The sequence below is a fragment of the Streptomyces sp. NPDC104309 genome, from assembly GCF_055584025.1.
Window position 1 is genome coordinate 284,201 of the sequence record NZ_JBVJMV010000003.1, and the last position, 56,540, is coordinate 340,740.

Annotated in this window: 48 protein-coding genes, 1 tRNA gene and 1 pseudogene (2 of these 50 running past the window's edge); 20 read left to right on the plus strand and 30 right to left on the minus strand. The window is 70.2% G+C overall.

What is annotated here, in order from left to right:
* From prcB to arc, 5 genes and pseudogenes are all read right to left on the minus strand, one after another.
* Window positions 1-139 carry the beginning of a proteasome subunit beta gene (gene prcB, locus ACZ68L_RS05375; RefSeq protein ID WP_469574326.1) on the minus strand. Its footprint begins 707 nt before the window's first position, so only the first 139 of its 846 coding nucleotides appear in the window; it begins with the start codon at window positions 137-139; the stop codon falls past the left edge of the window.
* Window positions 91-290: pseudogene (locus ACZ68L_RS05380) on the minus strand (endonuclease domain-containing protein); the annotation flags it as partial. The gene prcB and the pseudogene ACZ68L_RS05380, both read right to left, overlap by 49 nt.
* Before the next feature lie 91 nt (window positions 291-381).
* Window positions 382-600 (minus strand): ubiquitin-like protein Pup, encoded by a 219-nt coding sequence (locus tag ACZ68L_RS05385; protein WP_108011740.1) that lies wholly within the window; start codon window positions 598-600, stop codon window positions 382-384.
* 120 nt (window positions 601-720) lie between these two features.
* Entirely contained in the window at window positions 721-2,232 is a 1,512-nt protein-coding gene (gene dop, locus ACZ68L_RS05390) for a depupylase/deamidase Dop (protein WP_469574328.1), read from the minus strand.
* A 236-nt stretch (window positions 2,233-2,468) separates the two neighbouring features.
* Window positions 2,469-4,235, minus strand: a complete 1,767-nt coding sequence (gene arc / locus ACZ68L_RS05395) for a proteasome ATPase (RefSeq protein ID WP_469574330.1) — start codon at window positions 4,233-4,235, stop codon at window positions 2,469-2,471.
* 241 nt (window positions 4,236-4,476) lie between these two features.
* On the opposite strand from arc, the gene ACZ68L_RS05400 reads away from it, so the two are divergent.
* Complete coding sequence (locus ACZ68L_RS05400; RefSeq protein WP_361444358.1) at window positions 4,477-4,788, plus strand: ferredoxin; 312 nt, start codon at window positions 4,477-4,479, stop codon at window positions 4,786-4,788.
* Between the two features lie 36 nt (window positions 4,789-4,824).
* Here the strand turns inward: ACZ68L_RS05400 and ACZ68L_RS05405 are convergent, their stop codons facing one another.
* The 3 genes from ACZ68L_RS05405 to ACZ68L_RS05415 all read right to left on the minus strand — a co-directional run bounded on the left by ACZ68L_RS05405 (window position 4,825) and on the right by ACZ68L_RS05415 (window position 7,847).
* Entirely contained in the window at window positions 4,825-5,403 is a 579-nt protein-coding gene (locus ACZ68L_RS05405) for a hypothetical protein (protein ID WP_469574331.1), read from the minus strand.
* Between the two features lie 227 nt (window positions 5,404-5,630).
* A complete protein-coding gene (locus ACZ68L_RS05410) occupies window positions 5,631-6,536 on the minus strand; it encodes a tRNA (adenine-N1)-methyltransferase (RefSeq protein WP_469574332.1) in 906 nt (301 codons plus the stop codon).
* A gap of 60 nt (window positions 6,537-6,596) precedes the next feature.
* Window positions 6,597-7,847: a site-2 protease family protein gene (locus ACZ68L_RS05415; protein ID WP_469574572.1), complete on the minus strand. Its 1,251-nt coding sequence runs from the start codon at window positions 7,845-7,847 to the stop codon at window positions 6,597-6,599.
* A gap of 171 nt (window positions 7,848-8,018) precedes the next feature.
* On the opposite strand from ACZ68L_RS05415, the gene ACZ68L_RS05420 reads away from it, so the two are divergent.
* Complete coding sequence (locus ACZ68L_RS05420; protein ID WP_469574573.1) at window positions 8,019-8,864, plus strand: RecB family exonuclease; 846 nt, start codon at window positions 8,019-8,021, stop codon at window positions 8,862-8,864.
* A gap of 10 nt (window positions 8,865-8,874) precedes the next feature.
* Complete coding sequence (locus tag ACZ68L_RS05425; RefSeq protein ID WP_072484397.1) at window positions 8,875-9,546, plus strand: response regulator; 672 nt, start codon at window positions 8,875-8,877, stop codon at window positions 9,544-9,546.
* Here ACZ68L_RS05425 and ACZ68L_RS05430 read toward each other — a convergent pair.
* From ACZ68L_RS05430 to metH, 3 genes are all read right to left on the minus strand, one after another.
* Window positions 9,440-11,185 carry an ABC transporter substrate-binding protein gene (locus ACZ68L_RS05430; RefSeq protein ID WP_469574333.1) on the minus strand — a complete coding sequence of 582 codons (1,746 nt, stop codon included), beginning with the start codon at window positions 11,183-11,185 and terminating at the stop codon, window positions 9,440-9,442. The genes ACZ68L_RS05425 and ACZ68L_RS05430 overlap by 107 nt on opposite strands.
* Window positions 11,186-11,548: 363 nt before the next feature.
* Window positions 11,549-12,250, minus strand: a complete 702-nt coding sequence (locus ACZ68L_RS05435; RefSeq protein WP_469574335.1) for an HAD family hydrolase — start codon at window positions 12,248-12,250, stop codon at window positions 11,549-11,551.
* Window positions 12,251-12,370: 120 nt separating this feature from the next.
* On the minus strand, window positions 12,371-15,883 hold the full coding sequence (metH, locus tag ACZ68L_RS05440) for a methionine synthase (protein ID WP_469574336.1): 3,513 nt from the start codon (window positions 15,881-15,883) through the stop codon (window positions 12,371-12,373).
* Between the two features lie 239 nt (window positions 15,884-16,122).
* Between metH and ACZ68L_RS05445 the strand changes: the two genes are divergently transcribed.
* The 6 genes from ACZ68L_RS05445 (at window position 16,123) to ACZ68L_RS05470 (ending at window position 23,117) form a co-directional block, all read left to right on the plus strand.
* Window positions 16,123-16,887 (plus strand): IclR family transcriptional regulator, encoded by a 765-nt coding sequence (locus ACZ68L_RS05445; protein WP_469574338.1) that lies wholly within the window; start codon window positions 16,123-16,125, stop codon window positions 16,885-16,887.
* A gap of 237 nt (window positions 16,888-17,124) precedes the next feature.
* Entirely contained in the window at window positions 17,125-17,916 is a 792-nt protein-coding gene (locus ACZ68L_RS05450) for an MIP/aquaporin family protein (protein ID WP_469574339.1), read from the plus strand.
* Between the two features lie 56 nt (window positions 17,917-17,972).
* Entirely contained in the window at window positions 17,973-19,499 is a 1,527-nt protein-coding gene (gene glpK, locus ACZ68L_RS05455) for a glycerol kinase GlpK (protein ID WP_469574341.1), read from the plus strand.
* 5 nt (window positions 19,500-19,504) lie between these two features.
* Window positions 19,505-21,115 (plus strand): glycerol-3-phosphate dehydrogenase/oxidase, encoded by a 1,611-nt coding sequence (locus ACZ68L_RS05460; RefSeq protein WP_469574342.1) that lies wholly within the window; start codon window positions 19,505-19,507, stop codon window positions 21,113-21,115.
* Between the two features lie 132 nt (window positions 21,116-21,247).
* Window positions 21,248-22,306 carry an LLM class flavin-dependent oxidoreductase gene (locus tag ACZ68L_RS05465; protein WP_469574343.1) on the plus strand — a complete coding sequence of 353 codons (1,059 nt, stop codon included), beginning with the start codon at window positions 21,248-21,250 and terminating at the stop codon, window positions 22,304-22,306.
* Between the two features lie 139 nt (window positions 22,307-22,445).
* The gene (locus tag ACZ68L_RS05470) at window positions 22,446-23,117 is read left to right on the plus strand and encodes a FadR/GntR family transcriptional regulator (RefSeq protein WP_037700470.1); all 672 of its coding nucleotides are present in this window, start codon (window positions 22,446-22,448) and stop codon (window positions 23,115-23,117) included.
* Between the two features lie 111 nt (window positions 23,118-23,228).
* On the opposite strand, the gene ACZ68L_RS05475 is transcribed toward ACZ68L_RS05470, so the two are convergent.
* The 5 genes from ACZ68L_RS05475 to ACZ68L_RS05495 all read right to left on the minus strand — a co-directional run bounded on the left by ACZ68L_RS05475 (window position 23,229) and on the right by ACZ68L_RS05495 (window position 29,093).
* The gene (locus ACZ68L_RS05475) at window positions 23,229-24,281 is read right to left on the minus strand and encodes an ABC transporter permease (RefSeq protein ID WP_351084180.1); all 1,053 of its coding nucleotides are present in this window, start codon (window positions 24,279-24,281) and stop codon (window positions 23,229-23,231) included.
* On the minus strand, window positions 24,278-25,801 hold the full coding sequence (locus ACZ68L_RS05480) for a sugar ABC transporter ATP-binding protein (RefSeq protein WP_469574345.1): 1,524 nt from the start codon (window positions 25,799-25,801) through the stop codon (window positions 24,278-24,280). The genes ACZ68L_RS05475 and ACZ68L_RS05480 overlap by 4 nt, the downstream gene beginning before the upstream one ends.
* A gap of 2 nt (window positions 25,802-25,803) precedes the next feature.
* Entirely contained in the window at window positions 25,804-26,844 is a 1,041-nt protein-coding gene (locus tag ACZ68L_RS05485; RefSeq protein ID WP_469574346.1) for a sugar ABC transporter substrate-binding protein, read from the minus strand.
* Between the two features lie 138 nt (window positions 26,845-26,982).
* Window positions 26,983-27,762: an SDR family NAD(P)-dependent oxidoreductase gene (locus ACZ68L_RS05490; protein WP_469574347.1), complete on the minus strand. Its 780-nt coding sequence runs from the start codon at window positions 27,760-27,762 to the stop codon at window positions 26,983-26,985.
* Entirely contained in the window at window positions 27,759-29,093 is a 1,335-nt protein-coding gene (locus ACZ68L_RS05495; protein ID WP_469574349.1) for an L-fuconate dehydratase, read from the minus strand. The genes ACZ68L_RS05490 and ACZ68L_RS05495 overlap by 4 nt, the downstream gene beginning before the upstream one ends.
* A gap of 255 nt (window positions 29,094-29,348) precedes the next feature.
* Here ACZ68L_RS05495 and ACZ68L_RS05500 point away from each other — a divergent pair, with 255 nt between their 5' ends.
* Window positions 29,349-30,422 carry a PAC2 family protein gene (locus ACZ68L_RS05500; protein ID WP_469574351.1) on the plus strand — a complete coding sequence of 358 codons (1,074 nt, stop codon included), beginning with the start codon at window positions 29,349-29,351 and terminating at the stop codon, window positions 30,420-30,422.
* Window positions 30,423-30,498: 76 nt separating this feature from the next.
* Here the strand turns inward: ACZ68L_RS05500 and ACZ68L_RS05505 are convergent, their stop codons facing one another.
* From ACZ68L_RS05505 to ACZ68L_RS05525, 5 genes are all read right to left on the minus strand, one after another.
* Window positions 30,499-33,549 (minus strand): NPCBM/NEW2 domain-containing protein, encoded by a 3,051-nt coding sequence (locus tag ACZ68L_RS05505; RefSeq protein WP_469574352.1) that lies wholly within the window; start codon window positions 33,547-33,549, stop codon window positions 30,499-30,501.
* Between the two features lie 125 nt (window positions 33,550-33,674).
* Window positions 33,675-34,904, minus strand: coding sequence for a cysteine--1-D-myo-inosityl 2-amino-2-deoxy-alpha-D-glucopyranoside ligase (gene mshC / locus ACZ68L_RS05510; RefSeq protein WP_469574354.1), 1,230 nt, complete (start codon window positions 34,902-34,904; stop codon window positions 33,675-33,677).
* Between the two features lie 155 nt (window positions 34,905-35,059).
* The gene (locus tag ACZ68L_RS05515; RefSeq protein WP_469574355.1) at window positions 35,060-35,914 is read right to left on the minus strand and encodes an SCO1664 family protein; all 855 of its coding nucleotides are present in this window, start codon (window positions 35,912-35,914) and stop codon (window positions 35,060-35,062) included.
* Window positions 35,878-36,468, minus strand: coding sequence for a DUF3090 domain-containing protein (locus tag ACZ68L_RS05520; protein ID WP_469574356.1), 591 nt, complete (start codon window positions 36,466-36,468; stop codon window positions 35,878-35,880). Before ACZ68L_RS05520 ends, ACZ68L_RS05515 begins: the two co-directional genes overlap by 37 nt.
* Window positions 36,469-36,573: 105 nt before the next feature.
* A complete protein-coding gene (locus ACZ68L_RS05525) occupies window positions 36,574-37,296 on the minus strand; it encodes a histidine phosphatase family protein (RefSeq protein WP_469574357.1) in 723 nt (240 codons plus the stop codon).
* A 59-nt stretch (window positions 37,297-37,355) separates the two neighbouring features.
* On the opposite strand from ACZ68L_RS05525, the gene corA reads away from it, so the two are divergent.
* Entirely contained in the window at window positions 37,356-38,351 is a 996-nt protein-coding gene (gene corA, locus ACZ68L_RS05530; protein WP_469574359.1) for a magnesium/cobalt transporter CorA, read from the plus strand.
* A 91-nt stretch (window positions 38,352-38,442) separates the two neighbouring features.
* Here the strand turns inward: corA and ACZ68L_RS05535 are convergent, their stop codons facing one another.
* Together ACZ68L_RS05535 and ACZ68L_RS05540 are read right to left on the minus strand one after the other, a co-directional pair.
* Window positions 38,443-39,231 carry a ferritin-like domain-containing protein gene (locus ACZ68L_RS05535; RefSeq protein ID WP_469574361.1) on the minus strand — a complete coding sequence of 263 codons (789 nt, stop codon included), beginning with the start codon at window positions 39,229-39,231 and terminating at the stop codon, window positions 38,443-38,445.
* 260 nt (window positions 39,232-39,491) lie between these two features.
* Window positions 39,492-40,541, minus strand: a complete 1,050-nt coding sequence (locus ACZ68L_RS05540; RefSeq protein ID WP_376221481.1) for an LLM class F420-dependent oxidoreductase — start codon at window positions 40,539-40,541, stop codon at window positions 39,492-39,494.
* Between the two features lie 140 nt (window positions 40,542-40,681).
* On the opposite strand from ACZ68L_RS05540, the gene ACZ68L_RS05545 reads away from it, so the two are divergent.
* Window positions 40,682-41,665, plus strand: coding sequence for an aldo/keto reductase (locus tag ACZ68L_RS05545; protein ID WP_469574363.1), 984 nt, complete (start codon window positions 40,682-40,684; stop codon window positions 41,663-41,665).
* Entirely contained in the window at window positions 41,662-43,947 is a 2,286-nt protein-coding gene (locus ACZ68L_RS05550; protein ID WP_469574364.1) for a helix-hairpin-helix domain-containing protein, read from the plus strand. Before ACZ68L_RS05545 ends, ACZ68L_RS05550 begins: the two co-directional genes overlap by 4 nt.
* Before the next feature lie 58 nt (window positions 43,948-44,005).
* Here ACZ68L_RS05550 and ACZ68L_RS05555 read toward each other — a convergent pair whose 3' ends face one another.
* Window positions 44,006-44,665: a hypothetical protein gene (locus ACZ68L_RS05555; RefSeq protein ID WP_469574366.1), complete on the minus strand. Its 660-nt coding sequence runs from the start codon at window positions 44,663-44,665 to the stop codon at window positions 44,006-44,008.
* 47 nt (window positions 44,666-44,712) lie between these two features.
* On the opposite strand from ACZ68L_RS05555, the gene ACZ68L_RS05560 reads away from it, so the two are divergent.
* Window positions 44,713-44,901, plus strand: coding sequence for a DUF5703 family protein (locus tag ACZ68L_RS05560; protein WP_030918345.1), 189 nt, complete (start codon window positions 44,713-44,715; stop codon window positions 44,899-44,901).
* A 67-nt stretch (window positions 44,902-44,968) separates the two neighbouring features.
* Here ACZ68L_RS05560 and ACZ68L_RS05565 read toward each other — a convergent pair whose 3' ends face one another.
* From ACZ68L_RS05565 to ACZ68L_RS05575, 3 genes are all read right to left on the minus strand, one after another.
* Entirely contained in the window at window positions 44,969-45,718 is a 750-nt protein-coding gene (locus ACZ68L_RS05565) for a chaplin (protein ID WP_469574368.1), read from the minus strand.
* A 138-nt stretch (window positions 45,719-45,856) separates the two neighbouring features.
* Complete coding sequence (gene chpH / locus ACZ68L_RS05570; RefSeq protein WP_469574369.1) at window positions 45,857-46,090, minus strand: chaplin ChpH; 234 nt, start codon at window positions 46,088-46,090, stop codon at window positions 45,857-45,859.
* A gap of 196 nt (window positions 46,091-46,286) precedes the next feature.
* Window positions 46,287-47,612 (minus strand): M20/M25/M40 family metallo-hydrolase, encoded by a 1,326-nt coding sequence (locus ACZ68L_RS05575; protein ID WP_469574370.1) that lies wholly within the window; start codon window positions 47,610-47,612, stop codon window positions 46,287-46,289.
* Between the two features lie 183 nt (window positions 47,613-47,795).
* On the opposite strand from ACZ68L_RS05575, the gene ACZ68L_RS05580 reads away from it, so the two are divergent.
* From ACZ68L_RS05580 to ACZ68L_RS05600, 5 genes are all read left to right on the plus strand, one after another.
* Window positions 47,796-47,880 (plus strand) — tRNA-Leu (locus ACZ68L_RS05580).
* Between the two features lie 504 nt (window positions 47,881-48,384).
* Window positions 48,385-48,615 carry a beta-galactosidase small subunit-related protein gene (locus ACZ68L_RS05585; RefSeq protein ID WP_469574371.1) on the plus strand — a complete coding sequence of 77 codons (231 nt, stop codon included), beginning with the start codon at window positions 48,385-48,387 and terminating at the stop codon, window positions 48,613-48,615.
* Between the two features lie 41 nt (window positions 48,616-48,656).
* Complete coding sequence (locus tag ACZ68L_RS05590; RefSeq protein WP_469574372.1) at window positions 48,657-49,724, plus strand: hypothetical protein; 1,068 nt, start codon at window positions 48,657-48,659, stop codon at window positions 49,722-49,724.
* On the plus strand, window positions 49,721-51,016 hold the full coding sequence (locus ACZ68L_RS05595; RefSeq protein WP_469574374.1) for a hypothetical protein: 1,296 nt from the start codon (window positions 49,721-49,723) through the stop codon (window positions 51,014-51,016). The genes ACZ68L_RS05590 and ACZ68L_RS05595 overlap by 4 nt, the downstream gene beginning before the upstream one ends.
* Before the next feature lie 115 nt (window positions 51,017-51,131).
* Window positions 51,132-52,085, plus strand: a complete 954-nt coding sequence (locus tag ACZ68L_RS05600; protein ID WP_469574375.1) for a pseudouridine synthase — start codon at window positions 51,132-51,134, stop codon at window positions 52,083-52,085.
* On the opposite strand, the gene ACZ68L_RS05605 is transcribed toward ACZ68L_RS05600, so the two are convergent.
* Both ACZ68L_RS05605 and ACZ68L_RS05610 read right to left on the minus strand, forming a co-directional pair.
* A complete protein-coding gene (locus ACZ68L_RS05605; protein ID WP_469574377.1) occupies window positions 52,079-52,708 on the minus strand; it encodes an MBL fold metallo-hydrolase in 630 nt (209 codons plus the stop codon). The two genes, ACZ68L_RS05600 and ACZ68L_RS05605, sit on opposite strands and share 7 nt — an antisense overlap.
* Window positions 52,708-53,793 carry an S-(hydroxymethyl)mycothiol dehydrogenase gene (locus ACZ68L_RS05610; protein ID WP_469574378.1) on the minus strand — a complete coding sequence of 362 codons (1,086 nt, stop codon included), beginning with the start codon at window positions 53,791-53,793 and terminating at the stop codon, window positions 52,708-52,710. The genes ACZ68L_RS05605 and ACZ68L_RS05610 overlap by 1 nt, the downstream gene beginning before the upstream one ends.
* 244 nt (window positions 53,794-54,037) lie before the next feature.
* On the opposite strand from ACZ68L_RS05610, the gene phsA reads away from it, so the two are divergent.
* Window positions 54,038-55,966, plus strand: a complete 1,929-nt coding sequence (gene phsA, locus ACZ68L_RS05615) for an O-aminophenol oxidase PhsA (RefSeq protein ID WP_469574380.1) — start codon at window positions 54,038-54,040, stop codon at window positions 55,964-55,966.
* Between the two features lie 150 nt (window positions 55,967-56,116).
* On the opposite strand, the gene ACZ68L_RS05620 is transcribed toward phsA, so the two are convergent.
* A protein-coding gene (locus ACZ68L_RS05620; RefSeq protein WP_469574381.1) for a FadR/GntR family transcriptional regulator crosses the window boundary here: on the minus strand, window positions 56,117-56,540 show its 3' portion. The gene runs 278 nt beyond the window's last position; the window shows 424 of its 702 coding nt (coding positions 279-702); its start codon lies beyond the right edge, outside the window; the stop codon is at window positions 56,117-56,119.

Sequence of the window (56,540 nt, forward strand, 5' to 3'; positions counted from 1 at the left end):
TCCCCTGCAGGGGCGGCAGGGTGCGGTTGCCCGGGAGCATCTCGGGAGAATGGCCGGACAGGAAATCCATGAACGAAGAGGATCCCGGCGTCAGGAAGGCAGCTGGTAGACGCCCGGTGCTACGAGTGTTGGCTTCCACGCGTTTCCCTCCAGGTAAGCGACGGCCCTGAGCAAGGTGTCAGGAGCCTCTCCCAACGTGCCGATGGCCGAATTGCAGTCGATGCGGTTACGCCACGGACCCTACCCGTCCCGTGGCGGCGATCCACATGAACGGCGGGGGCGGCTCCGCACGGCCTGCGGCCCCGCTTGTGCCCGCGCGGTACGGGCCGACCTCGCCCGTACCGCGCGCACGTTCCACTCCCCCGTGTTCACATTCGTGAACTACTGTCCACCCTTTTGAACGAAGGAACGCACGAAGTCCTCCGCGTTCTCTTCGAGTACGTCGTCGATCTCGTCCAGAACCGAGTCGACATCGTCGCTCAGCTTCTCCTGGCGCTCCTTGAGGTCGTCGGACGCCTGCGCGTCCTGCGCCTGCTCCTCGACCTCCTCGGTGGAGCGCGTCGCCTTCTGCTGTCCGCCGCCGGTGTCCTTGGTCGCCATCTAGCTCACCCCGCTCGGTTCGAAGCACTTGATCAGACCCTACCCACGGGGTCCGACATTGGCCCGGTACTTGTCCAGACGTCCGGGGGTCATCCCGATGATTCCCCGATCGCGGCCGTTTCAGCCGCCCGACAGCACCTGGACCAGCTCTTCCGCCGTGCGGCAGCGGTCCAGGAGCTCCTTGACGTGATCGCGGGTGCCCCGGAGCGGTTCCAGGGTGGGCACCCGTTGCAGCGAGTCATGGCCCGGCAGATCGAAGATGACCGAGTCCCAGGAGGCCGCGGCCACGTCGTCGGCGTACTGCTCCAGGCAGCGGCCACGGAAATAGGCCCTGGTGTCCTCCGGAGGGGCCGTACGGGCCTTCTCGACGTCACCCGCGTCCAGCAGGCGCTTCATCTTCCCGCGGGCCGCCAGACGGTTGTACAGGCCCTTCTCGGCCCTCACGTCGGCGTACTGGAGGTCCACCAGGTGCAGACGGGCGGCGTCCCAGTCCAGGCTGTCCCGGCGGCGGTAGCCCTCCATGAGTTCCCGCTTGGCGATCCAGTCGAGCTCGCCGGACAGGCTCATCGGATCGTTCTCCAGCCGGTTGAGGGTGTCCTCCCAGCGGATCAGGACGTCCTTGGTCTGCTCGTCGGCGTCCGCCCCGTACCGTTCCTCGACGTATTTGCGGCCCAGCTCGAAGTACTCCATCTGGAGCTGCACCGCGGTGAGGGTACGGCCGCTGCGCAGCGTGATCAGGTGCTTCAGCGTCGGGTCGTGGGAGACGTGGTGCAGGGTGCGCACCGGCTGGTCGACCGCGAGATCGACGTTGATGAAACCGTCCTCGATCATGGACAGGACCAGGGCCGTGGTGCCGAGCTTGAGATAGGTGGAGATCTCCGAGAGATTCGCGTCGCCGATGATCACATGGAGCCGGCGGTACTTCTCGGCGTCGGAGTGCGGTTCGTCACGGGTGTTGATGATGGGGCGCTTGAGGGTGGTCTCCAGGCCCACCTCGACCTCGAAGTAGTCGGCGCGCTGACTGATCTGAAAGCCGTGCTCATGGCCGTCCTGTCCGATTCCCACGCGTCCGGCTCCGGTGACCACCTGGCGGGAGACGAAGAACGGGGTCAGATGGCGCACGATGTCGGAGAAGGGGGTTTCCCGCTTCATCAGGTAGTTCTCGTGCGTGCCGTACGAGGCGCCCTTGTTGTCGGTGTTGTTCTTGTAGAGGTGGATCGGCTGGGCGCCGGGAAGCTGGGCGGCGCGGTCGGCCGCTTCGGCCATGATCCGCTCTCCGGCCTTGTCCCAGAGGACCGCGTCCAACGGATTGGTGACTTCCGGGGAGCTGTACTCGGGATGCGCGTGGTCGACGTAGAGACGGGCCCCGTTGGTGAGGATGACATTGGCGAGGCCGATGTCCTCGTCGGTGAGCTGGCTGGAGTCCGCGGTCTCGCGGGCGAGGTCGAAACCTCGCGCGTCCCGCAGCGGGTTCTCCTCCTCGAAGTCCCAGCGGGCGCGGCGCGCCCGGTGCATCGCCGCTGCGTAGGCGTTGACGATCTGGGACGAGGTGAGCATGGCATTGGCGTTGGGGTGGCCGGGGACGGAGATCCCGTACTCCGTCTCGATGCCCATTACTCGCCGTACGGTCATGCGGCCCTCCTTGCCCGGCGGCGCTCCCTTGAGGGAACGGCGCTCAAGTACCGCTGCTTGTCCGGTGCGTGTGCGGTGCCCGTCCCCGCACTGCGCGACCGGGCGGTACGCAAGAGCCTAGAGCGACTCTGCGGTGGTGGGGAGATCAATTACGTCATTGCTGCGGTGTCGCGTGAGCTGTCCGGAAAGCGACCGGCTGCGGATGCCCGGCCGGGCATCCGCAGCCGGTCGGCGTGCTACAGGTACTGCCCGGTATTCGCCACCGTGTCGATGGAGCGACCGGTGTCCGCGCCCTGCTTTCCGGTGACGAGCGTACGGATGAAGACGATCCGCTCGCCCTTCTTGCCGGAGATCCGGGCCCAGTCGTCCGGGTTCGTGGTGTTCGGCAGGTCCTCGTTCTCCTTGAACTCGTCCACGCACGCCTGGAGGAGATGGGAGACGCGAAGGCCCTTCTGGCCCTGGTCGAGGAAGGCCTTGATGGCCATCTTCTTGGCCCGGTCGACGATGTTCTGGATCATCGCGCCGGAGTTGAAGTCCTTGAAGTAGAGGACTTCCTTGTCACCGTTGGCGTACGTGACCTCGAGGAAGCGGTTCTCCTCGGACTCGGTGTACATCCGCTCGACGACGGACTGGATCATGGCGTGCGCGGCGGCTTCCTTGGAGCCGGTGTGCTCCGCGAGGTCGTCGGCGTGCAGGGGCAGCGAAGGCGTGAGGTACTTCCCGAAGATGTCCTTCGCGGCCTCCGCGTCGGGACGCTCGATCTTGATCTTCACATCGAGGCGGCCGGGCCGCAGGATCGCGGGGTCGATCATGTCCTCGCGGTTGGAGGCGCCGATGACGATCACATTCTCCAGGCCCTCGACACCGTCGATCTCGGCGAGCAGCTGGGGGACGATGGTGTTCTCCACGTCCGAGCTGACGCCGGATCCGCGGGTGCGGAAGAGGGACTCCATCTCGTCGAAGAAGACGATGACGGGGGTGCCCTCGCTCGCCTTCTCACGCGCACGCTGGAAGACCAGGCGGATGTGCCGCTCGGTCTCGCCGACGTACTTGTTGAGGAGCTCCGGGCCCTTGATGTTGAGGAAGTAGCTCTTGCCCGTCGGCTGGCCGGTGACCTCGGCGACCTTCTTGGCAAGGGAGTTGGCCACCGCCTTGGCGATGAGCGTCTTGCCGCAGCCGGGCGGGCCGTAGAGCAGGATGCCCTTCGGCGGCCGCAGTTCGTGTTCCTTGAAGAGGTCGGGGTGGAGGTAGGGGAGCTCGACCGCGTCCCGGATCAGCTCGATCTGGTCGCCCAGACCACCGATCTTGTCGTAGTCGATGTCCGGTACCTCTTCGAGGACGAGCTCTTCGACCTCGCTCTTGGGGACCACTTCGTAGACGTAGCCGGACCTGGGTTCGAGCAGCAGGGCGTCGCCGGGGCGGATGGTGATGTCCAGCAGCGGCTCGGCGAGCCGCACCACCCGTTCCTCGTCGGTGTGCCCGATGACCAGGGCCCGCTCGCCGTCCTCGAGGATTTCCTTGAGGGTGACGATGTCCCCGGCCCGCTCGAATTCCATGGCGTCGACCACATTGAGCGCTTCATTGAGCATGACTTCCTGGCCGCGCCGGAGGTCGTCGAGCTCGACACTGGGGCTGACATTCACCCGGAGCTTGCGGCCCCCGGTGAAGATGTCGCAGGTGCCGTCCTCATTGCCCTGCAAGAACACACCGAATCCGGCGGGTGGCTGTGCGAGCCGGTCGACTTCTTCCTTGAGGGCCACGATCTGGTCGCGGGCCTCGCGGAGTGTGTTGGCGAGCCGCTCATTCTGCGCGGACACGCCCGCCAGGTTGGTCTGCAACTCGACGATCCGCTCTTCGAGAATCCTCGTATGGCGCGGAGAGTCGGCGAGCTTACGTCGCAGGACGGCGATTTCCTGCTCAAGATAGGCGACCTGGCCGGCTGGGTCTTCGGACCCCCGCCCGGGCCGGATGCCGCGGTTGATGTCGTCGTCGTGGGCTGCCACGGTCCTCACCTCCTCCAAGGGGAGCTGGACGCTTCCTGACCCTACCTGGGTGGGTGATGATTGAAACCCCTAGATCACAAAGACTGCGGGGCGTGTCCGATCTTCACCCTTGCGTTCCCCCTCGTGTCAGGGGAATACCCACCCTTCAACATCGGAAAGCGGCCGGTTGTATCGTCGAACCGGTCAACACCCGTCAGGGCTGGCTTCTTTTGGTTCGGATACGCAGGGAACGGCAGGACAAATGACCGTGCAGCAGGACGCTCCCACCGGCAGCGACACGCAGGACCTGGAGGTCTGGATCGATCAGGACCTCTGTACGGGAGACGGTATCTGCGTGCAGTACGCGCCCGAGGTGTTCGAGCTGGACATCGACGGTCTGGCGTATGTGAAGAGCGCTGACGACGAGCTGTTGCAGGACAAGGGCGCGACGACACCGGTGCCGCTGCCGCTCCTCCAGGATGTGGTCGACTCGGCCAAGGAGTGCCCGGGCGACTGCATCCATGTACGTCGCGTTTCGGACAGGGTCGAGGTGTACGGTCCCGAGGCCGCGTGATCCGGCTCCGGGCGGCGGAGCACGCCCTGTGGCCGCTCAGGCACTGCTCGCGGCGGGCCGGGTGGCGCGGACGAAGGCGCCGCCCCGCCACTGCCAGGTGACCTTCTCCTCCTGGTCGGGACAGCACCGCGGCACATCGGCCGAGGAGTAGCCGAGCAGGGTGGCGGAGATGATCCCGTCACGCACCGCGAAGTCGCCGACGCTCAGCTCCTCGGCGGGGTCCACCAGGGTCGCCACGACCCGGGGTGTGGCCCCACTTCCCCGTGTGAGGACGTAGACGCCGCTGGGCGGGGTGCCGGATCCGGCCGCGCAGCGGACCACGGCGACCGTCTCGGGCCGGCCGTCGCCGTCCAGGTCGCCGGGCTGCTGTTTGGCCACGGTGTTCCCCAGGCCCCCGCACTCCAGGGGGTAGGTCGCCCGCTCCGGATCGGGCGCGGCGACGGGCGCGGTGCCGTGCTGCGCGGTGGTGCGACGCGGGGTCGAGGCGGAGGCTGCGGGATCCGGCTGGAGCAGGCCGGCGGCTGCGACGACGGCGGCCATGGCGGTCGCGGTGGCGAGCCAGTGCAGCGGCTTGGTGTCGGTGTGCGCGAGGTCCGGGAGCTCGGAGGTCTGCACGCGGGATGTCTCCTGTGGTTCCTGTGGTTCGACGATCTGGCTGGGCGATGCCGCCGGTGGGACGTCCGCGGTGGCGCGGGGTGGCCAGCATCGTGCCACACCGCGTGGAACAGGGGAACGGTGGGGTCGGCCCGGACATGCGTCCCGTACGGGCAACGGAAGGGCGCCGCCGCCGAGTTCCCGGGTCGGTCCGGGAACTCGGCGGCGGCGCCGGTACGTTGTGCGGCTCAGCCGCGGGAGGAGCCGCTCTGGCTGCCGGGACCGTCGTAGTCCTCGCCGTAGGCACCCTTGGCGGGACGGCGCCGGCGCAGCGGGGGCTCGACCCCGTCGGCCAGGCGGCGGGCGGTGACGAGGAAGCCGGTGTGCCCGATCATGCGGTGGTCCGGGCGGACGGCCAGGCCCTCGACGTGCCAGTTGCGGATCATCGATTCCCAGGGCTGCGGTTCGGCGAAGCAGCCGATCTCGCGGAGGGACTCGACGGTCCGCGCGAGCTGGGTGGTGGTCGCGACGTACGCGCACAGGATGCCACCGGGCACGAGCGCCTTGGAGACGGCCTCCAGACACTCCCAGGGGGCGAGCATGTCGAGGATGACCCGGTCGACGTCGGTGTCGGAGAGGTTGTCCTGGAGGTCGCCGACGGTGAGCTGCCAGGCGGGGTGGGGTTCGCCGAAGTAGCGTTCCACGTTCTGCTGGGCGATCTCGGCGAAGTCCTCGCGGCGCTCGTAGGAGTGCAGCATGCCCTGGTCGCCGATGGCGCGCAGCAGGAAGGTGGAGAGCGAGCCGGAACCGACGCCGGCCTCCACGACGCGGGCGCCGGGGAAGATGTCGGCGAAGGCCAGGATCTGCCCCGCGTCCTTGGGGTAGACCACGGCGGCGCCGCGGGGCATGGACAGGACGTAGTCGGGGAGCAGGGGGCGCAGCGCGAGGTAGGCGACGTTTCCCGTGGTTCGGACAACACTGCCCTCGGGGGCACCGATCAGCTCGTCGTGCGGGAAGGAACCCTTGTGGGTGTGGAAGTTCTTCCCGGCTTCGAGCGTGAAGGTGGAGTGGCGTCCCTTGGGATCGGTGAGCTGGACCTGGTCCCCGACCTTGAAGGGCCCGCGTCGGCGGGCGGCACCGGTCGGTTCAGACATGTGACCAGCCTACCGGTGATTCCGCGCGCTCCGACCGCGAGCCCGGACGATGCCGGGCGGTCAGGCGGCGGGCCTGGCCAGGGCCGCGACGAACGCCCGCTCGACGTCGGCGGTGGACAGCACGCCGTAGATCTCGCCGGTCTCCTCAAGGACGAGGTATTCGGTGGCGGGGCTGGCCTTGAGCCGGTCCAGCAGAGCTTCGCCGGCCAGCTCCGCGGAGATCTTCATGCCCTCGGTGAGGTCCTGGGCGAGGCCGCTGACGGCGACCCAGGGGCGGCGGTGTTCGGGGATGGAGACGATGGCCGTTTCCCGGACGACGCCCTTGGGTTCGCCGTGCCCGTCGACGACGACGAGGGCGCGGGCGCCCGCTTCGTTGGCGCGGCGCAGGGCCTCGGAGAGCGGGGTGTCGGCCTCCACCGGAACGGCGCGCCGGGTGAGAGTGCGGGCGCGCAGCTCGGGAAGGTGCTCGCGCAGGCGTGCCATGCGCAGGCTGTTGCCCGCTCCGGTCCAGATGATGGCGGCGAGGATGGCGGCGAGCAGCGCGTCGGTGACGGTGTCCATGCCGCTGAGGTCGCGGGGGTTGTTCCCGAAGGAACCGGTGCGGGTGAGCAGCGGGAGGCCGATGAGGGTGACGACGGCGAGGGCGCGGCCGACCCACGCGGCCGCGACGGTGCCGCTCATCGGGCGGCCGGTGATCTTCCAGACGACGGCGCGGAGCATGCGTCCGCCGTCCAGGGGCAGGCCGGGGAGGAGGTTGAACGCGGCCACCAGGAGGTTGGAGATCATCAGTCCGGCGAGAAGGACGCCGGGCACGGTGCCGGGTTCGACGAACGTCATCCCGACGTAGAAGAGGCCGGCGAGCACCAGGGAGAGCAGGGGGCCGACGAAGGCGAGCAGGAATTCGCGGCCGGGGGTCTCGGACTCCTTCTCGATCTCGGAGACGCCGCCGAAGAACTGGAGCTGGATGCGGCGCACCGGCAGCTTGTAGTGCAGGGCGACAACCGTGTGGGCGAGTTCGTGGACGAGTACGGAGGCGTAGAAGGCGATCGCGAAGAAGAGGGAGACCAGGTAGCGCGCCGCGCCGAGCTCGGGCAGCACCCGTTCGAGCTGGCCGCCGAAGACCCAGGTGATCAGTGCGGCGACGATGAACCAGCTGGGCGCGACGTACACGGGCACACCGAAGGGACGGCCCATGAGGAGGCCGCCACCGGGCTCTTCGGGGCGCCGCGGTTCGTCCTTGTCCGGGCCGGCGCCGGGGGCCGTTCCCCCTGCGCCGGGCTGCGGCCGCCCGCTGTCGCCGCTCTCGTCCACGAGGTCCCTTCGGTCGGTGCCCTGCGGCACGGTCGTTCAGTGTTCAGGGGTGTGTGGTCGATGGTATGCCGCCAAGTGTCAGTGACGGGCCGTAGGGTCTTCGACATGACCTCCCTGCCGCGGCCCGCTCAGCCGCCCACGTCCCTGTCGCCGTCGCGGGCCAGTGATTTCATGCAGTGTCCTTTGCTGTACCGCTTCCGGGTCATCGACAAACTGCGCGAGAAGCCCAGCGAAGCGGCTACCCGGGGCACGCTGGTGCATGCGGTGCTGGAGCGGCTCTTCGACAATCCGGCGGTGGAACGCACGACCGGCCGGGCGACGGCGCTGATCCCCGCCCAGTGGGACCGGCTGCTGGAGTCGAAGCCGGAGCTGTCCGAGCTGTTCTCGGAGGATGCCGGGGGCGAGCGTCTTGCGCGCTGGCTCTCGGAGGCGGAGAGCCTGGTGGAGCGGTGGTTCTCGCTGGAGGACCCGACGCGGCTGGAGCCCGCCGAGCGCGAGCTGTTCGTCGAGACAGAGCTGGAGTCGGGGCTGCGGCTGCGCGGGGTGATCGACCGGATCGATGTGGCGCCCACGGGCGAGGTCCGGATCGTCGACTACAAGACGGGGAAGGCACCGCGCCCGGAGTACGCGGAGGGCGCGCTCTTCCAGATGAAGTTCTACGCCCTGGTGATCTGGCGGCTGAAGGGCGTGGTGCCGCGCCGTCTCCAGCTCGTCTATCTCGGCAGCGGCGACATCCTGACGTACGACCCGGTCGTGGCGGACCTGGAGCGGGTGGAGCGGAAGCTGCTGGCGCTCTGGGACGCGATCCGGCTGGCGACCGAGACGGGTGAGTGGCGGCCCCGGCCGACGAAGCTCTGCGGCTGGTGCGACCACCAGGCGGTCTGTCCCGAATTCGGCGGTACTCCCCCGGTCTATCCGTTGTCGGTACGCCCGGCGGAGTCGGAGCAGGACGTGCAGGGCAGAATGGATCCGGTCCGCGCTGAGGCCGGCCGGCCTGTGGCCCCCGAAGGACCTTGAAGGAGACCTTGTGGCTATCCGCGTCCTACTGGTCGATGACCAACCACTGCTGCGCACCGGCTTCCGGATGATCCTGGAGGCGGAAGGTGATCTCGCGGTGGTGGGCGAGGCCGGTGACGGTCTCCAGGCTCTCGACCAGGTGCGGGCGCTGCAGCCCGATGTGGTGCTGATGGACATCCGCATGCCGCGGATGGACGGCGTCGAGGCGACGCGTCAGATCACCGGTCCCGGCCGGGACGGTCCGGCGAAGGTCCTGGTGCTGACCACGTTCGATCTCGACGAGTACGTGGTGGAGGCGCTGCGCGCGGGCGCCAGCGGCTTCCTGTTGAAGGACGCTCCCGCCAATGAGCTGGTGCAGGCGATCCGTGTGGTCGCGGCGGGTGAGGCGATGCTGGCGCCGAGCATCACCCGCAGACTGCTCGACAAGTACGCGGACCATCTGCCGTCCGGCGAGGAGTCGGTGCCCGACACCCTGCACACGCTGACGGACCGTGAGGTCGAGGTGCTGAAGCTGGTGGCGCGCGGCCTGTCGAACGCGGAGATCGCCGCGGATCTGTTCGTCAGTGAGACGACGGTCAAGACGCATGTCGGCCATGTGCTGACCAAGCTCGGTCTGCGCGACCGGGTGCAGGCGGCGGTGTACGCCTACGAGAGCGGCCTGGTGCGCCCCGGCGCCCAGTGAGCGGCCCCGAGCTGCGGCCCCGGAAGTGATCCGGGGTACGGACGGTGCCGTCGCCCAGCTCCCAGAGCTGGAGATCGGCGGAGGAGTTGACCGCCCATTCGACACCGGTGAGGCCTTCGCGGGACGCGACGTACTGCTTGCCCTGCCAGATCGGCAGTACGGGGACGTCGTCGGCGACGATGTCCTGGAGCCGCTCGAAGGTCTTGGTCGAGGCGCTGCGGTCGGTCTCGCGGCGGGACTGCGGAATGAGCGTCTTCTGGGCCGACGCCGACCGGTAGGGCGAGTTGAGGAAGTTGTTCTTGTCGAGGAACGGCGCCATGTAGTTGTCGGGGTCCGGGAAGTCGGGGAACCAGCCCATGCCGTACACGGCGTAGTCGCCGCGCACCTGCGCGGGGCGGTACTTCGCCCAGGCGGTGCCCTGGACGGTGACGTCGAACAGGCCGGTGTCGTCGAACTGCTTCTTCAGGGTTTCGAACTCGGCGGCGGTGCCCGCGCCGGCACGGTCGGTCGGGTAGTGGAGGGTGAGCTTCACGGGGACGTCGATGCCCGCGGCGTTCAGGATCGCCGCAGCCTTCGTGGTGCTGGGTTCGCTGTACTTGTTGTAGAACGAGTTGGCGTGCGCGGTGATGCCGGACGGGATCAGCGAGTACAGCGGCTCGGCCGTGGTGCCGTACACCTTGCTCGCGATCTCACCGCGGTCGACGACCTGGGCCATGGCCTGGCGGACGGCCTTGTTCTTCACGGCCGGGTCGTTGGTGTTGAAGCCCAGGAAATGGATGGCGAAACCGGGCATCTCCGTGAGCTTGATGCCGTCCCTGGGCTTTTCGAGCATCTGCTGGGACTGCTCCGGCGACATGGTGCGGGTCATCATGTCGATCTTCTTGTCGTCAAGAGCCTTGCCCATGGCCGTCGAGTCGGGGAAGACGTCCAGCTCGACCTTCTCGTTCCGCACCTTCAGATCCCCCTTGTAGTGGGGGTTCCTGGTGAAGAGGATCTTGACGACCTGGTTGTGCTCGATTTCCGGCTTCATGGTGTACGGACCGGATCCGTCCACCTGGAATCCGGTGCGCGCGGACTTCGCCGCGTACTTGCCCCGCGGCACGATCCCGGCGACCGGGGTGGCGAGCTTGTACGGGAACGTCGCGTCCGGAGTGCGGAGATGGAAGATGACCTCGCGCTCGCCCCGCGTCTCGACCGTGTCGATGTTGGCGAGCAGGGCGACGGGCCCGTTTGCCGCGTTGATACGGATGACGCGGTCGATGGAGTACTTCACGTCATCGGCGGTGACGGCCCTGCCGTCGGCGAACCTCAGTCCGCTGCGCAGTTTGCAGCGGTAGCTCTCGTTCTGCGTGTCCGTGAAGGTGCAGCTCTCCGCCGCCTCGGGAACCGGCTCGCCGCCACCGCGCGGCACATGCGTCAGGGTCTGCACGGTCTGCCGGAGCACATTCCACACCCCCGCTTCGTAGCCGATGGCGGGGTCGAGCGGCGCGGGGCTGTCCTTGGAGGCGACGAACTGGTCCGTGGTGCCGACAACGATGGCGGCCCTGCCATCGCCCCCGTCGCCCGACGCGCCACAGGCGGCGAGTACGGGCGCGAGCAGGCCGACGACGGCCGGCAGCACCAGAGTCTTGCGGTTCATCTTGGACGCTCTCCCTCATCCCGGCATTGAGACAGCGACATTAGTGGGCGCCGTCGGCAATGCCGGACGGAGATGTCCGGATGTGTAATCGGACGGTGATGAGAAATAGCGGCGAGCCGTTTTCCTCCGCCGGGACCGTTTCGCACAGGTCCCCATCAATCGGGACACTTCGACACCACGAAACGGACACCCGGGTGGATCTTGAAAAGCTCTCGGATGCGATTCGGGTGACAAAGCTCACGCTCGAATCTCTTTTTCGCCCTTGCCCTGCGTCCGGCCTACGCACTGACGTACGACAGAAAGCGCACCATTCGACGCCGAGAGCTTTTCGGTTCATTCACAGAAACACTCTCGGTGCGCAGGTCACTGCATTCCCGTGACCAGGCCCCGGAGAAATGCGAGATCGACTTCTTCCAACGACCGTACGATGACCCGGCCGGTCGCGGGGGCGATCGGCGCGACGGACGGGACGGCGACCACCCGGCAGCCCGCGGCCTCCGCGGCCGCGACGCCGGTGGCCGTGTCCTCGATGACCGCGCAGCGCTCGGGTTCCGCCCCGAAGCCGGACGCGGCGGTGAGATAGGGCTCCGGGTGCGGCTTGGTACGGGAGACCTCGTCGCCCGCGACGGTGAGCGAGAAGTGGTGGTGGCCCACCGAGTCCAGCACGCGGTCGATGATCCGCCGGTGCGAGGCGGAGACCAGCGCGGTGGGGATCTCGTGTCTGGCCAGTTCGGCCAGCAGTCGCGCCGCGCCGGGCATCAGCGGCACACCGCGGCCGATACGCTCCTCGAAGCGGTCGTTGAGCAGCACGGTGAGTTCGGCGAGGGTGATGTCCGCTCCGGTGACGTCCATGAGGTAGCCGGCACTGCGGGTCATCGGCCCGCCGACCACCACATCCCGCCAGGCATCGTCGAGCTGGTGCCCGAGTTCGGCGAAGACCTCCACCTCGGCGTCCCACCAGAAGCCCTCGGTATCGACGAGGGTGCCGTCCATGTCGAGCAGGACGGCCTGCAGCGCGGCGCCTTCGGCCGTGCGGGTCATGGATGCGGGAACCGTGCTGGTCATCCGGCACACCTTCCGTAAGGGACGAGAAGGCCGGCCGTCTTTTCCCGTGGGAAGGACGACCGGCCTGCACTGGACCGACAAGTGTACGACTTGGCATGCCACCACGCGTTGAACGTGGCCTTACCGCGCGTTGAAGTACTTCGCCTCCGGGTGGTGGATGACGATCGCGTCGGTGGACTGCTCCGGGTGGAGCTGGAACTCCTCCGAGAGATGGACCCCGATCCGCTCGGGCCCGAGCAGCTCGGCGATCTTCGCCCGGTCCTCCAGCTCGGGGCAGGCGCCGTAGCCGAGGGAGAAGCGCGCGCCGCGGTACTTCAGCGCGAACATGTCCTCGACATCGGCCGGGTCCTCGCCGCCGAAGCCCAGCTCGGAGCGGACCCGGGCGTGCCAGTACTCGGCCAGCGCCTCGGCCAGCTGTACGGACAGACCGTGCAGCTCCAGGTAGTCGCGATAGGCGTTGGCCTCGAAGAGCTTCGCGGTCTCGCCGCCGATCTTCGAGCCGACGGTGACGACCTGGAGGCCGATCACATCCGTCTCCCCGGACTCCTCGGGACGGAAGAAGTCCGCCAGGCAGAGGCGTCGGCCGCGGCGCTGGCGCGGGAAGGTGAAGCGGGTGCGCTCGGAGCCGTCCTCGTGGAGCAGGATCAGATCGTCGCCCTTGGAGACGCAGGGGAAGTAGCCGTAGACGACGGCGGCTTCCAGCAGGTTCTCGGTGTGGAGCTTGTCGAGCCAGCCGCGCAGATGCGGGCGGCCCTCGGTCTCGACCAGTTCCTCGTACGTCGGTCCGTCACCGGCGCGGGCCTGCTTGAGGCCCCACTGGCCCTTGAAGAGCGCGCCCTCGTCCAGCCAGGACGCGTACTCCTTGAGCTGGATGCCCTTGACGACCCGGGTGCCCCAGAACGGGGGCTCGGGGACCGGGTTGTCGACGGCGACGTCGGAGCGGACGCCCTCCTCGGGCTCGTCGACCTCCAGCAGCGCCGTGTCGCGCTTGGGCACGCGGCGCTGCTTGAGTTCGGGCAGGGTCGCGCCCGGGACCCCGCGCTTGACCGCGACCAGCGCGTCCATCAGCCGCAGCCCCTCGAACGCGTCGCGGGCGTAGCGGACCTCGCCCTCGTAGATCTCGTGGAGGTCCTGCTCGACGTAGGCGCGGGTGAGCGCGGCGCCGCCGAGGATCACCGGGTATTCGGCGGCCAGCTTGCGCTGGTTCAGCTCCTCCAGGTTCTCCTTCATGATCACGGTGGATTTCACCAGGAGACCCGACATGCCGATGACATCGGCGCGGTGCTCCTCGGCGGCGTCCAGGATCGCGGAGACGGGCTGCTTGATGCCGAGGTTGACCACGTTGAAGCCGTTGTTGGACAGGATGATGTCGACGAGGTTCTTGCCGATGTCGTGGACGTCGCCACGGACGGTGGCCAGCACGATGGTGCCCTTGCCCTCGGCGTCGGACTTCTCCATGTGCGGCTCCAGATGGGCCACCGCGGTCTTCATGACCTCGGCGGACTGGAGCACGAACGGCAGCTGCATCTGGCCGGACCCGAAGAGTTCGCCGACGACCTTCATGCCCTCCAGGAGGGTGTCGTTGACGATGTCGAGGGCGGGGCGGGTCTGCAGGGCCTCGTCGAGGTCGGTCTCCAGGCCGTTCTTCTCGCCGTCGATGATGCGGCGCTGGAGGCGCTCGTCGAGCGGCAGGGCGAGGAGTTCCTCGGCCTTGCCGGCCTTCATCGACTTCGTACTGACGCCCTCGAACAGCTCCATGAGCCTCTGGAGCGGGTCGTAGCCCTCGGCGCGGCGGTCGTGGATGAGGTCGAGCGCGACCTTCACCTGCTCCTCGTCGAGGCGCGCGATCGGCAGGATCTTGGAGGCGTGCACGATCGCGGAGTCGAGGCCCGCCTTGACGCACTCGTCGAGGAAGACGGAGTTCAGGACGACCCGGGCGGCCGGGTTGAGGCCGAAGGAGATGTTGGACAGGCCGAGCGTGGTCTGGACGTCGGGGTGGCGCTTCTTCAGCTCGCGGATGGCCCCGATGGTGGCCATGCCGTCGCCCCGGGACTCCTCCTGGCCGGTGCAGATCGTGAAGGTCAGGGTGTCGATGAGGATGTCCGACTCGTGGATGCCCCAGTTGCCGGTCAGGTCCTCGATCAGCCGCTCGGCGACGGCGACCTTGTGCTCGACGGTACGGGCCTGGCCCTCCTCGTCGATGGTCAGGGCGATCAGCGCGGCGCCGTGCTCGACGGCCAGCGCGGTGACCTTGGCGAAGCGCGACTCGGGTCCGTCGCCGTCCTCGTAGTTGACGGAGTTGAGGACGGCCCGGCCACCGAGCTTCTCCAGCCCGGCGCGCAGGACCGGCAGCTCGGTGGAGTCCAGCACGATCGGGAGGGTGGAGGCGGTGGCGAAACGTCCGGCCAGCTCCTCCATGTCGGCGACGCCGTCGCGGCCGACGTAGTCCACGCACAGGTCGAGCATGTGCGCGCCCTCGCGGATCTGGTCGCGCGCCATCTCCACGCAGTCGTCCCAGCGGGCCTCCAGCATCGCCTCGCGGAACTTCTTCGATCCGTTGGCGTTCGTGCGCTCGCCGATCGCCAGGTAGGAGGTGTCCTGACGGAACGGGACGGTCTGGTACAGGGAGGCGGCGCCCGGCTCGGGACGGGGCGCACGAGGGGTGAGCGCGGCGCCGCGGACGCGCTCGACGAGCTGCCGCAGATGCTCGGGGGTCGTACCGCAGCAGCCGCCGACCAGCGAGAGGCCGTACTCCTGGACGAACGTCTCCTGGGCATCGGCGAGCCCCTCGGGACCGAGCGGGAAGTGCGCCCCGTCCTTGGTGAGCACCGGCAGTCCGGCATTGGGCATGCAGAGCAGCGGGATACGGGAGTGGCGCGTGAGGTAGCGCAGGTGCTCGCTCATCTCGGCGGGGCCGGTCGAGCAGTTCAGACCGATCATGTCGACGCCGAGCGGTTCCAGCGCGGTCAGCGCGGCCCCGATCTCGGAGCCGAGCAGCATGGTTCCGGTGGTCTCGAACGCCAGCGAGCACAGCACCAGGAGGTCGCTGCCCATCGCCTCCAGGGCGCGCCGCGCGCCCAGCACGGCGGCCTTGGTCTGCAGCAGGTCCTGCGTCGTCTCGATGATGAGCGCGTCCGCGCCGCCGGCGATCAGACCCTCGGCGTTCTGCTGGAAGCCGTCCCGCAGCATCGTGTAGGGAGCGTGCCCCAGCGTGGGCAGCTTCGTACCCGGGCCCATGGAGCCGAGCACCCAGCGCTGCTGTCCGGTGGACGCGGTGAACGCGTCGGCGACCTCGCGGGCGATGCGCGCGCCCGACTCGGAGAGCTCGTGGATCCGCTCGGCGACGTCGTACTCGCCCAGGGCGGAGGCGTTGGCCCCGAAGGTGTTCGTCTCGACGCAGTCCACGCCGACGGCGAAGTACTCCTCGTGCACGGAGCGCACGATGTCGGGGCGCGTGACGTTCAGGATCTCGTTGCAGCCTTCGAGGTTCTGGAAGTCCTCAAGGGTGGGGTCCTGTGCCTGGAGCATGGTGCCCATGGCACCGTCGGCCACCACCACCCGGGTGGCAAGGGCCTCGCGGAGGGCTTCGGCTCGGTTCCGGCTGTCGGCGGAAGAGGTCGGCAACGAGGCCATGGATGTACTCCCTGGGATGCGACGGCTGTCGGCTTTGCGGCTTCGGTGGAAGGCGCACCAGGCCAGCCTAGCCGGGCGGCGCCCGGGGCCGTCACTCCGTCCCACGGAACGGACGGCATGCTGTGCGGGGGGATGTCCGAATCGAGTGGTGCCCGCGGTTTTCCTCTGCGATCGAGCATTGGTCGGCATCGACCGATAGTGTTCAGCATTGTCGAACCGAGGTGGAGGAGTACGGCGCGATGGCCAAGAACATCCAGTCGCTGGAACGGGCGGCGGCGATGCTGCGCCTGCTGGCAGGCGGCGAGCGTCGGCTGGGACTGTCCGACATCGCCTCCTCACTGGGCCTGGCCAAGGGCACCGCACACGGCATCCTGCGCACGCTCCAGCACGAGGGCTTCGTCGAGCAGGACGCGGCGTCCGGCCGCTACCAGCTGGGCGCCGAGCTGCTGCGGCTGGGCAACAGCTACCTGGACGTCCACGAGCTGCGGGCCCGCGCGCTCGTCTGGACGGACGACCTGGCCCGCTCCAGCGGCGAGAGCGCCCACCTCGGGGTCCTGCACCAGCAGGGCGTGCTCATCGTCCACCACGTCTTCCGGCCCGACGACAGCCGGCAGGTCCTGGAGGTCGGGGCCATGCAGCCACTGCACTCCACGGCCCTCGGCAAGGTGCTCGCGGCGTACGACCCGGTGGCGCACACCGAGGCCCTGGAGGCCGAGCGGCAGTCCTTCACCCCGCACACCGTCACCGACGCGGAGGAGTTCGAGGCGATGCTCGACCTGATCCGGGCGCGCGGCTGGGCGGCCGACGTGGAGGAGACCTGGGAGGGTGTGGCCGCGGTGGCCGCCCCGATCCACGACCGGCGGCGGATGCCGGTCGGCGCGGTTGCCGTGACCGGGGCGGTGGAGCGGGTCTGCGCGGACGGGGAGCTGCGCCCGGAGCTGATCGCCGCGGTGCGCGACTGCGCCCGCGCCGTCTCCAGGGACCTGGGCGCCCGGCGCTTCTGACCGTCGCGGTCGGCGGTGACGATCGAGTTAATCGAGTTATAGGCCACACAACCCTTGACGGCTGATTCACCTGGGAGAAACACTGCCGTTCAGCGGTCGGCATTGTCGAACAGCTAACGGAAATTCGCGTTAGGGTGTGACAGCGCCAAGGGCCGGAAAACGCCCTCACGTGAGGGCGCGGACCACCGGAGGGACCCGGGGTTCGGCTTCCCTGGACGAAGGACAAAGGAGTCGCGGGTGTCCAGCTCCGACATCTTCATCGGCGAGACCATAGGTACCGCCGTACTCATCCTGCTCGGCGGTGGTGTCTGTGCCGCCGTCACTCTCAAGCGCTCCAAGGCGCAGAACGCCGGCTGGCTCGCCATCACCTTCGGGTGGGGTTTCGCCGTGCTGACCGGCGCGTATCTGGCCGGTGGCGTTTCCGGCGCGCATCTCAACCCGGCGGTCACGATCGGTCTCGCGATCGAGGGCGGCACCAAGTGGAGCGACGTACCGCTGTACCTCGGCTCCCAGCTGCTCGGCGCGATGATCGGCGCGGTGCTGGTCTGGCTGACGTACTACGGGCAGTTCCGGGCGCATCTCACCGATCCGGAGATCACGGGCGCCCAGTCGGGTGAAGAGGCCATGGTCGACCAGGCCTCCGCCCCGAAGGCGGGCCCGGTCCTGGGCGTCTTCTCCACCGGCCCCGAGATCCGCAACGCCGTGCAGAACCTCGCCACCGAGGTCATCGCCACCGTCGTGCTGGTCCTGGCGATCCTCACCCAGGGCCTGAACAACGACGGAAACGGCCTCGGCACGCTCGGCGCCATGGTCACCGCTCTCGTCGTCGTCGGTATCGGTCTCTCGCTCGGCGGCCCGACCGGTTATGCGATCAACCCGGTTCGCGACCTCGGTCCGCGTATCGTGCACGCGCTGCTGCCGTTGCCGAACAAGGGCGGTTCCGACTGGGGCTACGCCTGGATCCCGGTCGTCGGACCGCTCATCGGCGGCGCGATCGCGGGCGGGCTCTACAACGTCGCCTTCGCCTGAGCCGTGACGCACCGAGCCGTGACCCTCCAGACCACACAGACTTCCGGGAGCACACCGTGACCGACGCACACACCACCGGCCCGTTCATCGCGGCCATCGACCAGGGCACCACCTCCAGCCGATGCATCGTCTTCGACAAGGACGGCCGGATCGTCTCCGTCGACCAGAAGGAGCACGAACAGATCTTCCCCAAGCCGGGCTGGGTCGAACACAACGCGACCGAGATCTGGGAGAACGTCCAGGAGGTCGTCGCCGGCGCCATCGTCAAGGCAGGCATCACCGCCGCCGACGTGAAGGCGATCGGCATCACCAACCAGCGCGAGACCACGCTGCTGTGGGACAAGAACACCGGTGAGCCCGTCCACAACGCCCTGGTCTGGCAGGACACCCGCACCGACGCGCTCTGCAAGGAGCTCGGCCGCAACGTGGGCCAGGACCGCTTCCGCCGCGAGACCGGTCTGCCGCTCGCCTCGTACTTCGCGGGCCCCAAGGTCCGCTGGCTGCTCGACAACGTCGAGGGCCTGCGCGAGCGCGCCGAGCGCGGCGACATCCTCTTCGGCACCATGGACTCCTGGGTCATCTGGAACCTGACCGGCGGCACCGACGGCGGCGTCCATGTCACCGATGTCACCAACGCCTCCCGCACCCTCCTGATGAACCTGCACTCCCTGGCCTGGGACGACAAGATCCTCGCCTCCATGGAGATCCCGGCGGCCGTGCTGCCCGAGATCCGCTCCTCCGCCGAGGTGTACGGCACCGCCAAGGACGGCGTGCTGGCCGGTGTCCCGGTCGCCTCCGCGCTCGGCGACCAGCAGGCGGCTCTCTTCGGCCAGACCTGCTTCTCCGAGGGCGAGGCCAAGTCCACGTACGGCACCGGCACCTTCATGCTCATGAACACCGGTGAGACGCCCGTCAACTCGTACAACGGACTGCTGACGACCGTCGGGTACCGGATCGGCGACCAGACGCCGGTCTACGCCCTGGAGGGCTCCATCGCCGTCACCGGCTCGCTGGTGCAGTGGATGCGCGACCAGATGGGTCTGATCAAGTCCGCGGCCGAGATCGAGACGCTGGCCTCCTCGGTCGAGGACAACGGCGGCGCGTACTTCGTGCCCGCGTTCTCCGGTCTGTTCGCCCCCTACTGGCGTTCCGACGCCCGCGGCGTCATCGCCGGTCTGACCAGGTACGTCACCAAGGCGCACATCGCCCGCGCCGTCCTGGAGGCCACCGCCTGGCAGACCCGTGAGATCACCGACGCCATGACGAAGGACTCCGGTGTCGAGCTCGCCGCCCTCAAGGTCGACGGCGGCATGACCTCCAACAACTTGCTGATGCAGACGCTCGCCGACTTCCTGGACGCACCCGTGGTGCGGCCCATGGTCGCCGAGACGACCTGCCTCGGCGCCGCCTACGCCGCCGGTCTGGCCGTCGGCTTCTGGCCGGACACCGACGCGCTGCGCGCCAACTGGCGCCGGGCCGCCGAGTGGACACCCCGCATGGCCGCGGACACCCGCGACCGCGAGTACAAGAGCTGGCTCAAGGCCGTGGAACGGACCATGGGCTGGCTCGAAGACGAGGAGTAATCACCATGACCACCCCGCAGAGCGTCCCGGCACTCGGGACACACCCGGCCTCCGGCTCCCTTCCGAGCCGCGCCGAGACTCGGGAGCAGCTGTCCAAGGCGGCGTACGACCTCCTGGTGATCGGTGGCGGCATCCTGGGCATCTCCACCGCCTGGCACGCCGCGCAGTCCGGGCTGCGGGTGGCCCTGGTGGACGCCGGCGACTTCGCCGGCGCCACCTCCTCCGCCTCCTCCAAGCTGCTCCACGGCGGTCTGCGCTACCTGCAGACCGGTGCGGTGAAGCTGGTCGCGGAGAACCACTTCGAGCGCCGTGCGGTGTCCCGTCAGGTGGCTCCCCACCTGGCCAATCCGCTCACCTTCTACCTGCCGGTCTACAAGGGCGGACCGCACGGCGCGGCCAAGCTCGGTGCGGGTGTCTTCGCCTACTCGGCGCTCTCCGCGTTCGGTGACGGGGTCGGGCACGTGATCAGCCCGGCGAAGGCGCAGCGCGACGTGCCGGAGCTGCGTACGGACAATCTGAAGGCCGTCGCGGTCTACGGCGACGATCAGATGAACGATGCCCGGATGGCGCTGATGACGGTCCGCGCGGCGGTCGACGCGGGCGCGGTCGTCCTCAACCACGCGGCGGTGACCGGGCTGCGGTTCACCAAGGGCCGGGTGACGGGCGCCGATCTGGAGGACCGCACGGACGGCACGGAGTTCGGCGTCGACGCCCGGCTCGTGCTGAACGCCACCGGTCCGTGGGTCGATCACCTGCGCAGGATGGAGGACCCGAACGCGGCGCCCTCGATCCGTCTGTCCAAGGGCGCGCACCTGGTGCTGAAGCGCACCAGCCCGTGGAAGGCCGCGCTGGCCACCCCGATCGACAAGTACCGGATCACGTTCGCCCTGCCCTGGGAGGACATGCTGCTGCTCGGCACGACGGACGAGGAGTACGAGGGCGATCCGGCGGACGTCGCGGTCACCGAGAAGGACACCGCGCAGATCCTGGACGAGGCCGCCTTCTCCGTCAGGGACCAGCAGCTGTCGCGCGATCTGATCACCTACTCCTTCGCGGGCCTGCGGGTGCTGCCGGGCGGTCCCGGCGACACGTCCAAGGCCAAGCGCGAGACGGTCGTGACGGAGGGACGCGGCGGCATGCTGTCGGTCGCGGGCGGCAAGTGGACGACCTTCCGCCACATCGGCCGTACGGTGATGAACAAGCTGGCCGCGCTCCCCGGGCACCCCCTGGCGGACGACATGGAGCCGATCTCCCAGTTGCCGAAGAAACTCCCGCTGCCCGGCATCGCCAACCCGAACGCGGTGGCGCACCGGCTGCTGATCGACGGCGGTGCGCCGGGCCCGCGGATGGCGGCCGACACGGCGCGGCACCTCGCCACGCACTACGGCTCGCTCTCCTTCGACATCGCACGGCTGGCGAACGAGAACCCGGCGCTGGCCGAGCGCATCCACCCGGACGCGCCGGAGATCTGGGCACAGGTCGCCTACGCGCGTGATCACGAGTGGGCCGAGACGGCTGACGACGTGCTGCGCCGCCGGACGACGCTGACGATCCGGGGCCTGGCGACGGACGAGATCCGGGCCGGTGTCGACTCCATGCTCGACGACCGGGACTGACGGGGCCGGACATACGGGCGGGGCGGTTCCGACGCTGGAGCCGCCCCCTCCGCACGTCCGGCGGCCCGCAGTCCGGTGCACGCGCCACACGGCTGCCATACGGGTGCAATACCGCACGGGGACAGTTGAGCCATGAAGTTTTCCGTGCTCTCCCTCATCGGCCACGCCCCGCACCCGCTCGACCATCGGCTCCCCTCCCCCGCCGACCGGTTCGCGGAGGTGATCGAAACCGGGGTCGTCGCGGAGCGGCTGGGCTTCGACGCGTACTCGATCGGCGAGCGGCACGCCGGTCCGTATCTCTCGTCCAGCCCGAGCGTGGTGCTCGGCGCGCTGGCGGCCCGTACGTCCGTCATCCGTCTCCTGACCGGTGTCACGGTCGTCGCGATCCTCGATCCGGTGCGGGTGGCCGAGGACTTCGCGACGCTCGACCAGATGTCCAGGGGCCGGATCGAACTGGTCGTCGGAAAGGGCGCGGAGGCGGGTCACTTCGACCTCTTCGGGCTCGACGAGGAACGGCAGTGGGACCTCCAGAAGGAGAAGTACGAGCTGCTGCGCAGGCTCTGGACCGAGGAGGGAGTCGACTGGGAGGGCGAGTTCCGGCCCGCGCTGAAGAACACGACGACCCTGCCCCGCCCGTACGCCGGGGCGCCGCGGATCTGGCACGGCTCGGCGACCAGCCTCGACTCCCCCGAACTGGCCGCGCTCCACGGCGATCCGCTGTTCACCGCCAATGCCGTCCAGCCCCGTGCGGCGTATGCGCGGCTGATCGACCACTACCGGGAGCGTTTCGAGGCGTACGGGCACGATCCGGCCCGCGCGCATGTGGCGGCGGGATCCGGCGGGCTGCTGATCGCCGACGGTTCGCAGCAGGCGGTGGAGCGCTACAAGGAGCTGTACGAGGCGAAGGTGGCGCAGTCCTTCCGGCCGCATCTGGAGGGCCGGGCCGGCTACAACACCCCGTTCCGGACCATCGAGGAGGCCGTCGCGTACGGGCCCCAGCTGATCGGCAGCCCGCAGCAGATCATCGACAAGATCCTCGGCTGGCACGAGGTGTACGGGCACGACCTCCAGTCGATCACCGTGGACGGCTTCGGGCTGAGCCACCCCGAGCAGATCGAGACGCTGCAGCGGTTCGCCGAGGACATCGCTCCGGTGGTGCGGCGTGAGGCGCCGTCGGCGCTCTGGGACTGACCGGCCGGCCCCGACGACCGCCCGGGCGGCGCGTGCCCGGGACGACCTGCGGCAGATCTGGCTCATCCGGCTCTCCCGACCCGCATAATGAGGAGAGACATCGGATGTCTGATTCCAGTCCGGATCCAGGAGGACCGTCATGGCTGTCACCGACGAGGCGATCGAGAAGATCAAGGGAATGATCGTCTCGGGCGCGCTACGGCCCGGCGACCGGCTCCCCAAGGAGAGCGAACTCGCGGCGGAGCTGGGGCTCTCGCGCAACTCCCTGCGGGAGGCGGTGCGCGCCCTGTCGCTGATCCGCATCCTCGATGTGCGGCAGGGCGACGGCACGTATGTGACCAGCCTCGATCCGCAGCTGCTGCTGGAGGCGCTGAGCTTCGTGGTGGACTTCCACCGCGATGACACGGTGCTCGAATTCCTCGCGGTCCGCCGGATCCTGGAACCGGCCGCGACGGCGATGGCTGCCACCCGGATCAGCGAGGCCCAACTGGACGTGCTCAGCTCCCAGTTGGACGCCCTCGGCGCGCAGCCCTCGGTGGAGGAGCTGGTCGCCTGCGATCTGGAGTTCCACCGCGGCATCGTGCAGTCGTCCGGGAATTCGGTGCTCTGCTCGCTGCTCGACGGGCTCTCGGGGCCGACGACGCGGGCGCGGGTCTGGCGAGGTCTGACGCAGGAGGACGCGGTCAGCCGCACGCTCCACGAGCACCGGGCGATCGTCTCGGCCCTGCGGGACCGGGACGCGGAGGCGGCGCGGGCCTGGGCGACGGTGCATGTGGCGAGCGTGGAGCAGTGGCTGCGGTCGACGCTGTAGCGCGGTCATGGGGAAGGGGCGGAGGGGGATGTTCCCCACCCGCCCCTTCACCGTCGCCGGGGCTCCGTCCCGGACCGCGCGCCTCGCGCGCCGGCGAGGGACCCGACTCGTTCAGTCCTGCTTCTCGCCGCTCGCGAAGCGGGAGATGACCAGGGCGACAATGATGATCGCACCGTTGAGGAACTGGTTCCAGAGCGCCGGGACACCGCCGAGGGTCATCACATTGACCACCAGCTGGAGTGTCAGTACGCCGGTCAGCGCGCCGAACAGGGTGCCGCGACCGCCCTTGAGGCTGATGCCGCCGATCACCGCCGCGGCGAACACCTGGAAGATCCAGCCGTTGCCCTGGGTCGCGGCGACCGATCCGTAGTGGCCGGTGTAGAGAATGCCCGCGAAGGCCGCCAGCAGACCGCCGATGGCGAGCACGATCCAGGTGACCCGGTCCACCCGGATGCCCGCCGCGCGCGCGGCCTCCGGGTTGCCGCCGATGGCGTACAGCGAGCGGCCGTGACGCAGCCAGGCCAGCGCGGCGCCGCCCACGGCGAACAGGGCCAGGCAGATCCAGACGGCGGCCGGTGCGCCGAGCCACTCGCTCTTGCCGAGGTAGCGGAAGGACTCCGGGACGTCGGTGATGGACTTGCCCTCGGTGATGCCGATGTGGAGGCCGCGCAGCATGGTGAGCATGCCGAGCGTGGCGATGAAGCCGTTGACCCGCAGCTTCAGCATCAGGAAGCCGTTGACCGCCCCGATGGCGAGGCCCACCAGGAGGCAGAGCGGGATCGCCGACCAGGTGGGCAGCAGGCCCAGGCCCGCGAAGCGGCCGCCCTCGGCGGGCAGGACCAGCCACATCGCGACGACCGGTGCGATGCCGATCGTCGACTCCAGCGACAGGTCCATCCGTCCGCAGATCAGGATCAGCGCCTGGCCCAGGACCAGCAGGCTGAGCTCCGAGGACTGCTGGACGACGCTGATCAGGTTCTCGGAGGTCAGGAACACCGGCGAGACGATGAACCCGATCACCATCAGCACCAGGATCACCGGTACCAGGGAGAAGTCGCTCCACCGGATCAGCTTCAGCCGGTCCAGCGGGCTCTCGCCCGTCAGGGAGCCCTTCAGCCCTCCGTCGATGTCGTCGGCCGCCGGGGGCCGTACCGTGCCGGTCATTCCCTTTCCCCCACACCTTCCATGGCGGCGACGAGTTCCCCGTCGGTCCACCCGCTTGCGAACGTGGCGACCACGCGCCCGTGGAACAGGGCGAGTACCCGGTCACAGACCCGCAGATCGTCCAGTTCGTCCGAGATGATCACTGCGGCGTTGCCCTCGTCGGCAACCCGCCGTACGACTCCGAGCAGCGAGTCCTTGGACTTGATGTCCACACCCGCGGTGGGGCGGACCGCCACCAGCACGCTGGGCTTGCGGGCCAGCGCGCGGGCGACCACCACCTTCTGCTGGTTGCCGCCGGAGAGCCCGGAGACGGGCTGCTCGGGCCCCTGTGTCTTGATGTCCAGCGAGGCGATCATCGACCGTGCGAACTCCCTGGTGCGGGAGGGCAGTACGGTCCCCCAGGGGCCGAGCTGGTCGGTGACCGTGAGGGTGGCGTTCTCGGCGACGCTGCGGTCCAGCACGAGGCCCTGGTCGTGCCGGTCCTCGGGGATGTAGCCGATCCCGGCGTCCAGCGCGTGCGGCACGCTGCCCGAGCGCACGGTCCTGCCGTGCACGGTGACCGTGCCGCCGCCCGCCTTGCGCATGCCGGCCAGCGCCTCGCCCAGGGCGGTGTTGCCGCTGGCTGCGGAGCCGGCGAGGCCCAGCACCTCACCGGGACGAACCTCCAGGTCCAGTGGCTCGAACTGCCCCTCCAGGGCGAGCCCTTCGGTACGCAGGACGGGAGCGGCCGACTCGTCCCGTGCCGCCGCGCCGGCGGCGCCGGCGTGCCAGGCGGTGGCGCCGGCGGACTGCTCGCCGGTCATCGCCGCCACCAGTTCCGCTTTGGCGATGTCGGCGACCGGGGCGCTCAGTACATGGCGGGCGTCGCGGTAGACGGTGACCGCCGTGCACAGTTCGTACACCTCCTGCAGATGGTGGGAGATGAAGAGGAACGCCACTCCCTGGCTCTGCAGTTCCCTGAGCTTGTCGAAGAGCCGCCCGATGCCGCGGGCATCGAGCTGGGCGGTCGGCTCGTCCAGGATGATCAGCCGGGCGCCGAAGGACAGCGCCCGCGCGATCTCGACGAACTGCCGCTGCTCCACGGCGAGATCGCGCGCCCGGGTACTGGGGTCGACCTGGACCCCGTAGTCGGCGAGGAGCCGCTCCGCGCGCCTGCGCAGCCTCCCCCAGCTGATCCAGCGGGAGTTGTCGTCGAATCGGTTGAGGAAGAGGTTCTCGGCGACGGTCAGATCGGGGACGACCATGGACTTCTGGTAGACGCAGGCGACCTTCGACTGCCAGGCCGTGGTGTCCCCGAAGGCGGGCGCGGGCTCCCCGCCGAACGTGACCGCGCCCGCGTCCGCCTTGTGGAGCCCGGTCAGGACGCTGACCAGCGTCGACTTGCCCGCACCGTTGCGGCCGACGAGGGCGTGGGACTCACCGGGCCGCACGGTGAGCCGGACCCCGTCGAGCGCCACGGTGGGCCCGAAGCGTTTGACGATGCCTTCCGCCTGTACGGCAGGTGGTGGTGCCTGGTCCATGGCTAGCTCTTCTTCTCCAGCTGGTTGGCCCACAGCTTCGGGTCGTCGACGTTGTCCTTGGTCACCAGCGGCGCCGGAAGCTGGTCCTCCAGGCCGTTCGGGATCTTGATGATGTTCGAGTCGTGGTCGGTCGGGCCCACCTTGAAGGTCTTCCCGTCCAGCGCCGCCTTGGCGTAGTACAGCGCGTACTTCGCGTACAGGTCGGCGGGCTGGGAGATCGTGGCGTCGATCTTCCCGGCCTTGATGGCGTCGAACTCCTCCGGGATGCCGTCGTTGGAGATGATCGTGATGTGGCCCGGCGTACCGGCCGGCTTCAGCAGCTTCTTCTGCTCCAGGAGCGCGAGGGTGGGCTGCAGGAAGACACCGCCGGCCTGCATGTAGATGCCGTTGATGTCGGGGTTGGCGGCCAGGGTGGCCTGGAGCTTGGCGGAGGCGACGTCGCCCTTCCAGTCGGTGGCCAGCTCGAAGACCTTGATGCCGGGGAAGTCCTTGTCCATGCAGGCCTTGAACGCCTCGGACCGGTCCCGGCCGTTGATGGAGGAGAGGTCGCCCTGGAACTCGACGACCTTGCCCTTGCCCTTCAGCTGCTCGCCGAGGTACTTGCAGGCGTTCGCCCCGTACGCCTTGTTGTCGGCCCGCACCACCATGTAGATGTTGCCCTTGTCGGGGCGGGTGTCGACGCTGACGACCGGGATCTTCTTCTCGTTCAGCGTGTTGAGCGACTCGGCTATCGCGCCGGTGTCCTGGGGCGCCATCACGACGGCCTTGGCACCCTGGTCGGTGAAGGTCTGGACGTTGGCGACCAGCTTGCCGATGTCGTTCTGCGAGTTGGTCAGCGGCAGCGCCTTGACCTCGCCCTCCTTGACCCCCTTCTTCACGTAGTTCTGGTACGAGTTCCAGAAGTCGCTGTCGCTGCGCGGCAGGTCGATCCCGACCTTTCCGCCGCCCGCGCCGTCAGCGGTGGATTCGCGGTTGCAGCCCGCGAGGGCAGTGACGGCCAGCAGTACGGCGCAGGCTGCCGCACTCGTCGTACGCACTCTCATTGGTGTCCCGTCCTTTGTGGAGTACCGGCTCGGAGCTCTGTGGGCAAAGCGGCGGTGCGCGGGGGCGCGGCCCGATGGTGCGGCTCGGGCCCGTCCGGCGGATCAGGGCCGGACAGGCCCGGGACCGCGCGGCCCCGATCAGCTCTGGGCGGGGCGCAGGCGCAGTCCCTGCATGCCGCCGTCGACGGCCAGTGCCGTGCCGGTGACCGAGGCGGCGGCGGGACTGGCGAGATAGACGATCGCGGCGGCCACCTCGTCGGCGGAGACCAGCCGTCCCAGCGGCTGGCGGGCGTTGAGCGCCGCGCGCTCGGCGGCCGGGTCGTCGGCCTGGCCGAGCAGCCGGCCGATCCACGGGGTGTCCGCCGTGCCCGGGTTGACGCAGTTGACCCGGACGCCCTCACGGACGTGGTCGGCGGCCATCGCGAGGGTGAGCGAGAGGACCGCGCCCTTGCTCGCGCTGTACAGGGCGCGCTGCGGCAGACCGGCGGTCGCGGCGATCGAGCAGGTCTGGGTGATCGAGACCGCGCCGGGGCGTTCGGCCGCCGCACGCCGCAGATGGGGCAGGGCGTGCCGGGCGGCGCGGACCATGCCGAGGACGTTGATGTCCAGGACCCGGGTCCACTCCTCGTCGGCGTTGTCCTCGACCGTGCCGATGGAACCGATGCCGGCGTTGGACACGAGCGTGTGCAGGCCGCCCAGTTCGGCGGCGGCCCGGTCGACCGCCTCGCGCACGGCGTCGTCGTCGGTGACGTCCGCCTTGACGGCCAGCACGCCTTCGGGGGCGCCCGCGGTCTCCCGGTCGAGCACGGCCACCCGCGCGCCACGCGCCAGCAGCATGGTCGCGACGGCGGCGCCGATGCCGGAGGCACCGCCCGTCACCAGGGCGTTCATTCCCTCGAAGTCGCTTGTGCCGGTCATCGGGCAGCCTCCTCGGTGGTGCGGCGGGCCTGCCATACGGGGCCCTCCGGATAACGGTGTGCGGCGATCGACTCGGGGAGCATCCGGGCGGAGAAGCCCGGGGAGCTCGGGGCGGCGTAACGGCCGGACTCGATCACGGTGGGGTCGGCGAAGTGTTCGTGGAGATGGTCGACGTACTCGATCACACGGTTCTCCCAACTGCCCGAGACCGCCACATAGTCGAACATCGAAAGGTGCTGGACCAGCTCGCACAGCCCGACACCGCCCGCGTGCGGGCAGACCGGCACGCCGTACTTGGCGGCGAGCAGCAGGATCGCGAGGTTCTCGTTGACTCCGGCGACACGGGCCGCGTCGATCTGGACGAAGTCGACGGCCCCGGCCTGCAGCAGCTGCTTGAACACGACGCGGTTGGCCACGTGTTCGCCGGTGGCGACCTTGACCGGCTGCCCCGCGCGGACGGCGGCATGGCCGAGGACGTCGTCGGGGCTGGTCGGCTCCTCGATCCAGTGCGGCTCGTAGGGCGCGAGCGCGGTCATCCACTCCACCGCGTCGGCGACGTCCCAGCGCTGGTTGGCGTCGACCGCGATCCGGACGTCGGGCCCGACGGCCTCGCGGGCCAGGGCGAGTCTGCGGACGTCGTCGCCGAGATCGCCGCCGACCTTCAGCTTGATCTGGGTGAAGCCGTCGGCGACGGCCTCCTTCGCCAGCCTGACCAGCTTCTCGTCGGTGTATCCCAGCCAGCCGGGCGAGGTGGTGTACGCCGGGTAGCCCTCGGCGCGCAGCCGCTCGGCGCGCTCGGCCCGGCCCGGTTCGGCGGCGCGCAGGATCGCGAGGGCCTCATCGGGGGTGAGCGCGTCGGTGAGGTAGCGGAAGTCGACGAGGGAGACGAGCTCCTCGGGCGTCATCTCGGCCAGGAACTGCCAGACGGGCCGGCCCGCCCGCTTCGCCGCCAGATCCCAGGCCGCGTTGACGACCGCGCCGGCCGCCATGTGCATCACGCCCTTCTCGGGGCCGAGCCAGCGCAGTTGGGAGTCGTGGGTGAGCTCGCGGTGCAGTGCCGCGAGATCGGCCGCGGTGCGCGGCGCCGGACGCCCGACCACGTACGGCCGCAGCGCCTCGATGGCGGCGGCCATCACCTCGTTGCCGCGCCCGATGGTGAAGCAGAAGCCATGTCCCTCGAAGACCGCGCCGTCGTGCAGGGGTTCGGTACGCAGTACGACGTAGGCGGCCGAATAGTCGGGATCGGGGTTCATGGCGTCCGAGCCGTCCAGTTGTTCCGAGGTCGGAAAACGGATGTCGTGGACCTCGAAATCCGTGACGGTCTGACTCATGTGCGCCCCCAGGGGAATAACATCGGACCTCTGTTCTGGTCATCCGATGTATAGCGTCATGAAGGCCCCAACGTCCAGGGCTGGTACGAAATTGACTGGACACAGCTCGGATGTATTCACAATTGATGCCCTGATTCGATCGGTGATGCACCCTCGTGGCACAGGTTCACCCTGCTGTGCGCAGGGGCTGCGGCGAGAGTGGCCGGAAGCCGTAAGGTTGGTGCGTACGCAAGGGAACTTCGGAAGGAGGCCTGGGTGATCGAGCTCGAGGGGGTTCCCGAGCTGATCGACCCGGTCATGGTGGCCGCGTTCGAGGGATGGAACGACGCGGGTGACGCCGCCTCCACGGCGGTCGCGCACCTGGACCGGGAGTGGAAGGGCGAGGTCTTCGCGGCGCTGGACGCCGAGGACTACTACGACTTCCAGGTCAACCGGCCGACGGTCTGGCTGGACGGCGGGGTACGCAAGATCACCTGGCCGACCACCCGCCTCTCCGTGGTCCGTATCGGTGGGGAGAAGCCCCGCGACCTCGTCCTGGTCCGCGGTATCGAGCCGTCCATGCGCTGGCGCTCGTTCTGCAACGAGCTCCTGGGCTTCGCCCATGAACTGGGCGTGGAGATGGTGGTGATCCTGGGCGCACTGCTGGGCGACACCCCGCACACCCGCCCGGTGCCGGTCAGCGGGGTGACCTCCGACCCGGATCTGGCGCGGACCATGGACCTGGAGGAGACCAGGTACGAGGGTCCGACGGGCATCGTCGGCGTCCTTCAGGAGGCCTGCACGCACGCGGGCGTGCCCGCGGTGAGCCTGTGGGCGGCGGTGCCGCACTACGTGTCGCAGCCGCCCAACCCGAAGGCGACGCTCGCGCTGCTGAACCGCCTGGAGGACCTCATCGGTCTGCGTATCCCGCTGGGCGAACTGCCGGAGGACGCCCGCGCCTGGCAGCTCGGTGTCGACCAGCTGGCCGCCGAGGACGGCGAAGTGGCGGAATACGTGCAGACGCTGGAGGAGGCCCGGGACACCGCGGAGCTTCCCGAGGCGAGCGGTGAGGCCATCGCCCGGGAGTTCGAGCGCTATCTGCGCCGCAGGGACGTCGGTCCGGGACAGCCGCCCGGCGGGCACGCGACGGAGAGCGGTGACGCCTCGTATCTGCGCGACTCCTCCAGCGGCCGCAGCCGCCCGCCGAAGCCGGCCCGGCCGGATGCCGACGGCGTCACCGGCCCCGGATCGCCGCCCACGGGCGGGCCCGGCCGACGGCAGGCGGCCGACAAGGAGGACAGCGACGGCGAGGACCCGCAGGATTCGTCGGAGGACTCCTCGGAGGACTGACGGGACCGGTGGAGCGCCGGGCGGACGCACGCCCGGCGCTCCTGTGCTGTGCGGGTCGTTCGGCGACACCGGTCGTTCAGGAACAGGTGAACCGCGCCGCGGCCCAGTCCCCGTGGTCACCGGTCTTGGACCCATTGGTGTCCGTGACCTTCAGGTGCACATGGCGCGCACCGTCGAGCCTCACCTCGACCGGTACGGTCGCCGATGCCCCGGTCACCTTCGGCGAGGTCCACAGGACCTTGCCGTCCGCCTCGACGGAGAACGCCACTTCGCCGTAGCCGTTGATCTCGTCGTCGATCCCCACGTCCGCGGTGAAGGCGGTGCAGCGCCCTCCGAGATAGACCTCGATGTCGGAGTCGGCATGGGTGCCGATGCCCTTCTCGTACGTCTTGCCCGCGAGGGTCAGCGGGTGTCCGTCGGCCGCGCCGGACTCGCCGTTGCTGCGGTCCCGCTCGGCGGGGCCGTAGCCGTTGACCGACTTCAGCCACACCAGATCGCTCGCCCAGGCCTCACCGGTGGGCGGCGGTGGCATCACTCCGGCCGCGAACCGCTGGACGGTGGTGCGGGATTCGCCGGCCGCCCGGTATCGGGCGAGTGCGGTGAGCCGCGCCTCCCCCACCGTGGCGTCCTTCGCCGGGGTCACCGACACCTCGACCTGCCGGGTGGTGCCCGCCGGGATCCGGTCCACGGTCGCGGGCCGCGCGACCTGCCAGCCCTCGGGGACGTCCAGGGTGACCGCGGCGTCCGTGACATCGGCGCTGCCCGCCGTGACATCGACGGCGACGGTGCCCTCGCTACCGGCGCCGATCTCCTGCCCGGCCGGCGCGGAGACGACGGCCGTGGTCGCGGTGTTCCGCCCGCCGACCGCGCTCGTCTTCCGCAGCTTCACGGAGAACTTCTTGTCGGTGGAGAGCGGCAGGGTCTTGATCTTCACGACACCGCCGCGGTCGTCCTGGTCGTACCACCAGCCCTGCTTCGCCGCCTTGTACGCGGCCGCCGAAGTCAGCCGCGGCAGCTTGCCGTCGAGCTGGACCGCGCTCGGCGCGGAGCCGGTGTGCACGCTGAACTCGTACGGGCGGGTGCGCTGCTTGCCGGTGAACTGCCCCTCGCTCGCGCCGATCCGCACGGTGACGTCGCCCGCGCCCCGGAGCGGCGCCTTCACCTCGGCGGTCTGCGTGGCGTACTTGCCGTCGCGGTGCTGCCGGGTGACACCGTCGTCCTCGTAGAGCGTGAAGGACGACGTGCCCCGCGGGTAGATGTCCCAGGCGAGCGGCGAGTCGGCGGTGCGGTCCTGGTACGAGCGGATGCCCGGCCACATCGGCACACTGGCACCGCCCTTGACGAACAGCGGCAGGGTGTCGAGCGGAGCGCTGTAGTGGTCGAGGGTGGTCGGCCCCTCGTACGTGCGACCGCTCCAGTAGTCGGTCCAGGTGCCCTTCGGCAGATAGATGCCGTCGCGCTCGGCGCTGTCCTGGTAGACGGGCGCGACGAGGAAGTCCTCGCCGGACATGAACTCGTACTTCGCCGCGTCCGTCGCCGCCTTCGGGTCGTCCGGGTATTCGAGGACCAGGGGCCGGACCATGCCGACGCCGGTCTTCGTCGCCTCGTGCGCGTAGGAGTACTGGTAGGGCAGCAGCGACTCCTTGAGCTTGAGGTAGTCGCGGTTGATGGAGGTGTACGGCTCGCCGTACCGGAAGGGCTGCTTGTCGCTGGCCGCCCAGCCGTCCATGGTCATCGTGGTGCCGAGGAACATCTTCCACTGGAGGTCACGGGTGTACGTCTTGGCGCTGCCGCCGAAGATGCCGTCGACGTCGCCGGTGGTGTACGCGAGACCGGACATCGTGGCGCCCGCGTAGGTCGGGATCTGCCAGCGGATGTAGTCCCAGGTGCCGTACTGGTCGCCGGACCACTGGACGCCGCAGCGCTGCGCGCCCGACCAGCTCTCGGGAGCGTAGGTGAAGCCGCGGGCGTCGCTGTTGTCCTCGATGCCCTTGTACGCGTCCTTGCAGCCGTCGAGCGCGAACTTGTAGCCCTCGCCGATCCACGCGACATCGAGCTTCGCGACCCGCTGCCCCGCCTTGACCTGGTCGGCGATCTTCGCGATGCCGTCCTGCGTCCACAGACCGAGCTGCATGCCGCGGTCCTGGAGGCCCTTGGCGGTCTCGCCGAGGTTCTCGTAGCCGCAGCCGTAGCCGTCGTTGACGAGCATCCAGCCGTTCGGCATGTCGTGCTCGACGTAGCCGTCGGCGACCTTCAGGGAGTCCAGGGTGTGGCGCTCACCGCGGTTGGCGTTGTGGAGGTAGCAGTCGGCGTCGCCGATCTCCATGCCGTACACGGGCGGCAGGAAGGGCTTGCCGGTGAGCTTCGTGTACTGGCCGATGACGTCCTTGGCACCGTCGCCCGCGAAGTAGTAGGCGTCGAAACGCTTCTCCTTCGCTGTGGTGGTCACCGGGTCGGTGAAGGCGTACGTGTTCGGCGCGTAGGTGTTGCGGAAGACGCCGTATCCCGCCGAGGAGAGGTAGAACGGCACCGAGTTGGGGTGGCCGCCGTCGTCCCAGTTGTAGTCGACGCCGACCTCGACGGTCTTGTCGCGATGCGAGGTGTTGCCGCGTCCGTTCTGCATCCCGGCGCCGTAGAACTGCTCGTCGGCGCCGCGGTCCAGGGTCTGGGTGGTCTGCTTCCCGTCCCAGCTCAGCCCCTTGGCCTCGGACCAGACCCGGGTGCCGTCCGCGCGGTACAGCGCGAAGCGCAGGGGTGACTTGTAGGCGCGCAGGGTGACGCTGCCGGTGGAGAGTTCGTAGCGGTCGTCCCGCTCCTTCCACCGGGTGTGCGGCGGGGTGCCCTGCGGCAGGACGATGTCGTCGCCGGCCGGGTCGGAGAACGTGCCGTCCGGGGCGAGTTCGATCCGGAAGGTCTCGGCGGAGACGAAGCTGACCCGGGCCTCGGCGGTGCCGGCCCTCAAGCGGTAGACGGGACCGTCGGCGGAGAATCCGGTGAGGTCGCCGACCGTGGTGGTGGTGACCGGTTCGGCGGCGCCGGCCTGGGCGGCACCGGGCCCCGCGAAGACGGCGAGCAGCCCCAGCAAGGCTGCAACTGCCGCCGTTCTGATGCTCGTTGATGATTGCATAGAGCGCTTTTAGCGCAGCATCGAGCACTTGACCATGGACAAAACGGAACCGGCCCTGAACTTCGTCGAGAAGTCCAAGGCCGGCTCATCGGATGACGATCAGCGGAATGTCACCGCGCGCGGCACTACAGTGCGACGCCCAGCAACGCGTCGACGGTGCGGGAGACGAGGCCGGGTGCACCCTCGTCCGTACCGCCCCGGGCGTTCTGACGCTCGGCCCAGCGGTCCACGGCGGCCAGGGCGGCCGGTGCGTCCAGGTCGTCGGCGAGGGCCTCGCGGACCTCCTCGACGAGGGCCTCGGCGGGCAGTCCGTCGGGCCGGGAGACGGCGGAGCGCCACCGTCCGAGCCGCTCGACGGCATCGGCGAGCACCTGGTCGGTCCACTCCCAGTCGGACCGGTAGTGGTGCGACAGCAGGGCGAGGCGGATCGCCGCCGGGTCCACGCCCGCGCGGCGCAGCTTCGAGACGAAGACCAGGTTGCCCCTGGACTTGGACATCTTCTCGCCGTCCAGGGCGACCATTCCGGCGTGCACGTACGCCTGGGCGAACGGGTATTCGCCGGTCAGCACCTGGGCGTGCGAGGCACCCATCTCGTGGTGCGGGAAGGCCAGGTCGGACCCGCCTCCCTGGACGTCGAAGCCCATGCCGAGGTGGTCCAGGGCGATGGCGACGCACTCGATGTGCCAGCCGGGCCGGCCGGGGCCGAGCGAGGCCCCGTCCCAGCTCGGCTCGCCCTCACGGGCGGCCATCCAGAGCATCGGGTCGAGCGGGTTCTTCTTGCCGGGGCGCTCCGGATCGCCACCGCGCTCGGCGGAGAGCAGCCGCATCGCCTCGGCGTCGAGGTTGGAGACCCCGCCGAAGTGCGGGTCGGTCTCGATGGAGAAGTACACGTCCCCGTCGAGTTCGTAGGCGGCGCCGGCGTCCCGGAGCCGTTCGACGAGCGGGACGATGCCCGGTATCGCCTCCACGGCACCGATGTAGTGCTTCGGCGGGAGCATCCGCAGGGCGGTCATGTCCTCGCGGAACAGGGCCGTCTCGCGCTCGGCGAGCTCGGTCCAGTCCTGACCGTCGCGCACGGCCCGCTCCAGCAGGGGGTCGTCCACGTCCGTCACGTTCTGGACGTAGTGAACCTGCCGCTTGGTGTCGAGCCACACGCGCTGAACGAGGTCGAACGCGTTGTAGGTCGCCGCGTGACCCATGTGGGTCGCGTCGTACGGCGTGATGCCGCAGACGTAGATGCGGGCGACGGGACCGGGGTCAAGGGTGATCCGTCCGCCGGTCGCGGTGTCGTGGATCCGAAGGTCGCGGCCCTTGCCAGGCAGGGCGGGGACCTCAGAAGCGGGCCAGGCATGCATGCCACGAGCGTAACCGGATGCATGTTCCGGATACGAACCGGATACCGGATCCTGGCCGAAGAGGCCGTCTTGCGCTTCGTGGATCCATCTGCCTCGGGTACGGCGGCTCCGCCCCGTACGCCCGCTTCCCCGGCCCCGGACCGGCCTGCTGTCCTCTACACCGGCGGCCAGGGGATCGACGGCCATTCACCGCTCGGCTCCGGATGTCTTCCCGACGCCTTCAGCGCCTCCACGCGCCCCCGCAACGCCTCGATCTCGACGGCGGTGATCAGCTCGCCCAGCCGGGTGACGAGCGAGGTCCCGGGCTCCAGCTCCGCGCCCAGCCGGTCCACGACGCCGACGGCCTCGGCCGTCAACGGCTCCCCCGCCCACCCCCAGAGCAGCGTGCGCAGCTTGTCATCGGTGTTGAAGGTCACGCCGTGGTCGATGCCGTAGAGCCGGCCACCGGGCGCGGGCAGCAGATGGCCGCCCTTGCGGTCACCGTTGTTGATGACGGCGTCGAGAACCGCCAGCCGCCGCAGCCGCGGATCGTCCGCGTGCACCAGCAGGGCCGTCCTCCCCTCCCCGGTCTCGGCGAGGGCGACGGCCTTCCAGCCCTCCCCCGGCTCCTCGTCCTCGACGAGCGCGAGGAGCGGGGGCTCCCCCGCCTCGTCCGGCCCGTCGTCCCGCGGGGCCGCTTCGATCCACAGCTGGCACATGCCCTCGCCGTACGGCCCGTCCCGCAGCACGGTGGGCGGTATGAGCCCCCAGCCGGTCGCCTCGGAGATCTCGTACGCGGCCACCTCGCGCTGGGCGAGCGTGCCGTCCGGGAAGTCCCACAGGGGCTGTTCGCCCGCCACGGGCTTGTAGACGCAGGTCACTTCCTCGTCCTCGTGGGCGACCGTGCAGTAGAGCACCGCGTTGGACGCCCCGCGGACCTGACCGCGCACGGTGAGCCGTCCCTCGGCGAGCACGGTCACCAGTTCGGTGTCGGTCAGGCTCCGCGACGGTACCCGTTCTGGCGCGGGCATACGTGTCCTTCCGGGTCGAGCGGCAGGCTGCACAGCGGGCACGGCGGACGCCCGGCGTTCACGACGTCCAGGGCGCGCTTGGCGAAGGCACGGGCCTGCGCACCGCTGAGGCGGACCCGGAGCATCGGCGGACCGTTCTCCTCGTCCTGCAGCAGCCGCTCCTCGGCCTCCGCGAGATCCTCGGCGGAGTCCACGTCCAGCTCGACCAGCGCCTGTGCCTCGACGATCATGCGCTGTTCCTCGCCATCCCAGGCGAGGGCCATCGTGCCGACCCGGAACTCCTCCTCGACGGGCACGTCGAGAGGCGCGGTGTCGGTGACGTCCAGGGGTGCCACGGCGGGCACCGGAGAGTTTCCGCCGGTCCGCCGCACCACCTCGTCGAGCAGTTCGTCGATGCGCTCGGCGAGCGCGGCGACCTGAGTCTTCTCCAGGGCCACGCTGGTGACGCGTCCGCCTGAGGAGGCCTGCAGGAAGAACGTACGACGTCCAGGCAACCCGACCGTACCGGCCACGAAGCGGTCCGGGGGGTCGTAGAGGAACACCTGACGGGACACGTCCTGTCTCCCTTGAAAATTGACGGCAGATGAGGGGCGGCCGGGGTCCGGGGGATTCCCCCGGGAAAGGCGCCTACGGCGCGTCCACCCTACTGCGCGAAGCGATCACGGCGCCCCAGCGCCGCCCCCGACCGCCGCGTCCGCATCGCTCTCCGCCGCCGGACGCCGTCCCGGCTCCGTCCCGGCGGTGCTCTCACGCGGCGCCAGCGGGGCGAGATCCCCCGTGTCGCCCAGCCGCAGCAGGAAGGGCCGCAGCCTGGTGTAGCGGATCGCGGTGACCGAACAGGGGTCGGCGTGGATCCGCTGGAAGAGGTCGAGGTGCATGCCGAGCGCGTCGGCGACGAGGGCCTTGATGATGTCGCCGTGCGAGCACATCACATAGACGGCGTCGTCACCGTACTCGGACTCGATCCGCGCGTTCCAGTCCCGTACGGCGTCCACGGCACGCGCCTGCATGGCGCGCATGGACTCGCCGCCGGGGAACGCCGCGGCCGACGGATGCTGCTGCACGACGCTCATCAGCGGTTCGTCGGTCAGCTCCGCCAGCTTGCGTCCCGACCATGCGCCGTAGTCGCACTCGCTGATCCGCTCCTCGGTGTGCAGCACCAGCTCCGGCCGGGCGTCGAGGAGCGGCCGCAGGGTCTCCCGGCAGCGCTGCAGGGGACTGCTGACGGCGGCGGCGAGGGGCAGCTCGGCCAGCCGCCCAGGGAGCGCCGCGGCCTGTGCGGCTCCGCGCTCGTCGAGCGCGACACCCGGTGTGCGGCCCGCGAGCACCCCGGCCGTGTTGGCGGTGGAGCGTCCATGACGTACGAGGATCAGGGTGGGCATACGGGCCAGCGTAGGCCGCTGTCGCCGGAGGGGTGCGCCGGGGACCGCAGCAGGGAAGAATGCGCGCCGTGATTGTGGACTGTGCGATCTACCGGGACGGGCGTCGTACCGAAGGCCCCGCCGACCTCTCCGACGCTCTCGCGGAGGCACGGGCGACCGGTGACGCGTTCTTGTGGATCGGGCTGTACGAGCCGACGGAGAAGGAGGTCGAACGCGTCAGCAGCGAGTTCGGGCTCCATCCGCTGGCCGTGGAGGACGCCCTGAGCGCGCACCAACGGCCCAAGCTGGAGGTGTACGACGACTCGCTCTTCGCGGTCATCAAGCCGGTGGTGTACGAGCACCTGAGCGACACGGTCACCACCGACGAACTGGTGGCCTTCATCGGCGATTCGTTCGTCGTGACGGTCCGCCACGGGGAGGGCGCGCCGCTCGCCGCGGTGCGCCGCCGTCTGGAGGCGGAGCCGGAGGTACTCAAGCACGGGCCGACCGCGGTGCTGTACGCGATCAGTGACGCCGTCGTCGACCACTACATCGAAGTGGCCGGCGAGCTCCAGGTCGACCTGGAGGAGCTGGAGACCGAGGTGTTCGCGCCCACCGGCACCGTGGACACCAAGAACACCGCGTCCCGCATCTACACGTTCAAGCGGCAGATCATGGAGTTCCGCCGGGCCGCCGGGCCGCTGAGTGCCCCGATGGCCCGGCTGGCGAGCGCCGAGGTGCCGTTCGTCCACGAGCACTCGCAACCGTTCTTCCGTGACGTGAGCGACCATCTGACGCGCGCCAACGAGTACGTGGAGGGGCTGGACCGGCTGCTCTCGGACATCCTCTCGGCGCACCTGGCCCAGGTGGGCGTGCGGCAGAACGACGACATGCGCAAGATCTCGGCGTGGGCGGCGATGGCCGCCGTGCCGACGATGGTGGCGGGCATCTACGGCATGAACTTCGACCACATGCCGGAACTCCGCTGGGTGTGGGCCTATCCGGCGGTGATCCTGCTGATGGTCGCCGTGGTCTTCGGCCTGTACCGCCAGTTCAAACGCCGCGGCTGGCTCTGACGGAGGCCGGGCGCGGCGCCCGGCCCACGCCCCGCCGTACGACTCGGCTCGGGGCGGCCCGGAAAGGGATCGGAGGTCACCCGACAGCCTCTCAGGCGAACTCGTGGGCCTGTGCCGCGGGACCGCCCAGCGCGTCGCGCCGCTCGGGCGGCTCCAGACTCACCATGCGCCGCCACCCCACGAGCCGTTCGTACGCGTAGACCCCGTGGATCCCCGCAGCCAGTACGGCCGCCCTGGCCCGTGGCCAGTGCAGGATGCGGCCCATGTGATCCATCACGGCGAGGCTGACGTCGCGGTACACCCGGATCTCCGCGAGCGCGCACTCGCGGAGGATGCGCTGGATCGTACGACCGTGCCCGAAGCGGGCGAAGCGGAGCAACTCCTCGTGGCAGTACGCCAGGTGGTTGTCCTCGTCGTTCGAGATCATCTTCACCGCCCGCCCGACGTCGGGGTGGTCGGCGAAGTACTTGCGCAACAGCGTCATCTGCTCGGAGGCGCGCTGTTCGGTGACCCGGCTGTGCGCGAGGTAGGTGATGATGTCGCGCTCGGAGAGCTGTTCCCGGCGCCCCAGCTGCTCATGGGCGAGGCCGATGCCGCACTTCTCCAGCAGCATCGTGTAGTCGGTCTCGTGCGGAACCTCGACGGGCCGCAGTCCGCGCTTCCTCAGCAGCGCGTGGAAGATCCGGCCGTGCTTGTCCTCGTCGGCGCCGTGCCGCGCGATCTTGGGCGCCAGGGCACGCTGGCTCTCGGGCACGAGCTCCGCGATCCGGCCGTTCTCCCAGCCGCCCTGGGACTCCCCGCTGGCCGCGATGGAACAGAACAGCCGGAACGACTCGTCTTCGTCGAGAATCTCCTGGAACAGGTTCCTTGCCGAGAGCATCGCTGCCACCTCCGTACCGGCGTCACGCCCATCGCCAGTCAAATGCGGCGCGCCCACCCAGGCAACAGGAACGCCTCCCGGCTACGCCGGACGGGGCCGCTCCGGCCCGCCGCGTACGTCGACGCCCCGGCCCGCACACCCTTCGGCGTAACCCCGGGCGCCCGAACGCGTTGTCCCGTGCAACGGCCGTGGCGGGGAGGACCCCCGAGCCCCCACCACGGCCGTGGCGCCGTCCGGAGCCGCGGGGCCCGGTGCCGGCACTACGCGAGACCGGAACGCTCCAGCGCATCCGTACCGGCCCGCAGAGCCGCGATCCGCTCGTCGAGCGTGAAGCCGGCCGGGGCCAGGGTCAGCGTCGTGACACCCGCCGCGGCGTACGCCTGCATGCGCTCGGCGATCCGCTCGACCGGACCGAGCAGCGTGGTCTGGTCGATCAGCCGGTGCGGCACGGCGGCGGCGGCACCGCTCTTGTCGCCGGACAGGTACTTGTCCTGGATCTCGGCGGCTTCCTTCTCGTACCCCATGCGCTGCGCGAGCTGGTTGTAGAAGTTCTGCTTGCGGCTGCCCATGCCGCCCACGTACAGCGCGGTGTACGGACGGAACATGTCCGCGAGACCGTTGACGTCGTCACCGACGGCGAGCGGCAGGGTCGGGCAGACGTCGAAGCCCTCCAGGGTCCGGCCGGCCTTCTCCCGGCCCGCCCGCAGGTACTTCACGGCGGTGTCCTCAAGGTGCTCCGCGGAGGGGAAGATCAGCAGCGCGCCGTCGGCGATCTCGCCGGTCTGCTCCAGGTTCTTGGGGCCGATCGCGGCGATGTAGAGCGGGATGTGTTCGCGCTGCGGGTGGACGGTGAGCTTGATGGGCTTGCCCGGACCGTCCGGCAGCGGGAGCGTCCAGTGCTGTCCCTCGTACGACAGCCGCTCGCGGGACATCGCCTTGCGGACGATCTCGACGTACTCCCGGGTGCGGGCCAGCGGCTTGTCGAACTTGACGCCGTACCAGCCCTCGGAGACCTGCGGTCCCGACACGCCGAGGCCGAGCCGGAACCGGCCGCCGGAGAGCGAGTCGAGGGTGGCCGCGGTCATCGCCGTCATGGCGGGCTGACGGGCCGGGATCTGCATGATCGCGGAGCCGACGTCGATGGATTCGGTCTGGGCGGCGACCCAGGAGAGCACGGTCGGCGCGTCGGATCCGTACGCCTCGGCCGCCCAGCAGACGTCGTATCCGAGCCGGTCCGCCTCCTGGGCGACGGCGAGGTTGTCGCCGTCCATCCCCGCGCCCCAGTAACCGAGATTGATGCCGAGCCGCATAACCGCTCCCCTTACTGATCAGTAACGTCCCTGAGCTCCGGACTCTAGCGCGCGGCAACGTGATCCGGCAGGGGCGACTTGGTGCCGGGTTGTCCACAGGCCTCCGCCGAGTGGGGTTCTGGCCAGTAATCTCAGCGCCCATGGAGCAGAGGCATCTCGGCCGCACCGGCCTTCGAGTGTCCCGGATCGGGCTCGGCACCCTGACCTGGGGCCGGGACACCGACGAGCACGACGCCGCCGAACAGCTGAAGGCCTTCTGGGAGGTGGGCGGCACACTGGTCGACACGGCCGATGTGTACGGCGGCGGGGAGGCCGAATATCTGCTCGGGCGGCTCACCGAGGGCCTGGTGCCGCGGCACGATCTGGTCATCGCCACGAAAGCGGGCAGCGTGGCCGACCCGTACCGGCGGTTCAACGGCTCGCGCGGGCATCTGCTGGCCGCGCTGGACGCCTCCCTGGAACGGCTCGGCACGGATTACGTGGACCTGTGGCAGATCCACGCCTTCGATCCGGTGACCCCGCTGGAGGAGACCCTTCAGGCGGTGGACCTGGCGGTGTCCACCGGCCGCGCCCGGTACGCGGGGGTGTCGAACTTCTGCGGCTGGCAGCTCGCCAAGGCGGCGACGTGGCAGCTGGCCTCGCCCGGGGTGCGCACCCGGCTGGCCAGCACCCAGATGGAATACTCGTTGTTGCAACGGGGCGTGGAACGCGAAGTCCTGCCGGCCGCGCTCGATCTGGGGGTGGGGCTGCTGCCCTCCTCCCCGCTGGGCAGAGGAGTCCTGACCGGCAAGTACCGGACGGGCACTCCGGTGGACTCGCGCGGCGCCTCGGAACTGCTGGCCCCGTTCGTCGAGCCGTATCTCGACGACCCGGCGAGCCGCATCGTGGACGCGGTGGCGACAGCCGCCGACGGCCTGGCCACGACGGCGCTCCAGGTGGCTCTCGCCTGGGTGCGGGACCGGCCCGGAGTGGTGGCCCCGATCGTCGGCGCCCGCAACGCGCGGCAGCTCACGGAGGCATTGTCAGTGGAGGCGCTTAGTCTTCCTGACGAGATCTGCCAGGCGCTCGACGATGTGTCGGCGCCCGTGCACCGCTATCCCGACCAGGACTGGAGCACGCTGTGACTGCGCTTCCCCGGGGGGAAACCCCCGGCTCCCCGGCCGCCGACGACGCCGACGTCGCGGCCCTCTCCGCCGCCGCGCCCGCATCGTCCGCGCAGGACGAGGGTCACGAGGCGGACGAGGGATCGCCGACGGCCGATGACTCCGCCGCCGAGGAGACGGACGGCGGCACCGCCACAGGCTCCGGGGCGGACGAGGACGAGGCAGCGGAAGGGGCCGCCGAGTCCGGCACGGCGTCCGCCGCCGACAGTGCCGTGGAAGGTGCCGCCGACGCCCCCGCACCGCTCTCCGAGGCCGAGGCCGAGCTGGCCGCCCAGCGCGAGCTCCGGGAGCGGATCGAGAAGCGCAAGGCCGAGAAGGGCGGCCCCATCGCCGCCGGTGCGAGGCTGAGCGGCCAGGCGGCCGATCTGCTCGCGGCCGTGCGTGCCGTCGAGAGCGGCGAGAAGCCCGCTGCCGCGTTCTTCGACTCGCCCGCGCCCGCCGCTCCCCGCCGGGCCGCCCCCGCACCGGCCCGCCCCCGCACGCCCGAGCGGGCCCCGGCTCCGCAGGGCGCCTCACCGGAGGCCGTGGCCGCCACAGCCGCCGTGCTGGCCGGGGGCGGGGCTCCCGGAGCGCTGGCGGGCCCGGCTGCCGAGGCGCTCGGTGAGCAGGCGGGCGACGCTCTGCGCGAGGACCCCTGGCGACTGCTGACCGTGCCGGGGGTCAGGCCCGAGCAGGCCGACGGGTTCGCCCGCGCCCTGCTGGGCGCCGCGTGCGGTCCCGACGACGAGCGGCGGACCGCCGCCCTGGTCGGCTGGCTGCTGGAGCGGGCCGCGCTCCAGGGCCATACGGCGCTCGACGCGACGGCGGTTCGTGCCGCACTCGCCGAGCACTCGGTGACCGACCCCGAGGCGGCCGTCCGGCACGCCGTCGCCGAGGGCGTCGTCCTGGTGTTCCAGGACGGCGGGGACGACGAGGACGTCCAGGATGCCGAAGCACCCGCGGGCCCCGGCGAGGACGCCGAGGAAGGCGCGCGGGAGCCGGTACAGGTGCTGCTCGGTCTCGATCGGTACGCGCTCGCCGAGGAGAGCCTCGCCGACGGTCTGGCCCGGCTCGTCAACGCCTGCGAGAAGGACGCCGACTGGACGGAGGCGGCCTCGGCCGCGGTCTCCCCGTCGGCGGCCGAGCTGATCCGTGCGGTCGCGGCCCACGGCCTGGTGGCGCACACCGGCGGCGAGGCCGCCAGGGCCGAACCCGCCGCGCTGCTCGCAGCGGCACGCGGCCTCGGACTGCGTGCCCTGGGCGCCGTGCACAACGTCGGCGGCAGGCACCGGCTGGCCGAGGCGACCGGCGACCCGTCGGCGGCCGTCACCCTTGCCGGGCTGCTCTCCGGCACGGAGGGTCCCGGCCGGGACGAGGAGGGTGCGATCGCCGTCGACCTGCTCGTCGTGCTGGACGCCCCGCAGCTGGACGTCGAGACCGCCGCGATCCTCGTGGAGTCGCTGGCCGACGGCACCCGGCTGGTCCTCAGCGGCGACCCGGGCGTACTGGGCTCGGCCGGTGCGGGACGGGTGTTCGCGGATGTGCTGGCGGCCCGCGCCTGCCCGCAGATCGTGTCCCGTACGCCGGATCCCGGACCGATCGGCGAGCTGGTCTCCGGCATCGGCATCGGTGAGCTGAACCAGGTCGAGGCGCCCGGCAAGGAGGTGGTGATCGTTCCCGTGCGTGACGCGGGCGAGGCGGTGCACCGCACCGTGCAGCTGGTCGCCGACTCGGTGCCGCGCGCCATCGGCGTACCGTCGGCCGACACCCAGGTGATCACCGTCGGCCACGGCGGCTCGGCGGGCACCCGGGCGTTGAACGCGGCGCTGAAGCAGCGGCTCAACCCCGGTCCGGGGCGGTTCGGCGGCTTCGACCCCGGCGACCGCGTCGTCCACGTCCCGACGCCGGGCAGGACCGTGCCCGGGGTAGTCGTCTCGGCCGACGCCGAAGGCCTGCACCTGGACTGCGCGGGCACGAAGACCGTCGTGCCCCAGGGGCGCGTGGAGTCGTCCGTACGCCACGGCTGGGCCCTCAGCGCCCATCAGGCGGCCGCGATGCGCTGGCCCGCGGTGGTCGTCGTGCTGCCGGGCGACGCCGCGCAGGCTCTCAGCCGCCCCTGGGTGTACACCGCCTTCAGCCGTGCGGAGCGGCATCTGTCCATCGTGCACGGGGTGGATCAGGCGCTCCAGCGCGCGGTCGCCCAGTCACCGGCCCAGGACCGCACGACGCGACTGCGCACCCTGCTGGAGGCACCGGCCCGCTGACCGGGCCGGGCACCGTCCCCCACCGCCGGACGGGCCCTGGGCCCGTCCGGCGAACGGCTCAGGAGCCGTCCACCACCAGGCCCGCCGGCTCGTCGTCCGACTCGTCCTCGTCAAAGACGGCGCTGACGTCGAAACGGCAGACCACGAGCTCGGGATCGGCTTCGTCGAACGGTGCGCCGAGCCACTCCCCCGCCTCGGGAAGCTCCTCCGCCGCCGTGACCCAGAGCGTGGAGTCACCCTCCTCCAGACCGAATTCCGTGTGCCGGGAAGCGATCTCGTCCGGTTCGTACTCACCGAAGAGCACTCCGAGCGCCGCGTGGACGCTGGAGCCGACCACCGCGGCGCTCCCGCCGGCGCGGTCGTCCGGATCGAGGTCGGCGATCCGCTGGGCCTGCGCGAGCAGGCGCGGCGGCTCCGCCACCGCGTAGTCGCGCCGGATCAGCACGCTGAGCGCGTTCGGCTCCTCGGGGCCGGTGTACGGCGGCAGGGAGTCCTCCGCACCCGGGATCTCGAAAGGAGTGACCTCGTCGTAGCGGTCGTAGAGCAATTCGTCGTAGAACTCGGCAGCGGCGGCCAGTGCGTTGAACGCCTCGTAGACGGCGGGATCGTCGTTCCCGGTCCGGCGTTCGACCGCATCGAGGTGACGGTCGAGCGCGGCTTTGATCGCTTCGGCGGCGGCACGTACCTCGGCAGCGGTGGGCTGCGCAGCATCAGACATAGTGCAGACGCTATCCGTACACGGGCTCTGCCCGCACAATAGATGCGATGCCGGAATACGAATTTGTCGATGTGTACGTGCCGCGCGGGGTGTCCCGCAAGGAGACGGCCCGCCTGCTGACCGACCACGCCGAGTACGGGCACTGGGAGTTGGACCGACTGACCCTGCGCCGTGACGGCAGCCGCAGGGTGCGGCTGCGCCGACGGATCATCCGCCAGCTCCGGGCCACCTGGTGAGACGGAGCGGGCCCCGCAGTCGCGGGACCCGCTCCCTTCGCCCTGCTCGCGTCGCCGGCCCGGTCCGTTACGCCGCCATCCGGGCGCGGCGGTAGAGAACCGTGCCCGCACCCGCCAGCAGCAGGCCCGCACCGGCCGGAATCAGCAGGTCGAGCCCGCCCGCTCCGGTGTGTGCGAGCTGTGCCACGTTCTGTACCTCGGGCGCGTTCGGCACGGTTCGCGGCCCCGGTGCCGGCGGCTTGTGCTCGGTGACCGGGGTGACCGGGGTGACCGGAGTGCCGACCGGCGGTGTGACGACGTCCGTGCCGTTTCCGCACGCGTTACCGGTGGCAGGGTTGAGCAGTCCGCCGATGGTGACGCTGTTCCCGCAGGCGTTCACGGGGATGTCGATGGGCACCGCGATGTTGTTGCCCGAGAGCACACCGGGCGAGCCCTGCGCGACCCCCTCGGCCATCGCCCCGCTCCCGGCCTCGCTCGTGACGGCCCGGTGCTTGCCGGTCCCCGCCCGGTGGGCCTGGGTCCGGTCCCCGGACACCTGGTTGCCCGCGGCGTGCCGGCCCGGCACGGCGCTGTGCGAACCGTTTCCGCAGGCGTTTCCCGCCGCCGGGTTGAGCAGTCCCACGACGCTCACGGAGTTGCCGCAGACGTTGACCGGTACGTGGACCGGGATCTGGACCGAATTCCCTGAAATCACCCCCGGGGAATTCGATGCGCCGCCGGACGCTCCCGCGTCGGCGTGCGCGTAGCCGCCGCTCAGCGCGAGCACGCCGCCCGCGGCCGCCACGGTGATCAGGCCTTTACGCGTGACCTGTCGCATAGGTTGTTTCCTGCCTTCTACCTTCCGGAATACCCCCGGACTTGACCGTGCGGGGGCGGAGTACCCAGCGGCCCCGGAGCGCATGGCGTGCACTCCGGGGCCGACCGGATTCAAACCCTTACGGGTTGACGCACAACGTCAGGCGTTGATGCAGGTGTTGCCGAAGGCGGGGTTCAGCAGCCCGATCACGGAGATCGTGTTGCCACACGCGTTCACCGGCACGTGGATGGGCACCTGGATGACGTTGCCCGAGATCACACCGGGGCTGCCGACTGCGGCACCCTGAGCACCGGAGTCCGCGACGGCCATGCCCGCACCCGCGAGCACCAGACCACCAGTGACAGCCGCAGCAGCGACGACCTTCTTGATCATTATTCCTCCTAGTTGGCAATGCGGTCCCAGCCGCGGACCGCATCACTTGTAACGAGGAAGAGGTAATCGGGCTACGAGCGTATGGTTCCTTTCACTCGTTCCGGTCAAATGCGCACACGCGGACGATTGTTGACTCGGAAAACCGCCGGAGAATCACCGGAAGACCGGCTGAGCACCGCAACCGGGCGGCGGAACCTCAGCAGTTGTCGATGAAACGGTCGAGCACCCGCACACCGAACTGCAGACCGTCCACCGGAACACGCTCGTCCACACCGTGGAACATGCCCGCGAAGTCGAGCTCCGGCGGCAGCTTCAGCGGGGCGAATCCGAAGCAACGGATACCGAGGTCGTCGAAGGACTTGGCGTCGGTGCCACCGGAGAGCATGTAGGGGACCGCACGGGCGATCGGGTCCTCGGCCTTGAGGGCGATCTGCATCGCGTCGACGAGCGAGCCGTCGAAACTGGTCTCCAGCGCCTTGTCCCCGTGCACGTCCTCGCGCTTCACCCGCGGGCCGAGGATCCGGTCCAGGTCGGCCAGGAACTCGTCCTCGAATCCGGGCAGGAAACGGCCATCCACATGGGCGGTGGCCTGTCCGGGGATCACGTTCACCTTGTACCCGGAACCGAGCATGGTGGGAGCCGCGGAGTTGCGGAGCGTGGCGCCGATCATCTTGGCGATGCCGCCCAGCTTGGCGAGCGTGGCATCCATGTCCTCCGGGTCGAGCGGGGTGCCGAGCGCGTCGGACAGCTCGTCGAGGAAGGACCGTACGGTCTTGGTCACCCGGACCGGCCACTTGTGCCGCCCGAGCCGTCCGACCGCCTCGCAGAGTTCGGTGATCGCGTTGTCGTCGTTGGTCATCGAGCCGTGACCGGCGGTGCCGTCCACGGTGAGCCGCATCCAGTGCATGCCCTTCTCGGCCGTCTCGACGAGGTAGAGCCGCAGCTTCTCGTTCACCGTGAAGGAGAAACCGCCGACCTCGCCGATCGCCTCGGTGACGCCCTCGAAGAGGCCCGGGTGCTTGTCCACGAGGTACCGCGCGCCGTACGTGCCGCCGGCCTCCTCGTCCGCGAGGAAGGCCAGCACGATGTCACGCGGGGGCTTGCGCCCGCTGCGCATCCGGTCGCGGACGACCGCGAGGGTCATCGCGTCCATGTCCTTCATGTCGACCGCGCCCCGGCCCCACACACAGCCGTCCGCGACCTCGCCGGAGAACGGGTGATGCGTCCAGTCGTGGGCATTGGCCGGAACCACATCGGTGTGGCCGTGGATCAGCAGGGCGGGCTTGGACGGGTCCTCGCCCTCGATCCGCGCCACGGTGGAGGCCCGGCCCTTGTGGGACTCGAAGATCTGCGGCTCCAGCCCGACCTCGGCGAGCTTCTCCGCGACGTACTCGGCGGCGCCCCGCTCCCCCGGTCCCGAGTGGTCCCCGTAGTTGCTGGTGTCGATCTGGATCAGCTCACGACAGAGGTCCACGACCTCGTCCTCGCCCGAGACGGTCCGGGCCGCGTTGGTCTCGCTCACACTGGTTCCTTCCACTGTCGCTGAGGTGCTCCTCCTCATCCTCCCGCGCCCGGCCCGCGCACCCAAGGCCCCCCACCCCCCGTCATGCGCCCTTCACACTCCCCCTGGCGTGATCGAGCACCCCCGAATGTTTGCTATTGTTTTCCACGTCGGAACGGGCCGGGCCCGCGAGACAGACACCTTGTCCGGGTGGCGGAATGGCAGACGCGCTAGCTTGAGGTGCTAGTGCCCTTTATCGGGCGTGGGGGTTCAAGTCCCCCCTCGGACACAGAGCAAGTGCCGATCAGGAGAGATCCTGATCGGCACTTCTGCGTTGTACCCGCACGACCGCCCGCAGGCCCGGCCGGGCAACCCTCGTTGAATCGGTTCACCGCACCGGGGGCCCATGAGCCGTACGCACACGCCCGCCCTGCCCCGGTGCAGGGCATACGAGGACATGGGTTCCGGTTCGCGCGCGGGCTGGAGCCGCGAGCCCGTACGCCGGGTCGGGTGCCGAGCGGATCGCGCCGAACGGGGCGTGGCGCTTCCGGCTCTCGCCGGGCGCCGCCACCGGGGAAGGGTCGTGCTCAGGGCCCGGTTTCGACGCTTCGGAGTGGGGAATGGCCGCGGCCCTGGCACTGGGTGCCGCAAGGGGCCGGCGGGGCTCCCGCGTACACCGATGCGGCGCGCCCCCCTCCCCATCGATCCGCCTCGGATGCCGTCCGGGATTCCGGCCGGGGATCACCCGCGGGCCTTCCATCCGCCGGGCGGACATCCTGGGGACGGCGGGGTCGTGCTGCGGTTCGATGCGGCGCAGCGCGTAGCGGAGTTGCGGGCCGGCGCGACCGTGCGGGTCGATCCGGGCCACGCGGTGCGGGGCGTCGGTTCGCAGTCGTGCGGGCCGTGGGTGCTGTCGGAGTACCGGCTCGACGCGGCGGCCGCGGAGTTCTCCTTCGTGGTCGGGGTGTTGGGCCACACCGGGCGGGCAAGGCCCGGATCCGCCCCCGGAGAGCGGTCGACGTAGCATCGGGGCTTTGCGCGATCTTCGTACTTCGCAAGGGGGAAATGATGGGCGGCAGTCGCAGACGGCGTGGCGCGCTCCTCGCCGGGGCGGTCGCCGGGGCGGTGCTCGTCTCCGGCATCGGGCTGTGGGCGACGGACAGTTGGCCTTTCCGGGACAGCTACTGCTGGGGCGCGTGGAAGCAGGACAGCGGTGCGGCCTTCCTCGGTGACGGCGGTGTCGCCAAGTCCGGCTCCGAGCGGCGCGCCACCGAGTCCGCGCCGCCCTCGGCCGGACGTCACCACGCCCGCTGCACGGTCGCGGTGACCTCCACGGTCCCGGACGACGACTCGGACGAGCCGCTCAGTTTCAAGGAACAGGTGACGGTCGAGTACGGTCCGGTTCCCACCGGGGTCGCGGAGCATCGCGCCTGGATGGCCCGGTACTTCCACAGCTCGGCCTCCCGACTGCCCGACGGGCTCGACGGGTTGGTCGCCGGTGACCGGGCCATGCTGGTGCTGCCCGGCAGTTGCGACGTGGACGGCAGGCCGTCCACGGTGACGATCCACAGCGAGAGCACCGGCGACGGCCATCTGGGCAGAGTGAACATGCCGTTCACGATCGGCAGCCGGTACGACGTCACCCGGATGCTGCTGGACGCGGCCAACACCGGTATGCGTGAGGCCGGTTGCGCACCGGACAAGCCGCTGCGCGCGACGTCGCCCATCGTGACGGTCGCCGAGGACGACGAGACCGCCGGGTACCCGCTGTGCCGGATACCCGGGCTGACCTTCGAATTCAGCCAGGGCTCCCGGTACCGGGAGCAGGTGGGGGTGGTCGGCGAGCGCCTTCAGACCTGTTCGGTGGTGTGGCGCACGCGAGGGGAGCCCGACGAGCCCGCGGCGCAGTACGTGATGGCGGGCGAGCCGCGCATGGTCGCGCTGTTCAAGGGGCTTCCCGAAGGTGCCGACAAGGGACTCGTACGCACCGAGTGCCATGGGCGGCAGACGGTGTTCTACGGAAACGTCCAGTCGGGGCTGAAGGGCACGGGCAGCCACGACCGGCGGGTGTTCATGAACTTCACCGAGTCCGTGAGCAAGCGCATCGGGTGCGGGACCGGTGAGGTCGCGTGAACGGCGAAGAGACCACAGAGGGCAGGTCATCGGCAGTGGACGACGAGCAGACCCCGGTTCCTCGGGAACGGGAACAGCCCTCGGCTCCTCAGGAAGCCGAAGACTCGGCTCCTCAGGAAGAAGAACGGGAAGAGCGGGGGGAACAGGCGCAGGAGCCCCGGCCCGGCCCGTCCCCCGAGCAGCAGCCCGCTCCTCCCGGGCGCCCTCCTGTACTGCGCCGCCTGTTCCGCAGCCGCACCGCCCTCGCCGTCACCGCCGCCGGTCTGGTCGGCGCGCTCCTCGGCGCCGGTGCGATGGCCTGGCGGACGGACACGCTCCCGCTGTTCGGTCCCGCCCCCTGCTGGGACTCGCTCGGCGACACGACCATGTCGGACCTCTTCGGCGACCGCAGGACCGAGACCGAGGAGCAGTCCCTGCACGCCAATCCGCGCGGTCTCGGGCCGTCGTACGGACAGTGCCGCATCACCAGCTACAAGGACGGCAATCCCCGCCGACAGGTGACCCTGCGGGTGCACGAGCTGGACGGTCTCCGGGGCACCGACGCGCACGAGTGGCCCCGGGAGTTCCTCGCGGCGGGCATGGTGTCGCTCGGCGACGGGCTGCCCGGGATGACCTCGTCGTCGCGCGCCTGGCTGGCGCTGCCGCAGAGCTGCACGGGCCGGGACAAATTCACCGGTCCCCTCGTGGTGGACATCGGCATGGGACTGGCCGGACTGGACGACGGGTCGGAGTACGACCGGAAGGACCGCGCCGCCCTGACCCGCGCGGTGGTGGAGGCGACCAATGGGGTCATCCGCGAATTCGGCTGCTCCGGCACCTACCGGATACCTCGCGCCCTGCCCGCCCGCGTGGACCGGCAGGACACGAGAACCAAGGCCTTCTGCGGCGTCAAGGGCCTCACCGTCCCTGCGGCGTACCGCAAGGCTCTGACGCAGACTCGCGCCGGCGACGACGGCGGGCCCGCCCGGGTCTGCGAGGCGAGTGGGGGCTACGAACCCATCGTGCGGATGACCACCGTGACGGACCCGGCACTGACCGAGATCTTCTCCGGGGAGACGCGCAAGGCCGGTCTGCCTCTCAAGGGCTCCAAGGGGTTCGGTCGGCTCGACGGATCGCGGGCCGTCTACCGGGCGAGCTGCCAGACCGGGCCCGTGATCTTCATGGTGGAGCAGCTGGATCAACCGACGGACGAGGGCTTCGGCCTCACGCGTGAGCTGCTGCCCGGCTATGTCGCCGCCGAGGCCGAGCGCATCGGGTGCGGCCCGGAGAAGGTGACGCTGCCGAACGCCTGAGTCCGGGGTCAGGGCCCCGCCGGGCGGGCGGAACGGGCGATACTGTGCGGACACCCCAGCAGAGGATACGAGGAGCCCGCACCATGCTCACCGCCGTACCGGTCGGCGCACTCCGATGAGGGGGCGCGCGAAACCCCCCGCGGCGCCGCTGCCGCAGCGGGACGGGATCGATCCGGTCCGGCTGCGCCTTCCCGAGGATCCGGACGGGCGGTGGGCGACGGTCCGCGATCATCTGCTGGCACGGTTCGCGGGCGCGATCGGGGCGGCACGGGTGGACGCCATGTTCACCGAGGGCCGGTTCGTCTCCGTGCGCGGCCCGGTGTCCGCCGACGAACCGTACGCCGTGGGCGAGTACATCTGGTTCCACCGGGACTTCGCGCCGGAGGAGCCGGTGCCGTTCCCGGTCGGTGTGGTCCACCGCGACGCGCATCTCGTCGTCGCCGACAAGCCGCACTTCCTGGCGACGACGCCGCGCGGCCGGCACATCACCGAGACGGCGGTGGCCCGGCTGCGCCGTGAGCTGGACCTGCCCGAGCTGCAGCCCGCGCACCGGCTGGACCGGCTGACCGCGGGCCTCGTCCTCTTCGTCGTCCGGCCCGGGGAGCGGGGCGCGTACCAGACGCTGTTCCGGGACCGGCTGGTGCGCAAGGAGTACGAGGCGGTGGCACCGTACGATCCCGGCCTGGCCTTCCCGCGCACCGTGCGCAGCCGCATCGTCAAGGAGCGCGGCGTCATCGCCGCCCGCGAGGAGCCGGGCGAGCCGAACAGCGAGAGCCGGATCGAGCTGCTGGAGCACCGGGAGGGACTGGGCCGCTACCGCCTGCTGCCCGCCACCGGGCGCACCCATCAGCTGCGGGTCCACATGAACGGCCTGGGACTGCCGCTCGTCCACGACCCGGTCTACCCCGTGGTCCGGCCGGAGGGTGCGACCGACGACTGGTCGCACCCGCTCCAGCTCCTCGCGCGGTTGCTGGAGTTCACCGATCCGGTCACGGGCGAGCCGCGCCGCTTCGAGAGCGGGCTGCGGCTCTCCGCGTGGCCGGACCCGGAGAGCCGCCGTCCTCAGTGACCGCGGGCGATCCATTCGTCCAGATGCGGGGCCTCCGCGCCGATGACGGTGGAGTCGCCGTGTCCGGTCCGGACCGTGGTCTCCGGCGGAAGGCTGAGCAGCCGGTCCCGGATGGAGTCGACGATGGTCGGGAAGTGGGAGAACGACCGCCCGGTGGCGCCCGGCCCGCCCTGGAAGAGCGTGTCGCCGGTGAAGACGGTGGACAGCTCGGGGGCGTACAGACAGACGGCGCCCGGGGCATGACCGGGCGTGTGCAGGACCCGGAGCGTCGTCCCGGCGATCTCCAGCTCCTGCCCGTCGGCCAGTTCGCCGTCCGGGGCGCGGTCCGGGTGGGTCTGCTGCCACAGCGGCAGGTCGTCGGGGTGCAGCAGGATCGGTGCGCCGGTGGCGTCGGCGAGTGCCGGGGCCGCGTCGATGTGGTCGTTGTGCGCGTGCGTGCAGACGATGGCGCGCAGCGTACGGCCGTTCAGCGCGGACTCGATGGCGGCGGCGTCGTGGGCGGCGTCGATGACGATCGCCTCGCTGTCGTCGCCGACGATCCAGACGTTGTTGTCGACGTCCCACTCCCCGCCGTCGAGGGCGAAGGTTCCGGAGGTGACGAGGTGGTCGATGCGGGCGGCCATCAGAGGATCACCACCGAGCGCAGCACGTCGCCGCCGTGCATCCGGTCGAAGGCCTGCTCGACGTCGCCGAGGCCGATGGTCTCGGTGACGAACGCGCCGAGGTCGATCCGGCCCTGCTGGTGCAGGTCGATGAGCATCGGGAAGTCGCGCGAGGGCAGGCAGTCGCCGTACCAGGAGGACTTGAGCGAGCCGCCGCGGCCGAAGACGTCGAGGAGCGGCAGTTCCAGCTGCATCTCCGGGGTCGGGACGCCGACCAGGACGACGGTGCCGGCGAGGTCGCGGGCGTAGAAGGCCTGCTTGTACGTCTCCGGGCGGCCGACCGCCTCGATGACGACATCCGCGCCGTTGCCGCCGGTCAGGGAGCGGATCGCCTCGACCGGGTCGGTGGAGCGGGAGTTGACGGTGTGCGTGGCGCCCATCGTCTTCGCCGTCTCCAGCTTGCGGTCGTCGATGTCCACGGCGATGATCTTCGCCGCGCCGGCCAGCCGCGCACCCGCGATCGCCGCGTCACCGACGCCGCCGCAGCCGATCACGGCGACCGAGTCGCCGCGCCCGACCTGCCCGGTGTTGATGGCGGCGCCGATGCCCGCCATCACGCCGCAGCCGAGCAGCCCGGCGACGGCCGGGGAGACCTCCGGGTCGACCTTGGTGCACTGACCGGCGGCGACCAGGGTCTTCTCGGCGAAGGCGCCGATACCGAGCGCCGGTGACAGTTCCGTGCCGTCGAGCAGGGTCATCCTCTGCTCGGCGTTGTGGGTGTTGAAGCAGTACCAGGGGCGGCCGCGCAGACACGCACGGCACTGCCCGCACACGGCACGCCAGTTGAGGATGACGAAGTCGCCGGGCTCGACGTCCGTGACGCCCTCGCCGACGGACTCCACCACGCCCGAGGCCTCATGGCCGAGCAGGAACGGGAAGTCGTCGTTGATGGCGCCCTGCTTGTAGTGCAGATCGGTGTGGCATACGCCGCACGCCTGGATCTTCACCACGGCCTCGCCGGGGCCCGGGTCCGGGATCACGATCGTCTCCACCCGTACCGGCTCGTTCTTCCCCGGTGCGATGACCCCTTGCACCTGCTGCGACATACCGTGGTCTCCCTGTTTCCGTCATTTCGCGAAGATCGAACACGAACAACCGTACGCCCCGCGAGGGTGTCACGGCGGCGCGCCGCAGTGGCGGGAAACGACTGCCGTCCACCCGTCGGGATGTACCGGTTCCGGTCAGATGATGACGACTGCTGAACTTCAGCGGCCCCCGGGGGGTCCTTCGGTGCAGAGGGACCACGGAACCGACACCTGCGGGGGCAGGGGTTGGTCCGGCCACAGAGGAATGACGGATCACGGGGGAAGCACCTTGACCGAGATTGCCGAGATCACGGAGAAGACCAGCGAGCGGGAGGACGGGCCTCGGCCGGCTCCCGGAGCGACCGCGGTCGGCGCGCCCGTCGGCGGACTCGTGCCGTACACCGACGCGTTGCCCGTGCCGCCGGTGCTGCGCCCGCGGAGCGGCGACGTGCTCCGCGAGACCGAGATCGCCCTGTCACCCACCTGGGTACGGCTGCACACTCAGCTGCCGCCGACCCTGATGTGGGGGTACAACGGCACGGTGCCGGGGCCGACCATCGAGGTACGGCGCGGGGAGCGGATCAGGATCGCCTGGACCAACCGCATCCCCCGGGGCAGCGAGTACCCGGTCACCGCCGTGGAGGTCGGCCCGGTGAAGCCGGGCGAGCCGCTGCCGCACAACCGGCCCGGACGCGACGGGGCCGAGCCGAACGCGGATGTCGCCGCGCTGCCCGCCTGGACGGTGACACATCTGCACGGCGCGCAGACCGGTGGCGGGAACGACGGCTGGGCGGACAACGCCGTCGGCTTCGGCGACGCGCAGCTCTCTGAGTATCCGAACGACCACCAGGCCGCGCAGTGGTGGTACCACGACCACGCCATGAACATCACCCGCTGGAACGTCTACGCGGGGCTCGTCGGGACGTATCTGATCAGGGACGACGAGGAGGACGCGCTCGGTCTGCCGTCCGGCGAGCGGGAGTTGCCGCTGATCCTCGCCGACCGCAACCTGGACACCGACGAGGACGGCCGGCTCAACGGGCGGCTGCTGCACAAGACGACGGTGGTCGTGGAGGCCGACCCGGAGACCGGGAAGCCGGTGTCCATCCCGTTCCTCGGCCCGTACACGACGGTCAACGGCCGCATCTGGCCGCACCTCGACGTGGACGACGCGTGGTACCGCTTCCGGCTCGTCAACGCGTCCAATGCCCGGATCTACGATCTGGTGCTGGTCGACGACGAGAACAACCCGGTCCCGGGCGTGATCCGGCAGATCGGCAGCGACGGCGGGCTGCTGCCGCGCCCGGTGCCGGTCGACTTCGACGAGGTGCTGCCGCAGCTGACGGTCGCCCCGGCCGAGCGGATGGATCTGCTGATCGACTTCTCGGCGCTGGCCGGCCGCCGGGTCCGCCTGGTCAACCGGGGCAGGCTCGCGGCGGGGGTGCCGGATCCGGCGGCGAATGTGCCGTTCCCGCAGGTGATGGAGTTCCGGGTGCGGGAGACGGGGCGGCGGGACGGTTTCGAGCTGCCCGAGGTGCTGTCCGGTTCCTTCCGGCGGTACGAGCACGGCCGGGTGGAGCACGGGCACCGGCTCGTCGTGCTGACGGCGCCTGGCACGGTCGGGGGCGGCGGCCACCCGGAGATCTGGGAGATGGCCGAGGTCGAGGAGGGCGCCGATGTGCGGGTGCCCTCGGACGGGATCATCCAGGTGCGGAGCGAGGACGGCACGGTGCGCACGTACCGCAGGATCGCCCGGACGTTCAACGACGGGCTCGGGTTCACCGTCGGCGAGGGCACGTACGAACAGTGGTCGTTCCTCAACCTGGGCGGCCCGACGCATCCGATGCACATCCATCTGACGGACTTCCAGGTGATGGGCCGGGAGGCGTACACGCTGGACGGCTTCGATCCGGCGGTCGGCGGAACCCGCTCCCCCGTGGCGTTCGACCACGGCACCAAGATCCCGACACCGCCGAACGAGCAGGGCTGGAAGGACGTCTTCCGGGTGCCCCAGGGGCAGTTGGTGAAGGTGCTCGGCACGTTCGACGGGGCGTACGGGCGGTTCATGTACCACTGTCATCTGCTGGAGCACGAGGACATGGGCATGATGCGGCCGTTCGTCGTGATGCCGCCCGAGGCGATGAAGTTCGACCACGGCGCCGGGCACGGCGGCCACCAGGGGCACGGCGGCTGACCGGCCGACCCGGCTCCTGCCGACTGCCCCCGCGGGTTCGTCCCGTGGGGGCGGTCGTGTGTCCCGGGCCTCGTGGACCCGTCTGCCGCCCGCTTGTGCCGGAAGCACGCGGGGCGCCGCCGTCTCCTCGGGCGGCCCGCGGTACGGGCCTCAGGGCGCGAGTACGTCCAGCTCGTGCAGGGCGCCCACCGCGATCTCCTTCGTCAGCCGCTCCGCCGCCGCCTCGTCGCCCTCGCGCACCGCTTCGGCGAGCCTGACGTGGAGGGTGACCGCGGCCGGGTCCGGGTCCTCGAACATCACCTGGTGGTGGGTGCGTCCCGCCAGGACCTCGGCGACGACGTCGCCGAGCCGGGCGAACATCTCGTTGCCGGAGGCGTTGAGCACGATCCGGTGGAACGCGATGTCGTGCTCCAGGTAGCCCTCCAGCTGCTGGCCGCGCGAGGTGGCGACCATGCCGAGCGCGCACTCGGTGAGGGCCGCGCACTGCTCCGGGGTCGCGTTACGGGCGGCGAGGCCGGCCGCGACCGGTTCGATCGCCGAGCGCAGCACGGTCAGGGACCGCAGCTGGCGCGGG

What these genes read in the sequence shown, in the direction of transcription:
- ACZ68L_RS05385 (WP_108011740.1), bottom strand. Translation starts at nt 600, where the DNA reads ATGGCGACCAAGGACACCGGCGGCGGACAGCAGAAGGCGACGCGCTCC.
- dop (WP_469574328.1), bottom strand. Translation starts at nt 2,232, where the DNA reads ATGACCGTACGGCGAGTAATGGGCATCGAGACGGAGTACGGGATCTCC.
- ACZ68L_RS05400 (WP_361444358.1), top strand. Translation starts at nt 4,477, where the DNA reads ATGACCGTGCAGCAGGACGCTCCCACCGGCAGCGACACGCAGGACCTG.
- ACZ68L_RS05410 (WP_469574332.1), bottom strand. Translation starts at nt 6,536, where the DNA reads ATGTCTGAACCGACCGGTGCCGCCCGCCGACGCGGGCCCTTCAAGGTC.
- ACZ68L_RS05420 (WP_469574573.1), top strand. Translation starts at nt 8,019, where the DNA reads ATGCAGTGTCCTTTGCTGTACCGCTTCCGGGTCATCGACAAACTGCGC.
- ACZ68L_RS05430 (WP_469574333.1), bottom strand. Translation starts at nt 11,185, where the DNA reads ATGAACCGCAAGACTCTGGTGCTGCCGGCCGTCGTCGGCCTGCTCGCG.
- ACZ68L_RS05435 (WP_469574335.1), bottom strand. Translation starts at nt 12,250, where the DNA reads ATGACCAGCACGGTTCCCGCATCCATGACCCGCACGGCCGAAGGCGCC.
- metH (WP_469574336.1), bottom strand. Translation starts at nt 15,883, where the DNA reads ATGGCCTCGTTGCCGACCTCTTCCGCCGACAGCCGGAACCGAGCCGAA.
- ACZ68L_RS05445 (WP_469574338.1), top strand. Translation starts at nt 16,123, where the DNA reads ATGGCCAAGAACATCCAGTCGCTGGAACGGGCGGCGGCGATGCTGCGC.
- ACZ68L_RS05460 (WP_469574342.1), top strand. Translation starts at nt 19,505, where the DNA reads ATGACCACCCCGCAGAGCGTCCCGGCACTCGGGACACACCCGGCCTCC.
- ACZ68L_RS05465 (WP_469574343.1), top strand. Translation starts at nt 21,248, where the DNA reads ATGAAGTTTTCCGTGCTCTCCCTCATCGGCCACGCCCCGCACCCGCTC.
- ACZ68L_RS05470 (WP_037700470.1), top strand. Translation starts at nt 22,446, where the DNA reads ATGGCTGTCACCGACGAGGCGATCGAGAAGATCAAGGGAATGATCGTC.
- ACZ68L_RS05475 (WP_351084180.1), bottom strand. Translation starts at nt 24,281, where the DNA reads ATGACCGGCACGGTACGGCCCCCGGCGGCCGACGACATCGACGGAGGG.
- ACZ68L_RS05480 (WP_469574345.1), bottom strand. Translation starts at nt 25,801, where the DNA reads ATGGACCAGGCACCACCACCTGCCGTACAGGCGGAAGGCATCGTCAAA.
- ACZ68L_RS05485 (WP_469574346.1), bottom strand. Translation starts at nt 26,844, where the DNA reads ATGAGAGTGCGTACGACGAGTGCGGCAGCCTGCGCCGTACTGCTGGCC.
- ACZ68L_RS05490 (WP_469574347.1), bottom strand. Translation starts at nt 27,762, where the DNA reads ATGACCGGCACAAGCGACTTCGAGGGAATGAACGCCCTGGTGACGGGC.
- ACZ68L_RS05495 (WP_469574349.1), bottom strand. Translation starts at nt 29,093, where the DNA reads ATGAGTCAGACCGTCACGGATTTCGAGGTCCACGACATCCGTTTTCCG.
- ACZ68L_RS05505 (WP_469574352.1), bottom strand. Translation starts at nt 33,549, where the DNA reads ATGCAATCATCAACGAGCATCAGAACGGCGGCAGTTGCAGCCTTGCTG.
- mshC (WP_469574354.1), bottom strand. Translation starts at nt 34,904, where the DNA reads ATGCATGCCTGGCCCGCTTCTGAGGTCCCCGCCCTGCCTGGCAAGGGC.
- ACZ68L_RS05515 (WP_469574355.1), bottom strand. Translation starts at nt 35,914, where the DNA reads ATGCCCGCGCCAGAACGGGTACCGTCGCGGAGCCTGACCGACACCGAA.
- ACZ68L_RS05525 (WP_469574357.1), bottom strand. Translation starts at nt 37,296, where the DNA reads ATGCCCACCCTGATCCTCGTACGTCATGGACGCTCCACCGCCAACACG.
- corA (WP_469574359.1), top strand. Translation starts at nt 37,356, where the DNA reads ATGCGCGCCGTGATTGTGGACTGTGCGATCTACCGGGACGGGCGTCGT.
- ACZ68L_RS05535 (WP_469574361.1), bottom strand. Translation starts at nt 39,231, where the DNA reads ATGCTCTCGGCAAGGAACCTGTTCCAGGAGATTCTCGACGAAGACGAG.
- ACZ68L_RS05540 (WP_376221481.1), bottom strand. Translation starts at nt 40,541, where the DNA reads ATGCGGCTCGGCATCAATCTCGGTTACTGGGGCGCGGGGATGGACGGC.
- ACZ68L_RS05545 (WP_469574363.1), top strand. Translation starts at nt 40,682, where the DNA reads ATGGAGCAGAGGCATCTCGGCCGCACCGGCCTTCGAGTGTCCCGGATC.
- ACZ68L_RS05555 (WP_469574366.1), bottom strand. Translation starts at nt 44,665, where the DNA reads ATGTCTGATGCTGCGCAGCCCACCGCTGCCGAGGTACGTGCCGCCGCC.
- ACZ68L_RS05560 (WP_030918345.1), top strand. Translation starts at nt 44,713, where the DNA reads ATGCCGGAATACGAATTTGTCGATGTGTACGTGCCGCGCGGGGTGTCC.
- ACZ68L_RS05565 (WP_469574368.1), bottom strand. Translation starts at nt 45,718, where the DNA reads ATGCGACAGGTCACGCGTAAAGGCCTGATCACCGTGGCGGCCGCGGGC.
- chpH (WP_469574369.1), bottom strand. Translation starts at nt 46,090, where the DNA reads ATGATCAAGAAGGTCGTCGCTGCTGCGGCTGTCACTGGTGGTCTGGTG.
- ACZ68L_RS05590 (WP_469574372.1), top strand. Translation starts at nt 48,657, where the DNA reads ATGATGGGCGGCAGTCGCAGACGGCGTGGCGCGCTCCTCGCCGGGGCG.
- ACZ68L_RS05600 (WP_469574375.1), top strand. Translation starts at nt 51,132, where the DNA reads ATGAGGGGGCGCGCGAAACCCCCCGCGGCGCCGCTGCCGCAGCGGGAC.
- ACZ68L_RS05605 (WP_469574377.1), bottom strand. Translation starts at nt 52,708, where the DNA reads ATGGCCGCCCGCATCGACCACCTCGTCACCTCCGGAACCTTCGCCCTC.
- ACZ68L_RS05610 (WP_469574378.1), bottom strand. Translation starts at nt 53,793, where the DNA reads ATGTCGCAGCAGGTGCAAGGGGTCATCGCACCGGGGAAGAACGAGCCG.
- phsA (WP_469574380.1), top strand. Translation starts at nt 54,038, where the DNA reads ATGACGGATCACGGGGGAAGCACCTTGACCGAGATTGCCGAGATCACG.